Source organism: Paeniglutamicibacter sp. ORCA_105 (assembly GCF_045798545.1).
GTDB classification, from domain to species: domain Bacteria; phylum Actinomycetota; class Actinomycetes; order Actinomycetales; family Micrococcaceae; genus Paeniglutamicibacter; species Paeniglutamicibacter sulfureus.
In genome coordinates, this window is the sequence record NZ_JBIXLM010000005.1 from 115147 (window position 1) to 163318 (window position 48172).

39 protein-coding genes, 1 pseudogene and 4 riboswitches (1 of these 44 cut by a window edge) are annotated in these 48172 nt (G+C 64.1%); of the genes and pseudogenes, 14 read left to right on the forward strand and 26 right to left on the reverse strand.

The window, feature by feature from the left end; all coding sequences use genetic code 11:
- The 3 genes and pseudogenes from ACIPUB_RS04040 to ACIPUB_RS04050 form a co-directional block, all read right to left on the reverse strand.
- On the reverse strand, window positions 1–2441 hold the 5' portion of the coding sequence (locus ACIPUB_RS04040; RefSeq protein ID WP_407606189.1) for a hypothetical protein. The gene continues 10 nt to the left of window position 1, outside the view; 2441 of the gene's 2451 nt are visible here — the first part of the coding sequence; the start codon lies at window positions 2439–2441; the stop codon falls past the left edge of the window.
- Window positions 2442–2950: 509 nt separating this feature from the next.
- Window positions 2951–3238, reverse strand: a complete 288-nt coding sequence (locus ACIPUB_RS04045) for a YchJ family protein (RefSeq protein WP_407606224.1) — start codon at window positions 3236–3238, stop codon at window positions 2951–2953.
- A gap of 51 nt (window positions 3239–3289) precedes the next feature.
- Window positions 3290–3352 (reverse strand): annotated as a pseudogene (locus ACIPUB_RS04050) (SEC-C metal-binding domain-containing protein); the annotation flags it as partial.
- 201 nt (window positions 3353–3553) lie between these two features.
- Between ACIPUB_RS04050 and purS the strand changes: the two are divergent.
- The 5 genes from purS (at window position 3554) to ACIPUB_RS04075 (ending at window position 10330) form a co-directional block, all read left to right on the forward strand.
- The gene (purS, locus tag ACIPUB_RS04055) at window positions 3554–3805 is read left to right on the forward strand and encodes a phosphoribosylformylglycinamidine synthase subunit PurS (protein ID WP_264269852.1); all 252 of its coding nucleotides are present in this window, start codon (window positions 3554–3556) and stop codon (window positions 3803–3805) included.
- Window positions 3805–4560, forward strand: coding sequence for a phosphoribosylformylglycinamidine synthase subunit PurQ (gene purQ / locus ACIPUB_RS04060; RefSeq protein WP_264269851.1), 756 nt, complete (start codon window positions 3805–3807; stop codon window positions 4558–4560). Before purS ends, purQ begins: the two co-directional genes overlap by 1 nt.
- 38 nt (window positions 4561–4598) lie before the next feature.
- A complete protein-coding gene (gene purL / locus ACIPUB_RS04065) occupies window positions 4599–6884 on the forward strand; it encodes a phosphoribosylformylglycinamidine synthase subunit PurL (RefSeq protein WP_407606225.1) in 2286 nt (761 codons plus the stop codon).
- A gap of 425 nt (window positions 6885–7309) precedes the next feature.
- Window positions 7310–9202: an FAD-binding monooxygenase gene (locus tag ACIPUB_RS04070; RefSeq protein WP_407606190.1), complete on the forward strand. Its 1893-nt coding sequence runs from the start codon at window positions 7310–7312 to the stop codon at window positions 9200–9202.
- Between the two features lie 345 nt (window positions 9203–9547).
- A complete protein-coding gene (locus ACIPUB_RS04075) occupies window positions 9548–10330 on the forward strand; it encodes an SDR family oxidoreductase (RefSeq protein ID WP_407606191.1) in 783 nt (260 codons plus the stop codon).
- Window positions 10331–10368: 38 nt separating this feature from the next.
- Here ACIPUB_RS04075 and ACIPUB_RS04080 read toward each other — a convergent pair whose 3' ends face one another.
- The 18 genes from ACIPUB_RS04080 to ACIPUB_RS04165 form a co-directional block, all read right to left on the reverse strand.
- On the reverse strand, window positions 10369–12036 hold the full coding sequence (locus ACIPUB_RS04080; RefSeq protein WP_407606192.1) for an HD domain-containing phosphohydrolase: 1668 nt from the start codon (window positions 12034–12036) through the stop codon (window positions 10369–10371).
- 39 nt (window positions 12037–12075) lie between these two features.
- Window positions 12076–12819 (reverse strand): hypothetical protein, encoded by a 744-nt coding sequence (locus ACIPUB_RS04085; protein ID WP_407606193.1) that lies wholly within the window; start codon window positions 12817–12819, stop codon window positions 12076–12078.
- An 88-nt stretch (window positions 12820–12907) separates the two neighbouring features.
- Window positions 12908–13576, reverse strand: coding sequence for a DNA alkylation repair protein (locus tag ACIPUB_RS04090; RefSeq protein WP_407606194.1), 669 nt, complete (start codon window positions 13574–13576; stop codon window positions 12908–12910).
- 84 nt (window positions 13577–13660) lie between these two features.
- A complete protein-coding gene (locus ACIPUB_RS04095) occupies window positions 13661–15061 on the reverse strand; it encodes a DUF1990 family protein (RefSeq protein WP_407606195.1) in 1401 nt (466 codons plus the stop codon).
- A 6-nt stretch (window positions 15062–15067) separates the two neighbouring features.
- Window positions 15068–15391 carry a putative quinol monooxygenase gene (locus ACIPUB_RS04100; RefSeq protein WP_407606196.1) on the reverse strand — a complete coding sequence of 108 codons (324 nt, stop codon included), beginning with the start codon at window positions 15389–15391 and terminating at the stop codon, window positions 15068–15070.
- 24 nt (window positions 15392–15415) lie between these two features.
- Window positions 15416–15802: an MmcQ/YjbR family DNA-binding protein gene (locus ACIPUB_RS04105; protein ID WP_310289904.1), complete on the reverse strand. Its 387-nt coding sequence runs from the start codon at window positions 15800–15802 to the stop codon at window positions 15416–15418.
- A gap of 85 nt (window positions 15803–15887) precedes the next feature.
- Entirely contained in the window at window positions 15888–16316 is a 429-nt protein-coding gene (locus ACIPUB_RS04110; RefSeq protein WP_407606197.1) for a CoA-binding protein, read from the reverse strand.
- 119 nt (window positions 16317–16435) lie between these two features.
- The gene (locus ACIPUB_RS04115; RefSeq protein WP_407606198.1) at window positions 16436–17311 is read right to left on the reverse strand and encodes a MetQ/NlpA family ABC transporter substrate-binding protein; all 876 of its coding nucleotides are present in this window, start codon (window positions 17309–17311) and stop codon (window positions 16436–16438) included.
- A gap of 65 nt (window positions 17312–17376) precedes the next feature.
- A complete protein-coding gene (locus tag ACIPUB_RS04120; RefSeq protein WP_407606199.1) occupies window positions 17377–18249 on the reverse strand; it encodes a MetQ/NlpA family ABC transporter substrate-binding protein in 873 nt (290 codons plus the stop codon).
- An 87-nt stretch (window positions 18250–18336) separates the two neighbouring features.
- Window positions 18337–19602: an acyl-CoA dehydrogenase family protein gene (locus ACIPUB_RS04125; protein WP_407606200.1), complete on the reverse strand. Its 1266-nt coding sequence runs from the start codon at window positions 19600–19602 to the stop codon at window positions 18337–18339.
- Between the two features lie 12 nt (window positions 19603–19614).
- Window positions 19615–21033: an NtaA/DmoA family FMN-dependent monooxygenase gene (locus tag ACIPUB_RS04130; protein WP_407606201.1), complete on the reverse strand. Its 1419-nt coding sequence runs from the start codon at window positions 21031–21033 to the stop codon at window positions 19615–19617.
- A gap of 48 nt (window positions 21034–21081) precedes the next feature.
- Window positions 21082–21816, reverse strand: a complete 735-nt coding sequence (locus tag ACIPUB_RS04135) for a methionine ABC transporter permease (protein ID WP_302263176.1) — start codon at window positions 21814–21816, stop codon at window positions 21082–21084.
- Window positions 21809–22615, reverse strand: coding sequence for a methionine ABC transporter ATP-binding protein (locus tag ACIPUB_RS04140; RefSeq protein WP_407606202.1), 807 nt, complete (start codon window positions 22613–22615; stop codon window positions 21809–21811). Before ACIPUB_RS04140 ends, ACIPUB_RS04135 begins: the two co-directional genes overlap by 8 nt.
- 122 nt (window positions 22616–22737) lie before the next feature.
- A riboswitch (SAM riboswitch) is annotated at window positions 22738–22832 on the reverse strand.
- 567 nt (window positions 22833–23399) lie between these two features.
- Complete coding sequence (locus ACIPUB_RS04145) at window positions 23400–24152, reverse strand: SDR family NAD(P)-dependent oxidoreductase (protein WP_407606203.1); 753 nt, start codon at window positions 24150–24152, stop codon at window positions 23400–23402.
- A gap of 78 nt (window positions 24153–24230) precedes the next feature.
- Window positions 24231–25643 (reverse strand): MFS transporter, encoded by a 1413-nt coding sequence (locus tag ACIPUB_RS04150; RefSeq protein ID WP_407606204.1) that lies wholly within the window; start codon window positions 25641–25643, stop codon window positions 24231–24233.
- Window positions 25644–25667: 24 nt separating this feature from the next.
- Window positions 25668–26897, reverse strand: coding sequence for a M20 family metallopeptidase (locus ACIPUB_RS04155; protein WP_407606205.1), 1230 nt, complete (start codon window positions 26895–26897; stop codon window positions 25668–25670).
- 5 nt (window positions 26898–26902) lie between these two features.
- Window positions 26903–28138: a PLP-dependent aminotransferase family protein gene (locus ACIPUB_RS04160; protein WP_407606206.1), complete on the reverse strand. Its 1236-nt coding sequence runs from the start codon at window positions 28136–28138 to the stop codon at window positions 26903–26905.
- Complete coding sequence (locus tag ACIPUB_RS04165; protein ID WP_407606207.1) at window positions 28083–29348, reverse strand: M24 family metallopeptidase; 1266 nt, start codon at window positions 29346–29348, stop codon at window positions 28083–28085. Before ACIPUB_RS04165 ends, ACIPUB_RS04160 begins: the two co-directional genes overlap by 56 nt.
- Window positions 29349–29505: 157 nt before the next feature.
- Here ACIPUB_RS04165 and ACIPUB_RS04170 point away from each other — a divergent pair, with 157 nt between their 5' ends.
- The 5 genes from ACIPUB_RS04170 to ald all read left to right on the forward strand — a co-directional run bounded on the left by ACIPUB_RS04170 (window position 29506) and on the right by ald (window position 35441).
- The gene (locus tag ACIPUB_RS04170; RefSeq protein ID WP_407606208.1) at window positions 29506–30402 is read left to right on the forward strand and encodes a LysR family transcriptional regulator; all 897 of its coding nucleotides are present in this window, start codon (window positions 29506–29508) and stop codon (window positions 30400–30402) included.
- Between the two features lie 56 nt (window positions 30403–30458).
- Window positions 30459–31331, forward strand: a complete 873-nt coding sequence (locus ACIPUB_RS04175) for a LysR family transcriptional regulator (RefSeq protein WP_407606209.1) — start codon at window positions 30459–30461, stop codon at window positions 31329–31331.
- A gap of 141 nt (window positions 31332–31472) precedes the next feature.
- Window positions 31473–32774: an aspartate aminotransferase family protein gene (locus ACIPUB_RS04180; protein WP_407606210.1), complete on the forward strand. Its 1302-nt coding sequence runs from the start codon at window positions 31473–31475 to the stop codon at window positions 32772–32774.
- Window positions 32771–34258 (forward strand): NAD-dependent succinate-semialdehyde dehydrogenase, encoded by a 1488-nt coding sequence (locus tag ACIPUB_RS04185; RefSeq protein WP_407606211.1) that lies wholly within the window; start codon window positions 32771–32773, stop codon window positions 34256–34258. The genes ACIPUB_RS04180 and ACIPUB_RS04185 overlap by 4 nt, the downstream gene beginning before the upstream one ends.
- 61 nt (window positions 34259–34319) lie before the next feature.
- Window positions 34320–35441 carry an alanine dehydrogenase gene (gene ald / locus ACIPUB_RS04190; protein WP_407606212.1) on the forward strand — a complete coding sequence of 374 codons (1122 nt, stop codon included), beginning with the start codon at window positions 34320–34322 and terminating at the stop codon, window positions 35439–35441.
- 312 nt (window positions 35442–35753) lie between these two features.
- Here the strand turns inward: ald and ACIPUB_RS04195 are convergent, their stop codons facing one another.
- Together ACIPUB_RS04195 and ACIPUB_RS04200 are read right to left on the reverse strand one after the other, a co-directional pair.
- Complete coding sequence (locus tag ACIPUB_RS04195; protein WP_407606213.1) at window positions 35754–37157, reverse strand: LLM class flavin-dependent oxidoreductase; 1404 nt, start codon at window positions 37155–37157, stop codon at window positions 35754–35756.
- 82 nt (window positions 37158–37239) lie between these two features.
- Window positions 37240–38577: an acyl-CoA dehydrogenase family protein gene (locus ACIPUB_RS04200; RefSeq protein ID WP_407606214.1), complete on the reverse strand. Its 1338-nt coding sequence runs from the start codon at window positions 38575–38577 to the stop codon at window positions 37240–37242.
- A 6-nt stretch (window positions 38578–38583) separates the two neighbouring features.
- Window positions 38584–38681, reverse strand: a riboswitch (SAM riboswitch).
- 418 nt (window positions 38682–39099) lie between these two features.
- Window positions 39100–39190: riboswitch (SAM riboswitch) on the forward strand.
- Between the two features lie 5 nt (window positions 39191–39195).
- Between ACIPUB_RS04200 and acs the strand changes: the two genes are divergently transcribed.
- A complete protein-coding gene (gene acs / locus ACIPUB_RS04205) occupies window positions 39196–41172 on the forward strand; it encodes an acetate--CoA ligase (RefSeq protein ID WP_407606215.1) in 1977 nt (658 codons plus the stop codon).
- 4 nt (window positions 41173–41176) lie between these two features.
- On the opposite strand, the gene ACIPUB_RS04210 is transcribed toward acs, so the two are convergent.
- Window positions 41177–41824 (reverse strand): hypothetical protein, encoded by a 648-nt coding sequence (locus ACIPUB_RS04210; protein ID WP_407606216.1) that lies wholly within the window; start codon window positions 41822–41824, stop codon window positions 41177–41179.
- A gap of 155 nt (window positions 41825–41979) precedes the next feature.
- The gene (locus ACIPUB_RS04215; protein ID WP_407606217.1) at window positions 41980–42912 is read right to left on the reverse strand and encodes a LysR family transcriptional regulator; all 933 of its coding nucleotides are present in this window, start codon (window positions 42910–42912) and stop codon (window positions 41980–41982) included.
- Between the two features lie 159 nt (window positions 42913–43071).
- Here ACIPUB_RS04215 and ACIPUB_RS04220 point away from each other — a divergent pair, with 159 nt between their 5' ends.
- Together ACIPUB_RS04220 and ACIPUB_RS04225 are read left to right on the forward strand one after the other, a co-directional pair.
- On the forward strand, window positions 43072–44376 hold the full coding sequence (locus tag ACIPUB_RS04220; RefSeq protein ID WP_407606218.1) for an aromatic ring-hydroxylating oxygenase subunit alpha: 1305 nt from the start codon (window positions 43072–43074) through the stop codon (window positions 44374–44376).
- A gap of 38 nt (window positions 44377–44414) precedes the next feature.
- Window positions 44415–45866, forward strand: a complete 1452-nt coding sequence (locus ACIPUB_RS04225; RefSeq protein WP_407606226.1) for a ferredoxin reductase — start codon at window positions 44415–44417, stop codon at window positions 45864–45866.
- A 247-nt stretch (window positions 45867–46113) separates the two neighbouring features.
- Here ACIPUB_RS04225 and ACIPUB_RS04230 read toward each other — a convergent pair whose 3' ends face one another.
- Window positions 46114–46665, reverse strand: coding sequence for a histidine phosphatase family protein (locus ACIPUB_RS04230; RefSeq protein ID WP_407606219.1), 552 nt, complete (start codon window positions 46663–46665; stop codon window positions 46114–46116).
- 131 nt (window positions 46666–46796) lie between these two features.
- Window positions 46797–46892: riboswitch (SAM riboswitch) on the forward strand.
- A gap of 166 nt (window positions 46893–47058) precedes the next feature.
- On the opposite strand from ACIPUB_RS04230, the gene ACIPUB_RS04235 reads away from it, so the two are divergent.
- Window positions 47059–48172: O-acetylhomoserine aminocarboxypropyltransferase/cysteine synthase family protein (locus ACIPUB_RS04235; protein ID WP_407606220.1), on the forward strand; the 1114-nt coding region annotated here is incomplete at its 3' end.

A 48172-nucleotide genomic window follows, 5' to 3' on the forward strand; every position in this document is an offset into this window, starting at 1 on the left:
CGCGTGGCATCGAGCAAGGCTTGGGCCCGCACTGCAATATCGGCATCGCGCACGGAGAGCACCGAGACCAGGTATTCGAGCCGGTGGATCCGCGCCGTGTAATCCGGGCCGAAGCGCTGGGCCAGCGGGCGGGCGGCGAGTTCTTCGGCCATGCGCCAGGCCACGGCCAGCGCACTTTCGAAGAGTCGTTGGTCGCCGGAGGCCGCCAGCGGGACCGACCCGCGACCGAACATGAACACCGCATTGAGCCGCGAATCGTCCAACCCTATGGTCAGCGCCTCAAGTTCCCGGCGCACGGTGCGCAACCTGGCGGAGCCCTTGCCGAAGCGGCCCAGGCGCATGGACATGCTGCCGCCGTAGCGAAGCACCTGGTAACCGATGACCAGGACAAGCCCATTGGTGGGGAGCAGTAACCAGAAGAGGGGATCCAGGTTGGAGTCCAGCTCCCGATGGTCGTTCAGCGGCAGAACCCTCGCCAGGCGATCCAGGGCGTCGGACACCGCCCACTCGGGTGACATATCGGGGGAGAAACTGTTGGTATTCCAGTCGAACCTGCCCAGCGCGGAGATTTCGCCGGTTGCGACCGCCGAGGTCAGCCACGCGGGCGTCGTGGTGGACCCATCATCAAAGAACCACACAGGCAGTACCACCTGTCCAGGGAGCAGTTCCCCGCTGCCGTCGTCAACTAGGTGGGGGTATTGGGCCTTGATCGTCCACATGGATTCCAACAACAGCTTGGGGTCGAAGCGGGTATGCGCGAAAGGGTCGGAGGGGTCGTAAATCTTCGCTCGGACCTCGGGGTCCAAGGTGAGCTGCAGCTCATCCTCAGCGTCCCGGGCAACCACCGTCACCTCGAGGTTTTCGGTGAAATCGACCGGGAGGCCGTGGCGGATTTCTTCCACGTCGAACTTGCTGTCGTCGGGCTCAAAGCGCAATGCCTGCAATGGCAGGTTTCCGGTCGGCACGGCTTCGGCAACGTCTTCGATAGTGATGATGACCATCGAGCTTTGCATGGCCGAGGCCAGCACCAGGGCGATTCCGGCGAGCACCTTGGTGCCCCGGCGGATGCCCGTGCGGAGTGAGGGATGCAACGGGGTCTTGCGGCGTGTCGGTTCCGCTGCGTCATCGAATTCGGGGAGCCTGCCGAACGCTTCACGGGCCATGGCGTTCACCTCGTCCACCGCATTCAGGGACAGCCGCGAACCCTGGGAGGTCAAGCCAAGGCTCGTACGCAACACGCTCAGGTCTTCGGCCGGCCTCGGGGCCGCCGAAGGGCTTCGCCGAAGCATGCGGCGCAACCTCCGCGGGCGGCCCAACTTCCGGGAGAGCGCATGCGCCTGGCGCCGGAGTGCACGCTCCGCTTGGTCCCAGGCGCGCACGGCATGTTCGGACCCGCCCATCTTGCCGGTGCTTGCCTCAAGCAGGGCGTCCAATGCGGATTCAAGGTCGGTGACGGCCCGCGGATCGATCGCGCCGGCGGGGGCGGCGCGCAGGCGCGCCAACAGTTCCCTGGTGGCGAATGCCAGCGGCGCGGTCATCCGCTGGAAGGTGTTTTCGCCGCCGCGGAAGCGTCCAATGACGGCCCCTGCACCCATCACGGCGTCGGCCGATGCGGCCAATCGCGACACCAAGGATTCGAACTTTTCGAGCTTCCCGGCGGTCTGCGGTGTCATGCCGCTGCCGCGCGCATGCACCGCTGCGACGACCTTTTCCTCGGTGCGCGCCAAGTCCAGCGATGCATCGCGCACCTTGGTCCAAGCGGCAGTGAACCCCCGGGGGCGTTGCTCCGGGTCGATGGCGAGGTAGGTGACTTCGAGGGCTTCGAGCTCCAGGACCACGCCTGCAAGTTGGCGCTGCGCGGCGGTGAGCCGGCGGAAGCGGGCCCCCCACCGGGAACGGCGGCGTTGTGCCTTGGAGAGGGCGAACGCCGTCAGCGCCAGGCCCAGCGCGGTGGCCATGATCCAGGGCCAGGGCGAAGGCGGAGACCCGTGGTCGAGCTGCAGGGATGCTTCTTGTGCCGCGGCGATGACCGCCAGTGGCCCGTGGCCGATTCCGACATTGGCCTGGTATGCATCGTGGATATCCTGGCCGACGGCAAGGTTTTGGGCCGGATCGTCGAAGAAGGGGCGGATTGCCACCTTGTCGCGGGCTTGGGCTCGCCTGATCGAGCCGTCGTAGTTATCGATCTTTGCGGCTTTCGGGAGCTTGGTGCTAAGCAGGATATCGGTGCCCGGGGCGAGGTTTCCCTGCTGTTCCTCGAGGCTCAGCGTCCGGTCGGTGACCGTGAGGGTGAGCGGTTGCCAGGAAGCGACGGGTCGGTCCAGTGCGGCTTCGACCGTTTCCCGGGAGATGTTCCACGGCTGCTGGCCCTCAATGACGATCCGAACCTCGGAATCCGGTTGGGTGGCGATGTTCACGAGCCCGGTGGTTCCGAAAACCACGGTGGCAGCCCCGAGAAGGATTGATATCCAAGGGAGGCCGAAATTCGGTTTGTTGCCGGAACGGGCGGGCGGTGTGGCTTTGCGACTCATGGACTCAATCAGGCGTATGCGGGCGTAAACCAGCCAATTCTAACGAAAATTGAATAAATGTCAGGCCGCGGAATACCTGGCCCTACGCTTTTGGAAAACATCAGAACCAGACGAGCCAACCGCGAAACCCGGGAGCGTAAACAACCTTGTGCTGGCGGGAGTCAATATTGCAGAACGAGCCCACCTGCCTGGATAAGCTAAACGCCGCGGGGTCGGTTCCGCGAGGTGGCCCGGTGCGGCTGCGACCGGGCGGTGGTGAATGGCGGAATCGATCATGGTGGCTTCCATGGGTGGATCAGTCTTGGAGGACCGAACCACTCAACAGGAGCCACTCCTTTCTGCCCTGGGGACGAACCGACTTGACTTCAGGCTCGGAATCTCAGCCGAACGGCATTGGGCCCAGCCGCCGTTGCCGGCGGTTATTCCTCGCCGTCGAGGTAGTACCAGCGCCCGTCCTCGCGCACGAAATTGCTGACCTCGTGCTGGGAACGCGACTGGTTCAGCAGGCGGAAGTGCGCCTCGAACTCGACGATGCCGCGGGTGTCGAACGGCCCTCCTGCCTCGGTGCGGATGATGTCCAGGTCGCCCCAGACGATCGCTTCGTCCAGCACCAGCTCCGCCGGACGCGTGTCCGGGTGCCAGGTTGCCAGCAGGAATTCCGGAAGACCCAGGGCGAAGGCGCTGAAGCGCGACCGCATCAGCGACACCGCGGTTCCGGGCCAGGCGGGGGCGTTCGAATCTTCGTACCCCCGGTGATATCGGCCACAGCAGGATTCGTAGGTTTCCCCGGAATTGCAGGGGCAACGCGCATCTTTTTCCATTGAACCAGCTTAAGGGCAGTCGGATCGACGGAATTACGGCGGCCAGTCTGCGGTCCGGGGCCCCTGCAACCCGACACAAAACCAGAGGAACGACCCCGTGCCGGTAGACTGGGCAGGCAAGCTCGCGGAGCGCCCCCACCCTTGGCGTGAGACGGCACGTCCGCGGGCGATTAACCACCCCTCGCGCACAGGAGAACCCGGATGCCCCGGATCGTTGTTGATGTTATGCCCAAGCCCGAAATCCTTGACCCGCAGGGCAAGGCCATCGTCGGCGCACTTCCCCGCCTTGGCTTTACCGCTTTCAGCCAGGTTCGCCAGGGCAAGCGCTTCGAACTGACCGTGGACGGCGAGGTCACCGAGGAAATCCTCGAGCAGGCCCGCAACGCCGCCGAGAAGCTGCTCTCGAACCCGGTCATCGAAGACGTTGTCAACGTCGAGGTAGTCGCAGACTAATGAGCGCAACCGAACTTCCCCTGATCGGCGACTATTCGACGCCCGTCGCAGCGCTGTCCGGCGCCCGCATCGGCGTCGTCACCTTCCCGGGCACCCTCGATGACCGCGATGCTGCCCGCGCAGTGCGACTGGCCGGCGCCGAGGCAGTGTCCCTGTGGCACGCCGATGCCGAGCTGCAGGACGTCGACGCCGTGGTCATTCCCGGCGGATTCTCCTACGGCGACTACCTGCGCGCCGGCGCGATCTCCCGTTTCGCACCGATGATGGGCAAGATCATCGACGCCGCGAACTCGGATGCCAAGCTGCCGGTCCTTGGCATTTGCAACGGCTTCCAGATCCTGACCGAATCGCATCTGTTGCCGGGCTCCATGATCAAGAACGATCATTTGAAGTTCCTGTGCCGCGACCAGGTCCTGCGCGTGGAAAACAACAACACCGCCTGGTCCAACCAGTACGCGCAGGGTGAGGAAATCACCATCGTGCTCAAGAACCAGGACGGCCAGTACGTGGCCGACGAAAAGACCCTCGACGCCCTTGAGGCCGAGGGCCGCGTGGCCTTCAGCTACGTGGGCTGGAACCCCAACGGTTCGCGCCGCAACATCGCGGGCATCACCAATGCCGCGGGCAACGTCGTGGGCCTCATGCCCCACCCGGAGCACGCGGTGGAGGCCGGATTCGGCCCCGACCACACCGGAACCGACGGGCTGGGTTTCTTCACCTCCGTCCTGACCCACCTTGTTGGAGGCCAGAAGTGAGCGCCGCAGAGCAGACCACCGAGCAGAAGAAGTTCAACATGGACACCGTGGCCAACGCCGCGGCCACCCCGGAGACCGAACTGCCCTGGGCCGAGCTCGGCCTGAAGCAAAACGAGTTCGACGAGGTCGTCAAGGTCCTGGGCCGCCGCCCCACCGCCGCGGAACTGGCCATGTACTCGGTCATGTGGTCCGAGCACTGCTCCTACAAGTCCTCCAAGAACCACCTGCGCCAGTTCGGCGACAAGGTCAGCGAGGAAATGAAGAAGGACATGCTCGTGGGCATCGGCGAAAACGCCGGTGTGACCAACCTGGGCGACGGCTGGGCCGTGACCTTCAAGATCGAGTCGCACAACTCCCCCACCATGATCGAGCCGTACCAGGGTGCCGCAACCGGCATCGGCGGCATCGTGCGTGACATCATCTCCATGGGCGCCCGCCCGGTCGCCGTGATGGACCCGTTGCGCTTCGGCGCGATCGACCACCCGGACACCGCACGCGTGATCCACGGTGCCGTTGCCGGCATCGGCGGCTACGGCAACTCGCTTGGCCTGCCGAACATCGGCGGCGAAATGGTCTTCGACTCCGTCTACCAGGGCAACCCGCTGGTCAACGCGCTGGCAGTTGGCGTCATGCGCCACGAGGACATCCGCCTGGCCAACGCGTCGGGCAAGGGCAACAAGGTCGTGCTCTTCGGTGCACGCACCGGCGGCGACGGCATCGGCGGCGCCTCGATCCTTTCCTCGGAGTCCTTCGACGACACCAAGCCCTCCAAGCGCCCAGCGGTCCAGGTCGGCGACCCGTTCGCCGAAAAGGTGCTCATCGAGTGCTGCCTGGAACTGTTCAAGGGGTCCCTAGTCGAGGGCATCCAGGACCTCGGCGCCGCGGGCATCTCCTGCGCCACCTCGGAACTGGCCTCCAACGGTGACGGCGGCATGGAGGTCGAACTGACCAGTGTCTTGCTGCGCGATCCGTCGCTGACCCCGGGCGAGATCCTGATGTCCGAGTCCCAGGAACGCATGATGGCGGTGGTCTCCCCGGAGAACATCGAGGCCTTCGAAGCGACCATGGACAAGTGGGCAGTGGAATACTCCTGGCTCGGCGAGGTCACCGACACCGGCCGCCTGGTCATCAAGTGGGACGGCGAGGTCATCGTCGACGTCGACCCGCGCACCGTTGCACACGACGGCCCGCTCTACGACCGCCCCTACGCCCGCCCAGAATGGCAGGATGCGCTGCAGGCCGACACCTTCAAGTCCTCGGAAGCCGGCGCGAACCTGCCGGCCACCGGGGATGAGCTGAAGGCAGCACTGGTCGAGCTGATGGCTTCGCCGAACATGTGCGACAAGTCCTGGATCACCAACCAGTACGACCGCTACGTCGGCGGCAACACCGCACTGGCTTCCCCGGACGACGCCGGCGTGATCCGCGTGGATGAGAAGACCGGGCTGGGCGTGGCCCTGGCCACCGACGCCAACGGCCGCTACACCTTCCTGGACCCGTACCACGGCGCGCAGCTGGCCCTGGCCGAGTCCTACCGCAACGTCGCCACCTCCGGCGCCGTGCCGATGGCCGTCTCCGACTGCCTGAACTTCGGTTCCCCCGAAGACCCGGATGTCATGTGGCAGCTGGCCGAGGCCATCCGCGGCCTCTCGGATGCCTGCCTGGAGCTCGGCGTCCCGGTCACCGGCGGCAACGTCTCGCTGTACAACCAGACCGGGTCCACCCCGATCCACCCGACCCCGGTCGTGGCGATGCTGGGCAAGTTCGACGACGTCGAGCGCCGCACCCCCTCGGGCTGGCGCGCGGATGCCGACGGCCAGGCCATCTACCTGCTGGGCACCACGCTCGACGAGCTGGACGGCTCGGAGTTCGCAAACATCCGCGAGCACCTCGGCGGCCTGCCGCCGAAGGTCGACCTGGCAGCGGAGAAGACCCTGGGCGCGATCCTGATCAACGCCTCGCGCGACGGCATGATCGACTCGGCCCACGACCTCTCCGAGGGCGGCCTCGGCGCGGCCCTGGGCGAGATGGCCCTGCGCTACGGCGTTGGTGCCCGCGTGGCACTTGATGACCTGTGCGAGCGCGACGGCGTCGACGCCTTCACCGCGCTGTTCTCCGAGTCGCAGGCCCGCGCCATCGTCGCAGTTCCGCGCTCCGAAGAGGTCCGCTTCAACGACATGGCCACCGCACGCCAGTTCCCGGTGGTTCGCCTCGGCGTGGTTGACGCCGCGAGCACCTCGCTGGAGGTCCAGGGCCAGTTCGACCTGGATCTGGCCGAGCTGCGCGAGGCCCACGAGGCCACGCTGCCGAAATACTTCGGCTAGGCACTTCTAAAGTTGCGGGGGGGGGGGGGGTTTTTTCCCCCCCCCCCCCCGCTGTCGTTTATGCCCCATCCTTGCGCTTGGGACCAGCGCCACTGACAGCAAACCGCCAGACCTCGCTGGGACAGATCTTCTACTGCCCACTCCCATTTTCGGAGACATGTGGATCGGACATGCAACTTTTGGTCCCAGCCCCTGATTTACTCCAAATCCAAATTCTGATTTGGAGCAAATTGGGAGTTCCACGAGACCCGCGCACCTAAAGGTGGGCGGGTCTTTTGCGTTGTCCCCGTCCCGCACTTGTGACCCACAACGCCTTGCCGTAGAGTTCTACATCACAGGCCAAAGTTCGACTATAGAATCCAGTGTTCAAATATAGAACACGAAGCGGCGGCCGCAGACAGAACACGACGAAGTGAGGAAAGCCCGTGCAGTTCCACCACCACGGTTACGTATCCGGTGACCCGCGTATCAAGCCAGCAGCCGGCGTCGGCATCGACCGTCCGGAGGAGCTGCCCGAGAACGTCGACGTGCTGATCGTCGGCTCCGGCCCCGCCGGCATGCTCACCGCCGCGCAGCTGTCCCAGTTCCCCGACATCACCACCCGCATCGTGGAGCGCCGCGGCGGACGCCTGGAGATCGGCCAGGCCGACGGCATCCAGGCCCGCAGCGTCGAGACCTTCCAGGCCTTCGGCTTCGCCGAGGCCATCATCGCCGAGGCCTACCGGATCACAGAGATGGCCTTCTGGCGCCCCGACACCGAAAATCCCAAGAACATCATCCGCGGTGGCCGCGCACTGGACGACACCGTGGGCATCAGCGAGTTCCCCCACCTGATCGTGAACCAGGCACGAGTGCTGGACTACTTCGCCGAGGTCGCCAAGAACTCGCCCACCCGCCTTACCCCCGACTTCGGCTGGGACTTCCAGGGTCTCGAGGTGGCAGAAAGCGGCGATTATCCCGTCAAGGTCACCCTGGTGCGCAGCGCGGGCGAGGACGAGGGCACCACGCGCATCGTGAACGCCAAGTATGTCGTCGGTGCCGACGGCGCCCGCTCCAAGGTCCGCGCCTCCATCGGCTGCACCATGGCCGGGGACCAGGCCAACCACGCCTGGGGCGTCATGGACGTGCTGGCCTCCACTGATTTCCCCGACATCCGGCTCAAGTGCGCCATCCAGTCCCACGACGGCGGCTCCATCCTGCTGATCCCGCGCGAAGGCGGGCACCTCTTCCGCATGTATGTCGACTTGGGCGTGGTGCCCGAGGGCGACAACGGCGCCGTGCGCAAGACCAGCATCGAGCACATCATCGAGCAGGCCAACGCGATCATCCACCCCTACACGCTCGAGGTACGCAACGTCGCCTGGAGCAGCGTCTACGAGGTCGGTCATCGCCTCACCGACCGCTTCGACGACGTATTGCCGGAGGACCGCGGCACCCGCAACCCGCGCGTGTTCATCACCGGGGATGCCTGCCACACGCACAGCGCCAAGGCCGGACAGGGCATGAACGTGTCCATGCAGGACGGCTTCAACATCGGCTGGAAGCTGGCCCACGTGCTTGAGGGCCGCAGCCCCGAGTCGCTGCTGGCCACCTACTCGGCCGAGCGCCAGGTGGTGGCGAAGAACCTCATCGACTTTGACAAGGAATGGTCGACGCTGATGGCCAAGAAGCCCGAGGAATTCGAGAACCCCTCGGACCTCGAGGACTTCTACGTGCGCACCGCCGAATTCCCCGCGGGCTTCATGACCGAGTACGCGCCCTCCATGCTCACCGGCGAGGCCGTGCACCAGGAGCTGGCCACCGGGTTCCCGGTGGGCAAGCGCTTCAAGTCGGCCATGGCATCACGGGTCTGCGACACCAACCCGATGCAGCTGGGCCACCACGCCACCGCCGATGGCCGCTGGCGCATCTACGTCTTCGCCGATCCTTCCGTTCCCGGGGCCGATTCCCCGGTGGGCGAGCTGGCGCAGTGGCTGTCCACCGCGCCCGAGTCGCCGCTGGCGGCCACCCCGGCGGGGTTGGACATCGACGCCTGGTTCGACGTGAAGGTCATCTACCAGCAGCCGCACGAAGACATCGACATCAACGCGGTGCCGAAAGTCTTCAAGCCGGAGGTCGGCCCGTTCAAGCTCACCGAATACGAAAAGGTCTACGGAACGGTTCCGGGCAACGACATCTTTGACGTGCGCGGGCTCTCCCGCGACGGCGTCGTGGTGGTGGTGCGACCGGACCAGTACGTGGCCAACGTGTTGCCGCTGGGCGCGACCGACGAGCTGGGCGAGTTCTTCGCGCAAATCCACTCGGGCGCACGCGTCTAGCCACAAACCGGACCGAACCGCCTGGTTCGCACCAGCGGATCACCAGACGTAGTGCCCGCGGCCGATGGTCGCGGGCACTACGTGCCTTGCAGGGCGTCCGGCGGATCGTCCGCCGTGCCAGCCCGTTCTGGCGGCGGCGACGTCTCCCGGCAACCCATCCCTTCCCCAAAACCCTTCATTCGATCTGCCGAAAGCCGGAGACCCGGCATGGTCCCGCGATACGTTGGAAGCAGCGCCCCCGGCATGGACTCCCGTCGCCGGAAGCGCAGGAATAATCCGCAAGTTACATGTGTTTGCATGAATATCGGCGGACATACCCGCTGGACCCACTGAAAGGAAGCACCCATGCAGAGATTTGAAGGCAAGTCAGTCATCATCACCGGCGCAGGCTCCGGCCTTGGGCGTGCCGCAGCCATCCAGATCGCTAAGGAGAAGGGCAAGCTGGCGCTGGTCGACCTGAACGCCGCCGGGCTGCAGGAAACCGAGCGGGAAATCCGGGACATCGCACCGGACGCAGAGATCATCTCGGTGACCGCAAACGTCGCCAACGAGTCCGAGGTGCAGAACTACGTCGCCGAAACCCTCAAAAACTTCGGGACCATCGACGGCTTCTTCAACAACGCCGGCATCGAAGGCAAGCAGAACCCCACCGAGGACTTCGGCTCGGACGAATTCGGCAAGGTCCTGTCCATCAACCTCACCGGCGTCTTCTACGGGCTCAAGCACGTCCTGAAGGTCATGAGGGAGCAGGGTTCCGGGGCCGTCGTGAACACGGCGTCGGTCGGCGGCATCCGCGGGGTGGGCAACCAGTCCGGCTATGCTGCCGCCAAGCACGGAGTGGTCGGCCTGACGCGCAACTCCGGCATCGAATATGGCCAGTACGGCGTGCAAATCAACGCCATCGCGCCGGGCGCCATCATGACGCCCATGGTCGAGGGATCTCTCAAGCAGATGGACCCGGAGAACTGGGAAGCCGTGGGCCAGGCCTTTGTCGAGCCGAACCCCATGAAGCGCTTCGGCAAGCCGGAAGAGGTCGGCCAGCTGGTCGCCTTCCTGCTTTCGGGCGACGCCGGGTTCATCAATGCGGCGGTCATCCCGATCGACGGCGGGCAGTCCTACAAGTACTGAGTCCCAAGACCGGATCCCCAGCAGGCCCCGCGGTGGTTTCACGGCGGGGCCTTGCCGTGCCCGCGGTCCCACAACCCGTGCTCGAGTGCGAAGAGCGTTGCCGAGACGCGGTTTGTCGCACCGGTCTTCAGGTAGATGTGTTCCACGTGGTTGCGTGCGGTCTTCGGGGCGATCACCAAGGCCTCGGCGATGCCCTTGTTGTTCATCCCCCGGCAGAGCAGCCGCAAGACCTCGACCTCCCGCCCGGTCAGGCCTCCCGGCCCGCCGCCGCGCCGTCGCGGTGCGGCGCCTCCGACGGCGGCCAGGACCGCATCTACCGCACGTTTCTCCAGCTTCCCCGCCGCTGCCTCCGCGCGAAGCCGCTCCCCGGCAGCGCGCGGTACCAACGCCTGCCGGTGCGGCCGCGGCTCCAGGTAGGTTTCGTAGGCTTCGGCGGCGGCGAGCAGCCGTTGACCGGGATCCAGCTCGGTTCCGCCGCGACCGTGCGGGTAACCTGAGCCATCAAGCCGTTCCCGGTGCGCTCCTGCCAGCTCGGCCACCCGCCGCATTCCCGGCACCCGCGCGAGGATCCGCTCGGTCAGGAACGGGTACATGGCCAGGTGCTCCCGGTCCACCGCGGACAGCGGCTCCGACTTGTCCCACACGGCATTGGACACCCCCATCCTGCCCAGGTCGTGGACCCATCCGGCACGGCGCAGCACCTGGGCCTCGCCCGGGCCAAGTCCAAGGATGCGCGCTGCGTCGGCGACGAGGCCCGCCACGGCCCGGGAATGCCCGGTCGTCCAGGGGGACTTCAGGTCGGCAAAATCGCCCATGGCCTCCAACACGGAATCCAGCTCCGCGGCATTCAGCGGCGCGTCATTCGGCGCGGAGGCCAGCACCGCCGGCCACGGATCGGACTCCAGCAGCCCCTGGGCCAAATCCCGCGCCCGCGCACAGAAGAGGTCGGCAATCGCCGGGTCGAATTGGGTGCCGCGGCGCTGCGCGACCATGGCCACGGCCGCGTCCACGCCGCCGGTGCGCAGGAAGACCTCAGCGGCGTCGGCGAGCTGGGCAATGCGCATCTCCAGGGGAATCTGCGCACCCGACCTGCCCGCCGGAAGGCCCATGCCGTCCCAGCGTTCAAAGGTGTGCTCGAGGATCGAGGGCAATTGCCGATCCAGACCCACCCTCGCAGCCAGCTGTCCGGCCGAGGTGCAGTGCGAGGCAATGAGGTCCCTGACCGCGGTCTTGGCCCTCGCGGCAAACAAGGCGCGTTCCACGGCCCGCTGTCCGCCCGGCAGCCCGGCACCGGTGCGGCGCAGCATCAGCGCCAGCATGGGCAACCCGTGGGCATCGATGCGGTAGTAATCGGAGCGGAACCCGATGTCATCGCCGAACAGCGCGGCCAACTCGAAGCTATCGGCGTGGCAGCCGATCCAGGCCAGCAGGTTTGCGTGGTAGATCCGCTCGCGCACCGCCGCTTCGACTCCGAGCAGTGTCGCAATCCGCAACCCCAGGAGGGTCGCGCGCATCATGTGTTCCATGGGCTGGCCGAGCCCCAGGTCGATGGCCAGCGAGAGGGCGGCCAGCAGTTCGCTGCGCCTCGGGGCCGAAGCCCCGTCCCGTGACCGCGCGCCCGCGGACTCCGGGTCCGCGGAACCCGCGCCCGCGGACCCCGGGTCCGAGGGAATCCGGTCGAAGGTGCCCGCGTCCTGATCCGCCACGCCTTCATTCTACGGCGGCCGCTTCCCAGGGCACGTGGTTCACGTGGTGCTTCCGTGCCGGGCGGGAGCTGCAGCCATTGCGGGCTCGGTCGAGGGGAAGCAGATCTCGGTGTCGGCCACGAACACCCCGCGCTGCGGCAGCCAGAAGTCCGCGAGGTGCTCCTGGACCGGGAGTGGCCGGGGGTTCCCTGCGTCTTCCCCGTCGATGGTTGCGGCGGAGGCCCCGACCATCCACACACGCAGCGGGCGCGCCCGGAAGGACTGTCCATTGGGCACCAGCCCCGCCAGGCCCATCTTGCCCGAGCGCAACAGCGGCCCCATCAGCCTGCCCATCGCCCCGAGCAGCTTCTCGCTGCGCCACACGGAGACGGGCATGGCGCGGGCCACCGCCGACAGGGCTGCCGTGGCCGGCGTGGACTTCAGCTCCAGTTGCCATTGAAGGACTCCCGGGACCGTGATGGCCAGGCTCGCCGGCCCCGTCCAGTTGCCGGTGACTTTTGCGACCACCGATTCGCTCAGTGCAGCACCGAAGTACCGGGAGCAGCTGAGTTCCGGCGGGGCGTCGGCGTAGATGGTCCATCGTCCGTCGGGCCGGCGCAGCCACACCGCGTGATAGCCCGGGCCGATGGAGCTGGCGGCGAAGCGCCGGTAGGCCAGGACGTGCCCGGTGCTGAACGGGATGCCCATGAGCGCGTAGCCGGCGAACCGTTCGGCGCCTCCCGGCGGCAGCGTCGGGGCGGTTTCCGCCCGTTGTGCATATTCCTGCGGTGTCCGCGATTCCATGGCTTACTCCCCCTTGCTCGATACCCACAGCGTAGGAGTGCCGCTGCGCCTGCGCATGGGGCCGATGCCCCATTTGTTGCGCCCGGTCTCAGCCTTCCTTCCGGCGCACGATTTCGTTGATCCAGGTCGGCGCGAACGGGGAGGTGCAGTTCGGCGGCGTCGGGTAGTCCTTGAGCACCTCGAGGCGTTCACCGATGTCCAGGGCGCGGGCGCGGTGTTCGGCGTGCTCGATGCCGATGGTGGCCAGTGCCTGGTTCATGGCCCACTGCAGGCGATCGGGCGCATCCTTCATCTCCGCCTCGATGACATCGAGCAGGCCCGACAAATCCAGGCCCTCCGGCTTCTTCGCCACCCGCTCGCTGGTCAGCGCCCATCCGGCGCTCGCCACCACGGGATCGGAATCCGCGCTCCAGGCAACGCGCAGTTCCTCGGCGTGGGGGCTTTTCTTCACCACGTAGTTCACCAGCCAGTCGTGGACCTTTGGAGCGCGCGCCTGGCGCAGCATGGTGTCCAGCTCCTCGCGCCCAAAGGCCTTAGGGCGGCAGATCAGCAGCGCCACCAGCCGTGCGGCGGTGTCACCCGTCGCCCACAGCCGTACTGCCAGCTCCTGCTGGGTCTTCAGCTTCTTGGCAACCGCCCGCAGCTTGGAAAGATTCACCCCGTGGTCGTCCCCGCGTTTCTCGTTCGCCTGGCGCATTTTAGGATCCTCGAGCGCGGCAAGCTCGGCCATCACCTCGGCAACCATCGTTTCAGGCATTCCAACCTCCAGCTGTTCGTGTTTGGATCCCAGTCTACGAAAGGTCACCCACGAAACGACGTGGGTTCCACCCGGGTTCCGGCCTCAGCCCGCCGCTAGCCTGCGAGCAGCCACCACATAGCGGCCGGTGACCAGCGCCTGCGCGGCTTCGGTGACGGGAGTAGCCAGGCAGTGGAAACCCTCGGATGGCCGGGACACTGACTTCAGTTCCAGGTGCACGGAACCGTCGGGCTCCAGCACCGCGGTGAAGGACTCCTCACCCGTTTCGGGGTGCCCGGCCAGTGTGCCGTAGGCAAAACCACGCCGGGTTCCGGACTCGATCAGCCGGACGACGCGGCAGGGAGCCTCGATGCGTGCGGGCCCCACGCCAATTCCGAGCCTGACGCGGCTGGCCAATTGGACCGTCGGGGTGTCGGCGCGCACCCGCAGGCCGGCGGCCTCGTGCAGCTTCCAGCCCATGATTCCCTCCGCCAGCGCTTCGAAGGCCGCTTCGCCCTCGCCCACGCGCTCGCGCACCTGCAGCGTCCGGTAGCCGGCGGGAACCGGGACGGAGTCGGTGAAGCCCGGCTCGGGATAACTCAGGTCGCAGAGCACTCCGAGGCGAAAAAGCCTGCGGCGTGCGGCAAGTTCTGCCGGGCCTTGCTTGGCCAGCGCGAGGCCCGCCAGGCCGAGTGCCACCTTCCCGCCGAGGCGCGCGGGCACCGGGAGCATTCCAGCGGTCGGCCGCCAAAGGCCCAGCATCTTCCGGTGGTTTTCGGGCAGGGTGGCGACAACTGCGGCGAAGAGCACCTTGTAGCCAGGCAACACGGCGGGGTCCAGCGGCGGGTTTTTCAGGAAGGAGACGACCTCGGCTACCCGGGGTCCCCCAGCCAGTTCGCCGCGGGCCTCGTAGCCGGCGATGGCTTCGCGGAGTTCGGCATCGCTGCGCGGAGGGTTGGGCACTCCCATGAGTTCGCCCGCCTTGGCCCATTCGCGAACATAGGCGTCGGCACCCTGCGGGACGGGGCCGGAAAAGATCTCGTGGCTGCGCAGGAACGCATCGGCGAAGGCCAGGTGCACCCAGCCCGCGAGGTCCGGGTCGTTGGCCGCATACTCGCGTTCTTCCCCGGTGCCGGCGATGTAGCTCCCGGTGACAGCTTCGTGGCGTCGGGCCACCCAGGCGCAGGCCTCGTCGGCAGCGGCGGTGTCGCCGTAGGTGAGGGTGAAGATCCAGCGGATCGTGCCTGCAAGCCTGGCCAACGGATCCGATTGGTATTTCGAGTGTTCGGCCACCCCGGCCAGCGCCCCGGGATGCAGTGCCTGGGTCAGCAGTGCACGGATCCCGGCGGCGATCGGGCTCATCCCGCCGTGCACCACCCAGACCGCGGAGTCGTGCGGGAAGTACCCCGCATCATCCCCGCGGTCCAGCTCGCGTTCCCACACCGGATCGTAGTGTTCCTGGGCGGAGAAGGTCTGCTGCAGCTTGCGCCGAAGTGGCTCGAACATCTCGGTCTAGCCGATCTGCAATTCGCCCATGTCGCCCCAGGAATCGCCCTCTACCTTGCGCGAGATGATCTTCGGGGTGGCCACCAGGGCCGGGCGCATGGCTTCCAGGCCCGCCTTGAAGTGCTCGGAGTTCACGTGGTTGCCGGCGGCATCGTCGTCCAGGAACGCTTCGACGAGCACGAACTCGCTGGGGTCTTCGACGCTGCGGGACCAGTCGAACCAAAGGTTCCCGGGCTCCTTGCGGGTGGCTTCGGTGAACGGGGTCACCAGGTCCATGAATTGGGCGGTGTAGTCGGGCTTGGTCTGGAATTTTACGACGATGAAGTACATGCCATCCAGCCTACCGATTCCGGATCATCCGCGCTCTACGAGGCCCTTCCAGCCCAGCGCCGCGCGTTCGGCGGCGGGCAGCGAGGCGACAACCAGGTCGTAGGAATCCTCGATCATCGCCAGCATGGTTTCCTCATCCAGCCCCGGCACCACGGTGTTCCAGTGCTTTTTGTTCATGTGGTAGCCGGGGGTGATCTGCTCGTTGGCGGCCCGCAACTGCTCGGCGAGCGCGGGATCGCACTTGAGGTTCAGGTTCAGCTGCCCGCCGCGGTGCATCAGCAGCCCGAACATCTTGGCGCGGCCGCCCTGCTTCCCGGCAACCTTGAACACCGCCGCGTCCTCGCCGAAGGGGAAGTCCTCGAAGGCGCCTGGCATCGACAGCAGCATCCCGCGCCATGATTCGTATTCCACGCTGCCAATCCTAAGCCCGGTGGGCAGGAAATTGCCCGCCCCCGGTGGTTCCCCGCGGTGACAGGCTTGGGTGAACCGTGTGGAACTACAGGTAGGGGTACTCAATCTTCGGACAGGTGTCCATAACGACTTCCAAGCCGGCTTCTTTGGCGCGCCTGGCGGCGGCTTCGTCGATGACACCTAGTTGCAACCACACGGCATCGGCACCCACGGCGATGGCTTGGTCAACAATGTCGCCGACCTTTTGCGAGTTCACGAAACAGTTCACAACGTTGATGTGCCCCGGGATTTCGCCCAGTCGCTTGTACCCAACGTTGCCCAGAACGCTTTCGCCGCTCAGGGACACCGGAATGATTTCCATGTCCAGTTGATCCTGCAGGAATCGAGAGACTCCGGGAGCCACGCGGTTCGGGTTGTTGGTCAGTCCGACCACGGCCCACCGCGCCGGGGTTTGCAGAAGTCGACGAATCACTGCCGGGTCATTGACGTGCCGCTGGCCTTCTTCATTGCTCATGCTCCTAACGCTACCGCGACAGTACGGGGCCCGCACCGTAGGAATATTCTGCGCCCGGATCCAATGTTCGGAATGAATGGAAATCATGCCGAACATTCTAGGAATGGTGCGTGACGGTCTCAGCTATCCCAGGTCTTGCGGTCGGCAACGGGATCGCGGTCCCAAGGAGTTGGGAGCACGCCGTCAATGTACTTCTTAAACCACGTTCGAACCTCATCCGATTGGTAGGCATTTTGCAAGGCCTTGCCTTTCTCAGTTTCGGCGAATCCAGGCTTGGCAGCTACGACGCAGATAAATGGCAGCGCGTCGGCATCCTCTTCAAAGAGCAGCGCATCCTGTGGCGTGAGGCCCAGCTCTGCGCCAAGCCGTACGAATAGGAAGCCTGCGTCAACGTCTGGCAGGGTCTTGGAGAGCGACTGCTGGTCGACTTCCGTGAAGGAAATGCCCTTCGGATTTTCCAAGATGTCATTCTGGGAGAGATGGATCACGCTCTTGTTTTCGTCAACCTTGAGGACCCCTGCCTTGGCCAGCAGCGCCAGTGCACGCCCATTGTTGGCCGGGTCGACGGGTATGGCGATCTTGGCACCCTGTGGCAATTCATCGATGGTCTTGTGCTTCTGGGAATACAGTCCACCGGGCGATCCATACATGTAGAAAGCCGTTTCAACGTCGATGTCCTTATCCTTGGTGAACTGGGCGAGATAAGATGCGTGCTGGAAATAGTTGGCATCGTATTCACCGTTCGCTACGGCAAGGTTCGGCTGGACGATGTCAGTGACATACTTGACCTGAACTTCCCAGCCCTCGGATTCCAGAACCTTCTGAGCGATTTTGGTCGGTTCCTGATAAGGGGCCGATTCGGTGACGATGAGTTTGATGGTCATGTTCTCTGCCCCCGTGGCGGAATTTCCGGTAAGGCCACAGCCTGTCAACACGGCAAGACCGGTTAAGGCGCTTATGCCCAGGGATCCTTTGATAAAGGTGCGTCGTTCCATTGCCAATTCTCCTAACTCTGCCGAGGCCCGCACACCCCAGGTCTGCGTACTACACAACGGTTTACTTAGACGTTCCAGGCTTTTAGATCCGCTGCTGGATCTCGGTCCCACGGAGTGGGCAACGCACCGTTGAGGTAGCCCTTGAACCACTCACGGACCTCGTCCGAGTGATAAGCCGCTTCAAGCGCCTTACCCTTTTCCGTAGCTGAAAAACCCGGGTTGGCCGCAACAAGGTTGATGAACGGAAGTGCGTCCTCTTCCTTTTCAAAGAGAAGGGCATCCTCCGGATTAAGCCCTATTTCTGCGCCGAGGCGAACGAAAAGGAAGCCCGCGTCAACATCCGGCAGGGTCTTGGATAACGACTGCTGATCGACTTCGACAAAATTGAATTTTCGCGGGTTCTCCAAGATGTCGGCCTGTGAAAGGTGAATCAGGTTCTTTCCCTCCGTCAGCTTCAACAACCCGGCCGTCTGCAAAAGTGCCAAAGCTCGTCCGTTATTGGACGGATCCACGGGAATCGCGATCTTGGCACCTTCGGGAAGGTCACCGATTCTCTTGTGTTTCGCCGAGTACACACCCGCTGGTGATCCGTACATGTAGAACGCGGTTTCCACCTCCAGGTTCTTGTCGGTGGTGAATTGCTCAAGATAGGCGGCATGCTGAAAGTAGTTCGCATCGAATTCGCCATTGGCCACGGCGAAGTTCGGCTGGACGATGTCGGTGACGTATTTGGCTTCAACCTTCCAGCCTTGGGACTCCAGGATTTTTTGGGCGATTTTAGTCGGTTCCTGCGTTGGGGCCGACTCGGTGACAATCAACTTAATGGTTTTGTTGTTGCCGGTCGCGGCGGTTGAAGCCCCGCCGGTTAGTCCGCACGCGGTAAGCGAGGCGAATGCACCGAGACCAAGTGCTCCGGCAAGGAAAGTACGACGCTGCATGATGCTTCTCCTGAAATATTTGCAATGATTTGTGGCCGGTGAAGAGCCGGCGGTTCTTCATGGGTAATAGTTCTGCTGAGGCGGACGTTATGTGGTGGACGGAACCGTCGTCGCATCTCCAATAGCGTTAAGACCCTCCGGGAGGGTTCCGTTGATGAAGTAGTCACCAATCGATCGGGCACGGAATGCGATTGGATTGTGCGTTGCCACAGTCTGCGCGTTCCGCCAATGGCGGTCCAATCCCTTTGAGGTGCTGGTAGCCGAGGCTCCCCCGGTTTCGAAAAGTTGCTGCGCAGCGCCGATCGCCAGCTCCGGAACAGAGACTTGCGCTTGTTCCACGGCCAATTCGGCCAGATGCCCTTCAAACGTCGTTGGGCGATGACCGTTTTCATCTGGTTCCTGCCCAACAGCCGCATCAATGGCGATATCAAGGGTTCGCGCGGCAGCCAGCACGGTGGCCTCTGCTGTAAACGCTTTCGTGGCGATGCGGCCAACGGTTTCCTGGACCAGGGGATCGTTCCTGAAGGGCAATCCCGATCCGGTGTTGAAGGTGCGGGCCCGTTTGGCGACCGACTGCGCCGCATCATCCCGGGCAGCGCGGGCGATGCCTGCGAGCACCGCCAGCAACACCAGTTGGAAGAACGACGCTTCGTGGGTTGCTTCCGCGCCGCTGGCCTCGCGGCCAAATATGTCGACGGCATCCACGTGGACGTTCTCAAAAATAGTGGTGCCCGTGCCGGTCAGCCGTTGGCCAAAACCATCCCAGTCATCGATGACTTTCACGCCGGCTGACTTGGTTTCAACGACCGCAAACACACGTCCCGGCTTTCCCTGAAGGGCTGCTGAAACGCGCGTGTAGTCGGAAAAAATGGTGCCCGTGGTGTAGAACTTTTCACCGTTTAACACCCACGCCTCATTCTCGTAGGACAGCACCGTGTTGAGCTGGCCGAGCGTATTTCCGCCGCGTTCGGTGGATGCATTTCCAACAGTTCTTCCGGCGGCCGCGAGTTCATACCAGCTTCGTCGAATGGGCTCGTCCTGCCACTGCAGGGATTCCACGAAGCCAAAGTGTGATCGATACAAATGGGCAACGTTCGAATCCGCGGCTGCCAGATCAATGAGAAGGCGCGCAAAGGTTTCGACACTGACGCCCGCGCCGCCGTACGCCTGGGGTACCCGCAGCGCTCCAAACCCCGCTTCATCCAGCCACGCGACTTGTTCGAACGGGAGGATGCGTTTGAGATCACGTTCCCGGGAGCCTTCGGCAATCCGCGAAAAGAGTTCGGCAAATCGCGCGTGTTGGGTCGCATAATCGGCGGCAACAATTTCGGATGCCTTCAAAGTAATGGTCATGCTGGATGCCTTTCAGGAACTTGCTGTGACCGCGGCGCGATTTTCATTGGCTGCCGAGAATTGGGTGAAGGCTCCGCGGAAAGCGGCTGCCGGGTGTGAGGCCTCGAGCGTCGCTTGTCGCCCAAAGACCTTCTCGCGCAACGTGCCTGGCGCATATTCGGTTTGGGCAAGGCCGCGGGCTCGCAATTCGGGCACCACACCCTCGATGAAATCCGTGTAGGAGCCAGGCAGAATCTGGTTGATGATGTTGATGCCGTCGGTTCCTGCGTCCTGCCACAGTTCGAGCTGATCAACGATTTGTTCAGGGGTCCCGGAGATCTGCATGGACTTCGCCCGGTACCGGGCGAGATCGGCAATCGTGGGGTTGCCCCCCGGAACCGAAGCGCGAATGGCTTCAAGCACACCCTTTCCGCCCTCTGTATCGATTTCACCAAGTCGGGTGTCCAATGGCCTGCCGCCGAGGTCAATACCGAGCCCTCCGCCTATGTGCGCAACCACGGCGTCCAGGTCGAGATACTCGTCATAGTCAGCTTGCTTGCGCAAGACCTCTGCTTCCGTACTTCCCACTACGAAGGAGAGTCCGGCAAAGATTTTCACATCGGATGCTTCGCGCCCGGCGTCAACTGCCAGTTTCCGAATGACCTCAGAGTTCTTGCGAACGTTTTCGGGGTTCGGCGCGAAAAGGAAGGTTGCTTCCGCGTTGGCGGCCGCGAACGATCTGCCACGTGGAGAACTCCCGGCTTGAAAAAGAAAGGGGGTTCGCTGCGGGCTGGGTGAAGACAGGTGCGGGCCGTCAATTGAGTAGCGTTCTCCCCGATGGTAGATCTTGTTCACCAAGGCCGGATCAGCGTGGATTCCTGCAATTTTGTCGGCCAGCAACGCGCCGTCTTCCCACGAGCCTTCCCACAGCTTGAACGCAGCCTGAACGTATTCTTCGGCCCAGTCATAGCGGTCTGCGTGTTTGGCTAGCCCGTCAGCCCCAAAGTTGCGGTGTGAATTCTCCAGCACGCTTGTCACGATGTTCCAGGCAACTCGACCGCTGCTCAGGTGATCGAGCGTCGAGAGCTGACGTGCCAACTGGAAGGGATCGGACTGGATTACCGAGGACGTGAAGGCCAGGCCGATTTCTTCGGTCACTCCTGCCAGGGCCGAAGCAAGCACTAGCGGGTCATTGGACGGCACCTGCAGTCCGCGTTTGATGTGCGATGCCCAGCCCCCGTCGTGGTCGCCGTAGAGCCCAACAACATCCGCAAGGAAGATTGCATCGAACTTTGCGGCTTCCAGGTCCTTGGCCAGATCCACCCAGAGCTTGAGCTCGTTGAAGCGATGCTGTTGTGCCTCGGGGTGGCGCCATTGGCCACCAAGGATGTGGCTGGTGGTGTTCATCAGGAAGGCGCTCAACAGTAGGCGCGGTCGCCGTGAAGTACTCATGGTTGGGGTCTCTCCAAAAGAAGCAGGTCGGTTCAAGAAGGGCGATGGTTACTGTCGCTTGTCCAGGCGGGATGCGATGCGGGTGCCTGAGATCTGCACAATTTGGACCATCAGAATCATCAGCACGATGGCGACGACCATCATGCCTGTTTCATATCGGTAGTAGCCATAACGGATGGCAAAGTCACCGATGCCTCCCCCGCCGACCAGTCCCGCCATTGCCGAATAACTGATGAAACTCACCGTCATGATCGTGATCGAACCAATCAGTGCAGGCTTCCCTTCCACTAGCAACACGTCGCGGACGATCTGGCCGCGGGTCGCACCCATGGCCCGTGCGGCTTCAACGACGCCGCTGCCGAGCTGCGTGAGATTCTGTTCAACGAAGCGTGCAAAGTAGGGAATCGCGTTGATCGTGAGCGGGACAATCACGGCTGCCGTACCGATGGTTGTTCCAACGACGAACCGGGTGAAAGGAATGATCGCGATCAGCAAGATCAGGAACGGAAAGGACCGCATGGTGTTGACGAAACCATCGACAATGCGATGCAGCTTCGGCCGGGGCCGGAGGCCTTGGGGGGCCATTGAATAGAGCCAAATACCCAAGGGCGTTCCCACCAGGATCGCGATGGGGATGGACACGACGAGCATGGCCAAGGTCTGGCCGATTGCCGCGGCAATTTCAGGCCAAAGCTCGATAACGCGGTTGAGGTCGAAGGCCGCTGCACCGCTGCCGTTGGTGGAGGAAGCAGGTACGCTGACGGCCGCGGCAAACTTAGACAAGGGAGGCCTCCTTCGAAGGTGCGCCGAAGCTTGCGGATTCGGTGCCGCGGACCTGGCGCTTGCGGTCCAAGGTGATGTCATCGGAAATGAGGTACCGGCCGATGGCGGTCGCCGGTGTAAACGAGGGATTCCGAAGTGCGCTGATGTCGAATTGTTCGACGACTCGGCCTTCTTCCATGACGGCGACGTTGTCGGCGATTGCCTTGACGACGTTCATTTCATGCGTGACGATCACGGTGGTGATTCCCAACTGGGCGTTGATGTCCGAAACGTACTGCAACACCGACGCAGTGGTCCGCGGATCCACGGCTGATGTCGGCTCGTCGCAAAGCAATACCTTTGGCTCGGTGGCCAGCGCACGGGCAATGGCCACGCGTTGCTTCTGTCCGCCTGACAGCTGTCCCGGATATGCCTTGGCTTTGTCAGCCAAATCCACAATTGCCAAGGCTTCGTGGGCGCGGCGGCGGCGTTCTTTCTTGGCTACTCCCGCGAACTTCAGGCTAAGCTCGACATTTTCAACGGCGTTGCGGTTGTTCAGGAGGTTGAAATGTTGGAAGATCATCCCGATCTGGTGCCGAGCCCTGCGCAATTCCTCGTCGTTCAGCGACGTAAGGTCCGTACCGTCAACCACCACGCGGCCGTTCGTCGGGCGCTCCAAGAGATTGATATTGCGAAGCAACGTTGATTTGCCCGCACCGGAAAATCCAATGATTCCCTGGATCGAGCCCCGCGGGATTTCCAGCGAGACGTTGTCCACCGCAGTGAAGGGTGCCTCCGCCGGAGGGAAAACTGTTGACACGCCTTGAATGCTGATCATGTCCTACTCCTCTCGGTTCACCCGAGGAACGCCGCGACATGGCAAATCAGTCAAATACGTGCGTAAGAACGAAAGTATTCGGCGGACCGCGCAGAGGTTGGCTATCTCCATCGGTCCTGGCGGTAGCACCGGATCCCAAGGACGGGAGTGGTTGCTGCGGCGTCAACGAGCCAGGTCTCTCAGCCGCTCTGGATGGTGTGTGTTGGCGTTGGTCGATTGCCAACGCCGAACAGTTCAAGTGTGTCGCAGAATCTTCGATCGAACCAAGACAAATCGGGTTCCTATGAAACAAATCGACTCACAGAACGATTCTCGCGCTTGATTTGCTTCATGAACCGTCATAAGTCGGAAGATGAAGCGTCGATCCGCCCTACCTTGCTTCATGATTGCGTCATGTTGATAATGCGCACCACGAGCGCGCCCCGGTCTTGCCCAGCCAATTCCAGCCCATAGGTGAACGCTCGTCCGAGCACCATCAAGGTTCGCCACCCGTGGGATTTGCGAAATAATCGGTGCCCCTCTGCTGCGCCACCGGCGGCGCCGACAAAGATTACGCGACGGCAAAGACACCCACGGCCGTCACCATGCCCGATCGCTATAGACCGAAGTCCGCGGGCAACCGCGCAGCGACCAACAGGCCTATTTCCGTGGTTACCCCATGGATCGCCCGCGGTATTTACACGACGACCCGCAGCCGCCCACAACAAACCCGCAGGTACCGGGATCCGCGTGGGCGGAAGGTCACTGCGGGTTCATCGTCGTTGGCTCACTTGGCCAAATAGCCGCCATCGACCGGCAAGGAAACGCCGGTGACGTAAGTATTGGTGGCACTGGCAAAATAACCCACCGCTTCGGCAACGTCTTCCGGCAGCGCCACTCGACCCAGCGGAATCGCTTCGGAGACCGCTCGCTCCGCGGCCATGGGATCCTCGTGTCCGGCCAACCAGTCCTCAAACATCTGGGTACGTGTCATCCCCGGGGCCACGGCATTGACCCTGATGTTGTGCGGTGCAAGTTCCACCGCCGCGGCCCGTGTCAGCGCCAGCATCGCGCCCTTGCTCGCACTGTAGATCCCCATGGTGGGAACCCCGATGCTTGCCAGCCGCGAGGTCACATTGATGATCGCCCCTCCGCCGGTTTCCCGCATGACCCGCCCCGCAGCTTGGAGGCAGGAAATCGCCGCGAAGGTGTTGATTTCAAAGGTTTCCCGCACCTCCTCCTCCGGGGTGTCGAGTAAGGAATTGATGTGGTCAATGGCCGCATTGTTCACCAGAACATCAAGCCTTCCGGTGCGTTCGAGCACCGTGTCCATCAATGACTGCGCGGCACCCGAAGCGGTCAGTTCGGCCCGCACGAAGAAGCCGGACTCGCCGAGTTCTTCGGCCATCTGCTTTCCGCGTTCCTCATTTCGCCCGGTCACCACGACCTTCATGCCATCTGCCACCAGTCGTCGGGCAATCTCGATTCCGATTCCCGAGGTGGCGCCGGTGACCAGTGCGACGCGTTGGTTTTCTCCCACTGCGCTGTCCTCCTTCACTTCGCTGTTTGTCCTACTGTTTTGCGGGGCCGATCAATTCCTGGCCCGGGCGGCTGTCGCTTAGGGGCGTCCCGCCCCCACCAGCCTTTCACCAAGCTCTCGCCGCTGCTTGTCGTCGCTGCCCGGAATGACGTTGCCCCGCAGTGAACGCCCCGCGGTCTCCTTGAAAGTGAGCACCGAAATCAGCCCGATCACGCCCGCAGCCATCAGGTACCACCCCGGTACCAGCGAATTTCCGGTCGCACCGATCAGCGCCTCGTTGGCCACCGCCGCGGTGCCGCCGAAGACGGCCGTGGACAGGTTGTAGCCAATGGCGAATCCGGAGTAGCGCACCGAAGTCGGGAACAACGCGGGCAGCGTCGAGGAGATCGTCGAGAGCAGCATGACCAGCAAGAGGCCCAGGGTGCCGATGCCCACGATCTGCCCCAACAATCCGGCGGACTGCATCAATTGCACCGCCGGCACCGACAGCAGCACGAAGCCAATGCTTGCGGTCACCAGCAGCGGTTTACGTCCAATCCGGTCGCTGAGTGCCCCCAACGGCACGATCAAGGCGATCATCACCAGCTGGATGAGAACCAGCGTCATGTTGGACTCCACCGAGCCATGTCCCAAGGTCGTCGTCAGGTAACTGGGCATATAGGTCAGCACGAGGTAGAAGGCGACGTTGACCAGCACGATAAAACCGAAGAGCTTGAAGAGCTGACCGGGATACTTGCGCAACAAGGTTCCCAGTGCCTGCGGCGCGGTGCTGACTTCGTTGTCCTTGGAACTGTCCTCGGTAAAGGTTTCGGATTCCTCAAGGTGGCGTCGCATCCACAATGCAATCCCCCCAAGCACCAGGGTGAATGCGAAGGGCAACCGCCACCAGCCAGCCATCATGCCTTCCTCGCCAACCACCAGGGTCAGCCCGGTGCACAGGATCGCCGCCGCGCTGAAGCCGGCCAGAGTGCCGAATTCAAGGAAGGAACCATAGAATCCACGGCGGTTATCCGGGGCATGTTCGCTCATGAACACCGCGGCTCCGGCGTATTCGCCGCCGGCGGAGAACCCCTGGACCATGCGCAGCAGGACCAGCAAGACCGGAGCCAGGTAGCCGACCTGGTCAAAGGTGGGCAAGGCGGCGATGCAGGCGGTGGACACACTGATCATCACAATGGTGAAGATCAAGACCTTCCGGCGGCCAATCCGGTCCCCGAGCGGGCCGAGCACCATGCCACCGAGCGGACGGATGAGGAAGGAGATCGCGAAGGTGGAAAAGGCGAGGATTCGAGGCAGGGTTCCCCCTTCTTCACCGAAGGTGAAGAACAGTTGGGAGATGTACACGATCAGGTACCCGTAGATCCCGTAGTCGAACCACTCGATCGCGTTTCCGATTGCCGATCCGGCCACTGACTTCCGGGCCTGTTTCAGTTCTGACGGGGTGAAATCGGCTTCGAGTCTCAGGGCAGGCGGTTGGGTTTGGCTGGTCATGGTGTGCTCCTTTGGCGGCCTTAATTAATGGGAGGGGGTCGGTGCGTTGTTTGAGGCGTGGCGCAGGGCGAACAGTGCATACGCGCGGGCGGCGGTAAGCAGGTCATCGATCCCCACCGATTCGTTTGGCTGATGGGCCTGGGTGTTGATTTCCCCGGGACCGAGGACCAGGGTGGGGACCCGATGGTGCTCGGCCATGTAGCCGCCCTCGCACGAGGCTGTCCAAATGCCGAGCTCACCGGCGCCGGAGACATCGCGGACCGCCTGGCGGATACCGGTGACGACGGCGCTGTCCGCGTCGGTGAGGAACCCGGGCATCTGCATCTGCAGCTGGCCGCGGACGGTGATCTTCTCGCGCCCCGGCATCGAAGCGGTCTGCAGGCGCTCACGGATGCGATCCAACAGCTGTTCAAGGATAAGCTGCGCGTCCTCGCCGGGCAGCAGACGCCGGTCAAGGCTCATTTCGCAGGTGTCAGGCACAATCGAGGTTCCGTGTCCGCCGGCGATGGTACCGATATTCCATGTTGCGGCCCCAAGCACCGGGTGGGCGGCCGCCGCCAGTCGCTTCGTGTCCTGGCCTATTTCGGCAATGATCTCTGCCGCGGCCTGGATGGCGCTGGCCCCGTCGGCAGGGCGTCCGGCATGAGCGCTCGCCCCGGTGATCTGCAGGCCGAAATTCGCAGCTCCCCGACAACCGACGATCGCCACCAGGTCGGTGGGTTCGGCGACCACGCAGCCCGTGTAGGAGCCAACGGGCTCGGTGGCCACGTAGTGTGCGATGCCGATCGCGTCGGCTTCCTCATCCACGGTGCATACCAAGGTCAGCGGCAGCTGCGGATGGTGCGCATGGACAGCGGCCATGGCCGCGATCACCGCGGCCAGGCCACCCTTCATGTCCGTCGCGCCGCGTCCTATGAGCCGCCCTTGCTTCTCTCGTGGCGTGAAGGCATCGGCGTCCCAGCCGTGGCCGGCCGGAACAACGTCGCTGTGACCCAGGAAAAGCAGTCCCCCGCCGGTCCGGTCGCCGCCGAGATGAGCCGTCAGGTTGGCCCGTCCCGGGGCAACCTCGTCGAGGTGCACCATGGCACCGAGCCCGGTGAGCACCCGATCCAGGATGGCCACGGTGGCTGCTTCGGTGCCACCGGGGTTTTCCCCGCCGGCGGCAATCAACTCGCCGGTCAGTTCGACCAGGCGGGCCCGGTCGATCTCGGCCAGCACGCTGGTCTCCAGCGGCCGCAAGGGTGCGATAGCCATCCGGTTCACCGCGCGTCCCCGCTGGCCAAAGCCTCTTCCAGCGCGGCGTGCAACCGTTGCACGCCCTCGTCAATCCGTGCCGGGGTGGAGGTCGCGAAGCACAGGCGCAGTGCGTCGGTAAACGCCCCCGAGTCCGAGAATGCCGGACCCGGAATATATGCAACCCCGTGCGCCAAGGCGATCGGGAAGAGCTTTTCGGAATTGATCGCGGCGTAGCGTCCGCGCAGGGTGAGCCACAGGAAGAACCCGCCCTCGGGATCCGTGGCTTCCACGTCCTGCCCAAAGGTCTCAGCGAGTGCGGCCCGCATCGCCTGCTTGCGTTCCCGGTAGACCCCGCGCAGGGTATTCAGGTGCGCGTCGAGCCGGCCCTCGGAGAGGTAGTCGGCAATCAGTTGTTGCATTGGCCCGTTGGTGCAGGTATCCATGGACTGTTTGGCGTTCACCGCCAGGGCACGCAGCTCCGGATCCATGTCCATCCAGCCCACGCGCAGTCCCGGGGCGAGGACCTTGGAGAAGGTGCGCACCGAAACCACCCGTGGATTGCCCGGGCTGAGTTCGGCGAAGCTTGGCTCTTCGGATCCCTCAAAGCGCAACAAGCCGTAGGGGTCATCATCGATGATGAAGGCGTCCCATTCCTCGGCAAGTTCGAGTAGCTGCATGCGGCGCGCTCCGCTGAGCGTCCGGCCGGAGGGATTTTGGAAGTTCGGGATGGTGTAAATGACCTTGGGGACCTGGCCCGTGGCGGCGACCAGCGCGGGAAGGGCTTCGACAATCAATCCCTGCTCATCCACCGGGGCTTCCAACACGCGGCCCTGGTAGCTCAGTGCCGTGGCGATTCCGTTGGTGTAGGTCGGCGACTCGACAATTACCAGGTCTGACGGGTCAACGAAGAGCTTGAAGGCGATATCCAGGCCCTGCATGCCACCGGTGGTCACCAGCAGTCGGCTGGGATCCAAGTCCACCCCCCTCCTGGAATGGTAGGCCACGATCTGCTCAATCAACTCCGGATTGCCCTCTGTGGCGGCATAGTCGTAGCGGCCTGCCGCCGGGTAGGTCGCGAGCCGGGCGAACTCCGCCTCGGGGATCAGTTCGGCATTCGGCGCGCCCATCGCGAACCGGATGATGTCATGCTTCTGGCTTGCCAACAGCGACGTCGAGGAGTCAATGATCGAGCCCTTTAGCTGGCTAGCCCGCGAGGCCAAGCGGGATGTTGGGGATTTGAGCAGTGGTTCGATGGACATGAGGAGTACTCCTTGTATTAATCGTGGTTAGTTCGCGCGGGACGTCCGCGAAGAATTCGAGGCCGGTGGCGGTGACGCGGATGGGTTCGGAGACTTCGAAACCGTACCCATCGAGCCACATCCCGGCGATCAGGTGGAAGGTCATGTTTTCTTGGAGCTCCGTGTGTTCCCCGGCCCGGAAGCTGACGGTGCGTTCGCCCCAGTCCGGTGGAAATCCCACGCCGATCGAGTAGCCCAGTCGGGATTCCTTGTCGAAGCCGGCGGCCGTGATGACCTTGGTAAAGCGGTCGGTCACCTCGTGGACCGTGACCCCGGGGCGGACCAGCGAGAAGGCAGATTCGAGACCCTCGATGGTGGCGGCCGCGACCTGTTCTAGCTCCGAGCTGGGTTTGCCGATCACCGCGGTGCGGGCCATCGGTGCGTGATAGCGCCGGTGGACCCCGGCCAGTTCAATGGAAATCGGGGAGTCTGCTGGCAATGGGCCATCAGTCCAGGTCAGGTGGGGGGTGTCCGCCCCTTCCCCGGTGGGAATCATTGGGACGATGGAGGCGTAGTCTCCCGCAATTCCATCGACACCCCGGGCTTGGGCCGCCATGATCTCGGCGGCAACCTCATTCTGCGGCCGGCCAGGATCCAGGGCCTGCAGAGCGGTGCGCATGACCGTCGAGCAGACTTTCCCTGCAGCGCGCATCAGCTCAATCTCGTATGGGGACTTCACCAGGCGGACCCAGTTGACCAGTTCACGTGATTCCTGCAATTGCCATTCGGGAAGCATCGCGGACAGTGCCATAAACATGCGCACGGAGAAGTAGTGGGCATCGCCTTCAAACCCGACGCGCAGGTTGCGCCCGAATCCGAGATCGCGCAGGTGCTTGGCGATCCAGTCACCGGGATGGATGTCGGGGCGGTGCACGATCTGTTCGGGGTAGCCATGGATGTTTGATTCATCCATGCAGATTGCGGTTCGGTGGGCGCCATGGGCATCCATCTGGCGCATGTAGAGGAGGGGAGCTCCCTCCAGGGGAAGCACGAGTATTTGTGCGGTGTAGAACGACCAGGCGTTGTACCCCGTCAAGTAGTACAGGTTCGCTGGATCCGAAACCAGCAAAACATCCAGCGTCTGGCTTACCATGCGCTGACGAACACGCTGCTGACGCGCCGCATATTCGTCGATTTCGAGGTCGCGGTGACCTACCGGGTTGTGCACCATCGTCGCTTTTTATTCCTAACGGTTTAGCGGGAAATTTTGCCTGTGACCTAAACAATAGGGGTCGCTATCCCACCAGATAAAGTAGGTAAATCTTGTTCGTACCGTTAAGCTGAACTTACGCTTTGGTGGCTCGAATATTCCCTGACCTCGGAGGGCCATGCTCGATTTCAAAAGACTGACCTTGCTGCGTGAACTAAAGCTGCGCGGGAGCATTGCAGCAACTGCCCGCGTCTTGGGAATCAGCGCCTCGGCGGTCTCCCAGCAACTGGCAAAACTCGAAACCGAGGCCGGCCTGCCCTTGCTGGAACAGGTCGGCCGGAACATCCAGCTGACGCCGGCCGCACGGCAGCTGGTGGCACGCGTCGACGAGGCGGTGACGGTCCTCGAAGGAGCGGCCGCCGAGTTGGAGGCCCGCAGCAACCGGGTCCAGGGCGTCATTCGCTTCGCAGCCTTCGGGACCTTTGCCCGCACGTATCTCCCGGAAACCTTGCGCCGGCTGAGTCTGGTGTACCCGGACGTGGACGTGGAGTTCACCCAACTCGAGCCGTTCGAGGCCCTGGATGCCCTGGCCAGCCGCCGGGCCGATATTGCGATGGTCGACGAGTTCGTCCATATTCCCCGGCGAACGGACGAGGGTCTCGTGCGAACCCTGGTCACCCGAGACCGGGTTGACATTTATCTGCCGCACCCGATCTCCGATCCAATCGAGCTGGGGGAACTTCACTGGGCGTTCGAACCGCGTGGCACCGACGCCTACCTGTGGACCCAACGCTTCTGCCGCAGACTGGGGTTCGAACCGAAGGTCACATTCGATTCGCCGGACCCGCGACTGCATTACGAATTGGTCGCCGCCGGGGTTGCCGCGGCGTTCTTGCCGCACATGGTTTTTCACGGCGAGATACCCACCCTTGGCACAATGACCCGATGGGTTCCGGAGGATGCCGAGGCCGAGCAAGCATTGTTCCGCGACATCTACGCCGTGGGTCGACGTGGTAGCAATTTGCGACCGGCCGTGAAAAGTTTCCTACAGATCCTCTGCGAGGTCGCCGCCTAGCTCGGCGGCCCGCCCAATCAGGGAAGGACAGAATGCTCGATATACACCGGCTCACCTTGCTCCGCGAGGTCAATCTGCATGGCAGCATGAGCGCTGCCGCCCGCAATCTCTCCTACAGCCACTCGGCGATTTCGCAACAGCTCGCCCAGCTCGAACGTGAGACCGGGGTGCGTTTACTGGAGAAGGTTGGGCGCAATGTCCAGCTAACCACCGCCGGCCTTGAGCTTGTGCGCAATACAGAGGCGATCCTCGCAGCGATCGAACGGGCCGAGTCCGATCTGGCCACTTCGCATCGGCGCGCCCAGGGTACCGTCACCGTGGCGGCCTTTGCCAGTATCAGCCGGTCGGTGCTGCCGACGGCCTTGGTCCTGTTGTCCCACGAGCATCCCAGTCTTCAGGTGAACATCCACCGCTACGAACCCGAGGAAGCGGTCTTGCGCTTGGTATCCCGCCAGGTGGACGCGGTCATCACCGATTCGTTCCCGGGAACCGCTGCCGGCGGACATGCCGGCCTGCACACCACCGTGTTGGGAACCGATCCGATGCGCGGCTATCTGCCCCTGGGTTTGGATCCGGATGACACCGCGGCCATCGCAGTGGTGCCCTGGGCCATGGAACCGCCGGAAAGCGCGGCTGCACACTGGGCATTGCGGGTGTGCCGCGAAGTGGGATTCGAGCCGCAAGTCGCCCATGTCTCCTCCGACTTGCTCTTCCATTTGCGAATGGTGGAGCGTGGCCTGGCCGCCGCTTTCCTGCCTGACATGCTGATGCGTGAGATGCAAAGCGAGCTGCAGCCCAGCCGCAGTCTCCCCGTGGACCAGCACCGCACTATCCTCTTCGTGGCACGCAGCGGCGCTGAGCAGAACCTGGCCTTGAATGCCGTGCGCCAGGCGGTCTTGCAGGCTATGGAACACCCCGAAATAACGTAAGTAAAACTTACAGGAATCCGTTGGAATCATTCGCTTTTCTTTACGGGTTCGGCTCTCTAGATTGGAACTACGACGCGATGAACACTCGCCGCGCACATCCTTTATCTTCAGCCGATCCGCACCGGAAAGGAGCGATTCCGAATGACAGTCACCGACATTTCCCATCCGGCACCCGCCAGCCCCACCCTCCTCGATGGGCCGGCCCTCTGGCCAGCCCAGGCCCACACCCCCACGGTGCTCGGGCGCCAGTTGGTGGTGGAGCGCGGCGCAGGGTCGTGGCTGTACACCACGGACGGACGCCGGCTTTTTGACGGCACCGCGGGACTATGGCACGCCAATGTGGGACATGGCCGCCCCGAGCTGGCCCAAGCGGCCTACGACCAGATGCGCCAGCTGGAAACCTTCCACATCTTCGCGCGCTACGCCAACGACAAGGCACTGGAACTAGGCGAAGTCCTCGCCGAGATCTCCCCCATCGACCGCGCGAAACTCATCTTGAACTCCGGCGGCTCGGACGCCATCGATGTGGCCTGCAAGTTGGCCCGCCGGCACTGGCAACGCGAGGGCCGCGGATCAAAGAAGATCATTCTCTCGCGTGAATTCGCCTACCACGGGCTCCACGCCTTCGGCACGAGCATCGCGGGACTCGAATTCAACCGCGAAGGCTACGGAAGCGAATCGCTGGTTCCCGAAACCGCCCGCATCTCACTGAACGACCCGGCGCAGGTCGAGGCGCTGATCACCGAGCTCGGCCCGGAAAACATCGCGGCGCTCGTGACCGAGGCCGTGCAGGGCACCGGCGGCGTGAATCCGCCGGCGCCGGGGTACCTCGAAGCCATCTCGCGGTTGTGCAAGGAGCACGACATCCTTTTGATCCTGGATGAAGTCATCACCGGCTTCGGACGAATGGGAACCATGTTCGCGGCCGAATACTATGGCCTCGAACCTGACATGATCACCTTCGCCAAGGGCGTCACCAGCGGCTACGCACCGCTGGGCGGGGTCATGGTGGCCCCCCGGTTGTGGGAACCGTTCTACCAGGACTCCCCCAACACCCCGATCTTCCGCCACGGAGCCACCTACGCTGGACATGCGACTGCCTGCGCCGTCGCACTGAAGCACATGGAGATCCTGGAGAGCGAACGGCTCGTGCCTCGGGTGAGCGAACTGGCTGGAGTGCTGGGCAGTGCGCTGGACAACCTCGCCAGCCAGAACCCGCTGGTTGCCCAGGTGCGCTACGCCGGACTGCTGGGCGGTGTGACGCTCAGCGACCAGCTCTCGGCCGAGCAGGTATGTGACGATCTGGTCGAGCTGGGGTTCATAGGCCGTCCGCTTCGCGGGAACACCATCCAGATCAGCCCCCCATTCATCACCACCGACTCCGAGCTGCTGGACTTCGTCGCAGCAATCTCGCAGGCAATCACCGAACGAGGCGCCAAATGAACCTCACCGCGACCGTTAGCACCGAACTGATCGAAGCCGACCCAAAAGCGCTGGCCCTGGCCGACGCAGTCATCGATACCCTGCACCTGCCCTCCGACGGCATCCCGGTACATGACCCCGCCACCGGCCAGCTCATCGCCCACGTCCCGGACTTGAGCAGCGACGATGCACTGCACGCCGTAGCCTGCGCGGACCAGGCCGGACACGCCTGGGCTGGGCGCACTCCACGCCAACGAGCCGACGCACTGCATGCGTGGTACCAACTGCTTGTGCAGAACACCGAGGAAATCGCGCACCTGATTTCCCGTGAAATGGGCAAGACCCTGGCCGAGTCACGTGGGGAGGTGAAGTACGGCACCGATTTCGTGCGCTGGTACGCCGAGGAAGCTGTCCGTCCCAGCGGCGATTACCGCCCGGCACCGGATGGGGCAGCCGACATCCTCACGCGTCGCTCCCCCGTGGGCCTGGCAGTGCTCATTACGCCCTGGAACTTTCCGTTGGCCATGGCTACCCGCAAGATCGCCCCGGCCTTGGCCGCCGGGTGCCCGGTTGTGGTCAAGCCTGCAACTGCGACGCCGCTGACCACCTACTTCGCGGTGCAGCTCGCGGTGCAGGCCGGCATTCCAGCCGAACTCATCCAGGTGATCACCACCTCGGATTCCGGGGCCTTCAGCCGCAGCGTGCTCACCGATGAGCGGGTGCGCAAGGTGTCGTTCACCGGTTCCACCCCGGTCGGAAAACAACTTCTGGAACTCGCCGCAAAGAACGTGCTGCGCACCTCCATGGAACTGGGCGGCAACGCGCCATTGATCGTCTTCGACGATGCGGATCTGGAACGCGCCCTGGAAGGCACCTTTGCCGCCAAACTCCGCAACGGCGGCCAGTCCTGCATCGGTGCCAACCGCATCTATGTCCAGGACGGGATCGCGGATCGGTTCGTCTCCGAGCTCACCGCCCATTTCGCCCGAGTTCCCGTGGGATCGGGACTCGGAGCCCGCACGGTACTCGGAGCGCTCATTGACCACCGTGCCGTCACGCAGATGCATGCGCTGACCGAGGACGCGCTGGCCCGCGGTGCCGAACTCCTCACCGGCGGTCATGGCTACGATTCGGTCGGAAACTTCTATGCACCCACCGTCTTGGATCGGGTACACCCCGACTCCCGGGTGGTGCGCGAGGAGATCTTCGGTCCGATTGCCGCCATTCAGCGTTTTTCCACCGAAGCGGAGGTGATCTCGTTGGCCAACGACACCGAGTTCGGTCTCGCCGGCTACGTATTCAGCCAGGATCTGGATCGCGCGCTGAACGTCGCGGACCAGCTGCAGACGGGAATTCTCGGCATCAACCAGGGAGTACCTTCCAACGCGGCAGCGCCCTTTGGCGGAGTCAAACAGTCCGGTTTGGGCCGGGAAGGCGGCGCCGAAGGCCTGGAGGAATACCAGAACGTACGGTTCTACAACATTTCCCGCCGCACCACCGGCTAAATCCCACGATTTGTCTCGCAACAATTCCACGTCAACAACCAAACACGAAGGCACAAGCTCAATGAAGATCTCAGTCGTCAAGGAAATCAAGGCCCAGGAACAGCGCGTGGCACTGCTTCCAGCCGGAGTCGCCGCGCTTACCGGGCGCGGACACACCGTCTATGTTGAACACGAGGCCGGACGGGCCGCAGGCTTCCCCGATGAACACTACGCCGCAGCGGGTGCGATCCTGGTCGACCAGAACGAAGCCTGGGCCAACGCCGAACTCCTGGTCAAGGTCAAGGAACCCGTCGCCTCCGAATATGGTTTCCTCCGCGAAGACCTCACCCTGTTCACCTACCTGCATCTGGCCGCCGACCGGCCTCTGACCGAAGCCCTGCTGGAGGCCGGCACGCTCGGGATCGCCTATGAAACGGTGCAGGACGAGACCGGGCTGCCGTTGCTGACCCCGATGAGTGAAATCGCCGGTCGGTTGGCAGCCCACGCGGCGGCCAACTATCTGACCGGTCCCAACGGTGGGCCGGGACGCCTGCTGGGCGGTTCACCGGGCGTGGCTCCCTGCCGGGTGCTGGTCATCGGTGGTGGCGTGGTCGGCACCCAGGCAGCGCAGTTGGCCCTCGGAATGCAGGCCGAGGTCACAATCCTGGAAATGTCCCCGCGCCGCATCCGCCAGCTCGGAGAATTGCTAGGCTCCCGGGCCCGCGTCCTCATGAACGACCCGCTGACCCTCGAACAGGAACTGGCGCAGGCCGATGCGGTCATCGGTGCCGTGCTGGTCCCCGGGCGGGCCGCACCGAAGGTAGTCAAGCGCTCACAACTGGGCCTGCTCAAGCCCGGAGCATTGCTGGTGGATGTCGCCATCGACCAGGGCGGCGCGTTCGAAACGTCCCGCCCGACGACCTACCAGGATCCCATCTACGAGGTGGACGGGGTGCGTCACTACTGCGTGGCAAACATGCCAGGTGGCGTCCCGCAAACCTCGACCAAGGCGCTGACCAATGCCACCTTGCCATACGTGCTGCAGCTGGCTGACCAGGGAGCGGAGCAGGCGGTGGCCGCCAATCGCGCGTTGGCCGCCGGAGTAAACACCCGGGCCGGCCGGATCGCCTATCCGGGTGTGGCCGCGGCCTTCACCGATCTCCCCAGCGAGGACCGGGAACTGCTCGCCGTGGCAGGCAACTAAATATCCGACAGGTTTGGGGCAGGTGACATCACCTGCCCCAAACCGTCTGCCCCGAGCGCCATCGTCGCTCGGGGCTTTTTTGCTTGGATCCGCTTCTCTCTGGATCCGTGGCTCTCTTGGGGACCCACGGAAACTCCCGCCTGTCCAACACCAATCCGTGCGGCGCAACCTGACCTCGCCCCGGTTGCTGAAGACGGAGCTTCCCGGCCAAGACGTACATTGCGGGAGAATCTGCGGCTTAAGGAGTTAGGGCGGCGGCGCACCCTGCAAGGTGCACCGCCGCCCTAACGCCCATACGGAAACGACTACAAGTTACTTGACCTCGGCGTTGGCGAAACGGTAGTTCGCCGCGCGGTGCGAGTCCTTGACGCGGTCGCCCTCACCAAAGAGCTTGTTGCGCAGCGTACCTTCGACGTATTCGGTCGGGTAGGCGCCTCGGGCTTGCAGCTCGGGAACGATGAACTCCACGATGTCCTCAAAGGTTCCCGGGGTGATGGCGTAGGCCAGGTTGAACCCGTCCACGTCGGTGTCTTCGACCCACTCGATGAGCTTGTCGGCAACCTCGGTCGGCGAGCCGACGGTGATCGGCCCGAAGCCGCCAACGCCCACCCACTCGGCAAGCTGGCGGATCGTCCACGGCTTGCCCGAATCCCCGCTGGCCTGCTGGAACATCGCCACGGAGGACTGGATGGCGTTGGACTTCACGTTGTCGCCGATGACGTCGTCCGGGCCGTAGGTCGAAAGGTCCACGCCCATCCAGCCCGAGATCAGCGCAAGGGCGCCATCGATGTCGGCGTAGGACTTGTAGTCCTCGAACTTGGCCTGCGCGGCGGCGGAATCCACGTCCGTGATGATGGTCTGCATGGTGTAGATGCGCACGTCGTGGCGTCCACGGCCGGCCGCCTCGGCGGCGTCGCGGATCTTGGTGACCGTGGCCTTGAGCATGTCTTTGGTGGGGCAGGTGACGAAGACTGCCTCGGCATTTGCCGCGGCGAACTTCATGCCGCGCGAGGAGGTTCCGGCCTGGAAGATCACCGGGGTGCGCTGCGGGCTGGGCTCGGTGATGGCGATGCCCGGGACTTTGAAGTACTTGCCCTCGTGGTTGATGTCGTGGACCTTGGACGGGTCGGTGAAGACGCCGCGCTCGGCGTCGCGAACCACCGCGTCTTCTTCCCAGGAACCCTCGAGCAGCTTGTAGACGACCTCGAGGTATTCGTCGGCGTGGTTGTAGCGCTCGTCGTGCTCGAGCTGGTCTGCCTGGCCCATGTTCCGGGCGGCGGAGGGCAGGTAGCCGGTCACGACGTTCCAGCCGATGCGGCCCTTGGTCAGGTGGTCAAGGGTCGCCAGGCGGCGGGAGAAAGGATACGGGTGTTCATAGGAGGTGCTGGCGGTGACGCCGAAGCCGAGGTTCTCGGTCACGGCGGCCATCGCGGAGACAAGCATGAGGGGGTCGTTGACCGGGACCTGGGCGCCGGTGCGCAGCGGCACCTCGTTGGATCCGCCGAAGACGTCGTAGGTGCCCAGCACGTCGGCGATGAAGATGCCGTCGAACTTGCCCTTTTCCAGGGTCTTGGCCAGGTCGGTCCAGTAGGACAGGTCCTTGTAACGGGCGGACTGGTCCTTGGGGTGCTTCCACAGGCCCGGGGACTGGTGTCCCACGCAGTTCATGTCGAAGGCGTTGAAACGGATGTGGCGGGGGGCGGGTGTCTGGCTCATGTTTGTCCTTCGCGAGGTGTTGGGAGTTTGCGGATCCGATGGTGCGCGGATCAAGTCATTGGTTCGGTGGCGGTTGGCGGTTTCAGGGGAGGCCGGTTGCCGGTGTTGCGCCCACGTCGCCGATGGCGTTCAGCTGCTGGGGCGCCGTCCCGTTGACCTCGTAGTCGCCGATGATGCGCGACTTGTAGATCGCCGGGTTGTGGGTGGCAACGGTGCGGGCGTTGCGCCAGTGCCGGTCCAGGTTGCAGCCCTTGGCGGTTGCCGAGGCGCCCAGTCCGTCAAAGAGCTTGGTCGCCGCCGAGAGAACCAGCGGCTGGACGACTGCCTGGGCCCGATCCGCGGCGAGTTCACACACCGCAAACCGCTCTGCCGGGCTCAGCGAGGCATCGGCAAGCGCGATCTCGATCTCCGCCACGGCGGCCAGGACGATGGAGTCGACGGCGAACGCGGTGCCCGAGATCTCGCCGACCAATTGGAGCACCTGGGGTTCCTCGCGCACCGGAACGCCCGTTCCGGTGCTGAAGCTTCGCGTGCGGGCCTGGACCGACGAGCGCACGTCATTGAGAACCGCGCGCGTGATTCCGGCTTGGACCCCCAGGAGCACCAGCTGGAAGATGGCGGATTCCGGGTCGTTGACCTGCTGCTCGTCGGGCAGGATCGTGTCCACCGGGACGTTCTCGAACGTGGTCGAGCCGGTGCCGGTGAGCTGCTGCCCAAATCCGTCCCAGTCGTCAAAGATCTTGACCCCGGAATGCTGCGTGGAGACCACCGCTATTTGGCGGCCGGCGCGGGCCGGATGCGCCACGGCGACCGCGACCCAATCGGCGTAGATCGTGCCGGTGCAATAGTATTTCTCGCCATTGAGGATCCAGCGTTCGCCCTGCTTGGCAATGGTCGTGTTGAGCGTGCCCAACCTGTTCCCGCCGCGCTCGGTGTAGGCGTTGCCGACGATCTGGCCGGCAACAATGCGCTCGATCCAGCGGTGCCGCAAGGCATCGTCCTCAAGCAACAGCACGGATTCGACGAAGCCGATGTGTGAGCGCCACAGGTGCGCCACCTGGGAATCCGCCTCGGCGAGTTCGATCAAGAGGCGGAACAAGTCGGACACGCTTGCCCCATAGCCACCTGCTGCCACCGGGATGCGCAGGGCCCCGAATCGCACCCGGTTCAGCCAACCGACAGGTTCAAAGGGGAGGGTCCGGTTGGCATCGCGCTCGCTGGCCCCGGCTGCGATCTTGGCGAAGACCGGGCGGAAGATCGCGGCCAACTCGTCATAGTGACTGTTCAGTGGAACGCCCGGCGTGAGTTTGAGCAGGTGTCGGGCGGGGGTGTCGCCGGTGAAGGCGTCGAGGTTGACGGCACCAAAGATGTTCGGGTCCGCCTCGACGGCGTGCGCTTGTGCAAATGAATCGATAGCCATGAATTCTCTCCATCGGTCCTGGCGTGAGCACCTACCGCCCAATTAAGGGGAAGGGGTTGCTGCGGCGTCATGGAGCCAGATCTCTCGGCCGCTCTGGATGGTTGTTGGACACATTTCTACACGCCCCGGCGAAGCAGTGACAACCCGGTTCGTCACAATTGAAGCCCACATCACCGGCCGGACGGTCATCCACGACGGCGCCAAGGCCTCGGGAAACCTCGGAGGCCTGTCATTCTTCGGACCATTCATTCGATACCCCGCCGCGGTGCCGCGGGCCCTCCGGCAACCCGCGCCGGCCATGCAAACATTGGGGCGTTAGCGGGACAATGTGGCGCCATCCGGAAATTCCCATGGAATCGTGCGACCCTGAGTAGTCGGTTCCCCACCCTCATGGATTCGAACATTCTCATGATTATCGAAGATTGTTCGAGCGGCAATCCGGGAAAAGCTATCCGTCGAACGTTCCGTCACATTACGGCTGGTTTGCTCCCGTGACACGCCATCGAGTTTGATGAATGAAACTACCCATCCCGAGCGGCCGAGAGATCTGGCTCCATGACGCCGCAGCAACCACCTCCCGCGGGTGAAGTGCTAACGCCAGAACCGATGGAGAACAAAATGCCTGAAACCCTTTTGCCCGAGCTCCCTGCCGTTGCCGAGGAATCCTCGTGGAGCGAAGCCGAACGCCTGACCTTCTGGGACGCCGCGGCGCGGCGCCTGAGCTGGTCCGAGCAATGGCACACCGTCCACAGCAGCACGGGTGTCGACCAGGCTGCCCGGCGTGGCCCCGAGTTGCACTGGTTCGAGGGCGGCAAGCTCAACGCCGCGTACAACTGCGTGGACCGCCATGTGGAAGCCGGTCGCGGCGACAAGGTGGCCCTGCACTTCGAGGGCGAGCCAGGCGACACCACCACCGTCACCTACAAGGACCTGCAGGACCGTGTTTCCCAGGCCGCCAATGCGCTGGTCGCCCTGGGCATCACCAAGGGCGACCGCGTCGTCATCTACCTGCCGGTGTTGGTGGAAACCATCGTCATCACCCTGGCCTGCGCGCGCATCGGCGCGGTGCACTCGCTGGTCTTCGGCGGCTTCTCCGCCGAAGCCCTGAAGTTCCGCGTCGAGGACACCGCCGCCAAGCTCCTGGTCACCACGGACGGCCAGTTCCGCCGCGGCACATCGGTCCCGGTCAAGGCGCACGCCGACGAGGCCGTCTCCGGCGAAAACTCGATCGAGCACGTCCTGGTCATCAACCGCATCGGGCACACCGACATCAATTGGGTGCAGGGCAGGGACGTGTGGTGGCACGAGACGGTCGACACCGCGAGCACCGAACACACCCCCGAGGCCTTCGACGCCGAAACGCCCTTGTTCATCATGTACACCTCCGGCACCACCGGCCAGCCCAAGGGCCTGGTCCACACCACCGGCGGCTACCTGACCCAGGCCTCGTGGAGCCACGAGTTCCTCTTCTCGAACCCGGATCCGGCCAAGCGCGACGGAGACGTCCACTGGTGCACCGCCGACCTGGCCTGGGTCACCGCGCACACCTATGAGATCTACGGGCCGCTGTCCAACGGCGTCACCCAGGTGATCTACGAGGGCGTGCCCAATGCCCCGCACCCGGGCCGCCACTTCGAAATCATCGCCCGCTACGGCGTGACCAGCTACTACACCGCGCCCACGTTGGTGCGCTCGCTGATGGGCTGGTTCCCCGAGGGAATCCCCGAGGACTACGACCTGTCCTCGATCCGGTTGGCAGGAACCGTCGGCGAAGCCGTGAACCCGGAGGCGTGGCGCTGGCTGCGCAGCCAGGTCGGACGCGACACCGCCGCCGGCATCCCCATGGTCGACACCTGGTGGCAGTCCGAGACCGGTGCCACGATCCTGTCCCCGCGCCAGGACGACACCGCGTTCAAGCCCGGCTGCGGCACCCGCGCGCTGCCCGGCGTAGCCGTGGACATCGTCGACGATGCGGCGCAAACGGTGGAGAAGAACCTGCAGGGCTACATCGTGCTGACCAAGACCGGGCCATCCATGGCCCGCACCGTCTGGGGCAACCCCGAGCGCTACTACACCTCCTACTGGGAGAAGTACGCGCAGCAGGGCTGGTTCCTGGCCGGTGACGGGGCGCGCTTCGATGATGACGGGGACATCTGGATCCTGGGCCGCACGGACGATGTCATCAACATTTCCGGACACCGGCTCTCCACCATCGAAATCGAATCGGCGCTTGTCACGCACCCGGCAGTCGTCGAGGCCGGGGTTTGCCCCACCAGCGATGCCAAGACCGGCCACGCGGCCACCGCGTTCGTGGTGCCGTTCGACAAGTCGGTGGTGGGAACGGACCTGGCCGGCGAAGCGCTGGCAAAGCAACAGGCCCTCATTGCGGAGCTTCGCAACCACGTGGCAACCCAGATCGGTCCCATCGCCAAGCCGCGCGAGATCGTCTTCGTTCCCGATGTGCCCAAGACCCGCTCGGGCAAGATCATGCGCAGGCTGCTGACCCAGCTCTTTGAGCGCAGCGCCCTGGGCGACACCACCAGCCTGCAGAACGAGCCGTGCATCGCACAGATCAAGGAGATCTGCGACGCCTAACCGGCTACCGCGAAATCTTCACATAGGCCATCGCCCCGTGACGGGCCAGCGTGACGGATCCCAGACCGCTGGCCCTGACTTCGTCGAAGAGCTCGGTCCCGGATCTGATCCTGGCAATGTCTCCGTGCGCCTTCAGCAGCGCAAGATAGGCGTTGGACCGGGCCGGGCCCCTGACCAATGAGGCCAGGAACAACTTCCCGTGATCTTCGAGTTGCCTGCCCAGCGCCCGGACGGTGGCGGTGACATCCGGGACCAGGTGCAGCAGCCCCAGACCGAGAATTGTTTCGTACCGCAGGTCCCCCGGGGGCGCAAGCATGTCCCGGCATTCCAGGGTGATTCGCTCGGGCACTGAGCCGCCGGCGGCCGTGGCGATGGATTCACCGGCCAGCTTCAACATCGGTCCGCTCATGTCCACCAACGTCGTCGTCCGGGCACTTGCCACGTGCAGCGTCGCCGTGGCCTGCGCCGTGCCGACCGCAACCTCCATCAGCGGACCTTTCCCGGAGGCAATGGCCTGGGCCGCGAAGATTGAATATTGCCGGGGGTCGGTGCCCCAGAACACCTTGTTGTACACCTTTGAGCCGATCATGGCGTCGTAGGCCTTCGCACACCGGGCATAGTATTCGGGATCCCCAAAAAACGATTCGCTCATGCACACATGGTGCGCCGGGGCGGGCAGTGTTTTCTAGGCGTGGACCACGCCGATCTTCAGGCGGTCCCGTCCACACGCATTCGCCACATGGTATTTGCCCTCCGGCACCTCACGACGTCGTGCCCCCCGGGCGCGGACGCCGCGATCGCGCGGCTTCATCCTTCCCCATCCAGCCGTTCGGTGAGGATTCGCTTCGCCCTGCCCTGCAGGATGCCGAGGGATTCCTTGATCAGCGGTGAGCCGAGGCTGCCTTTGCGCACCGCCGCGACAATCCTGCGGGCGGGTTTCCCCTGGCCCGAGATGCGCAGTCGGGTCACATTCTCCGCGCTTCCCAGGGGCGCCAGTCGCGGCAGCAGGCCAACTCCCAGACCAGCTCCGACGAAGGCGATCTGGGTTTCCCACTCGACGGCCTCATGGGCAATTCTCGGAGTGACTCCGACGGCCGTAAACGCCGCGGTGAACAGGGAATGATAGGTGGAACCTGGGGCTTCGGTGATCCAGGGTTCGGTCGCCAGCTCTTCGAGCGTTACCGTCTCCCGCGTTGCCAGCGGATGGTCGGAGGGAAGGATCACGTCGAGGGGATCGTTGAGCAGCGTTGTCTGCTCAAAGCGGGGGTCCTCTTCAACGTACGTATCGGCTTGCATGGCCACGATGACCGCCAGGTCGATTCGTTCCGCAACCAAAAGGTCGAAGCAACGTGCCGGATTCGCCTCGAGCACCTGGACTTCCACCGAGGGACGTGCCGTACGCAGGGTGGCCGCCAGCGGCGCGAGCAGCTGGGCAGCCGCGGTGGAAAAGCCGCCCAGCCCAAAATGGGATTGCACCTGGTCCCCGGCCTGAAGCGCCGCGGCCCGCAACCGCTCCCATTCCGTCATCAACGCGTCGGAGCCCGTCACGAGGAACCTGCCGGTGGCCGTCAGGCGCACGCCCCGCCCGTCCTTCGCCAGCAGCTCCATGCCCAGCACGCGCTGCAGCTCACGCAACTGCGCCGACACCGCGGAGGGCGAGTATCCGGTGAGTTCCGCGGTTGCCCCGACGGTGCCGGTCCGGGCAAACACTCTGAGCGTGGTGAGTCGCGGATCGATCATGCACCTATTCTGCACCATTATCTCCAAAATCTTGCGCTTTTATTGCAGAGCATCGATCCATACCCTCGTGAGTAAGAAGTTTCCGGCATTTCGGTGACCTGGATCACCACCCGGGACCCCGGCCCGCATGCCCACCCCATTCCCCCGAGGAGTAAACACATGTCTGCTTCAGTGAACGTGCCCCTGTCTTCACGCGGCAAGCTCGCTTCGTCCTTGCCCGCAGAGCAGCTGGCCGAGATCGCCGAGTTGTTCGACTTCCGCCGCGAAGGCCATTCCCTTGACGCGCCGTTCTACACCGATCCGGCGATTTTCAAGATCGACATGCAGGCCATTTTCGGCGAACACTGGCTCTTTGCCGCGAGCGTCGCCGAGCTCCCGGAACCGGGCGACTATGTGACCGTCGACTACGGGCCCTACTCCCTGATCGTGCTGCGCAACGACGAGGGCGGCGTGAACGTCCTGCACAACGTGTGCCGCCACCGCGGCGCGCGCGTGTTGACCGAGTCCACCGGGACCACGGGGAACCTTGTGTGCGGCTACCACTCCTGGACCTACGCCCCCAGCGGAGACCTGATCCACGCTTCCGCACCCGGGGAAACGAAGTTCGACAAGGGCTGCTTCGGGCTCAAGCGCGCCCACAGCCGCGAATACGCCGGCCTCATCTTCGTCTGCATGGCCGAGGAACCGCCGGCCGACTTCGACGAAACAGCGAAGATCTTCGAGCCCTACCTGGCCCCGCACGACCTCTCGAAGTCGAAGGTCGCCTACCAGCAGAACATCATCGAGGAGGGCAACTGGAAGCTCGTCATGGAGAACAACCGGGAGTGCTACCACTGTGACGGGCACCCGGAACTCGCCTGTTCCCTCTTCCCCACCTGGGGCCTGTCCGAAGGCCTGATCCCGCCGCACCTGGAGGAGGTCTGGGACCGCAACACCGAGGCCCAGGCCGCGCTCGAAGCCCGCTGCCGGCGCTATGGCATTCCCTACGAGGTCGTCGAGGAGCTCGACACCCGGGTGGCGGGCATCCGCATCTCGCGCGAATCCCTCGACGGCGACGGCGAATCGTTCTCCGCCGACGGACACCGGCTCTCCAAGAAGCTGCTCGGGGACCTGCGCGACTTCCGCCTCGGCCGCTGCTCGATGCACCTGCAGCCCAACAGCTGGTTCCACTTCCTCGGCGACCACGTCGTCACCTTCGCCGTGTTCCCCGTCAACGAGCACCAGACGCTGGTGCGCACCACCTGGCTGGTCGCCGACGACGCCGTCGAAGGCGACGACTACGACCTGGAGAAACTCACGCACACCTGGAAGCAGACCAACCTGCAGGACAAGGAATTCGTCGAACTCTGCCAAAAGGGCGCGTCCAGCCCCGCCTACGAACCAGGGCCGTACATGAAAAGCGAATACCAAGTCGAGGCATTCATCAACTGGTACATCCAGCGCGTGCAGGAACACCTGTCGTGACCATGACCACGACCGAGCCCACGACAACGACAACGACAATGACAACGACCGAGACTACAACCACCACCATTACCGCGCCCCACCAGGAGCCACAGCGCATCCGCGGCCTGGAAATGCCGTGGAACCGCGTGCTGGGCAGCACCGAGGGACCTGCCAGTGCCGCACGCGCCCTGGGCCCCTGGCACCCGCAGGAGTTCCTGGCCGAATGCGTCGAGATTGTTCCGGAGGTCGGCGGAATGCTGACCTTCGTGTTCCGCCGCGCCGACGGCGCGCCCCTCGCGTTCCGACCGGGCCAATACGTGAACATCGCCTTCCCCGTGAACGGCGAGGGCGGGGACCCGGTGGACCGCAGCTACTCCCTGTCCAGTTCGCCCACCAAGCCGTGGACCTTCGACATCACGGTGAAGCGAGACCCGGCCGGCCGGGTCTCGCCGTGGGTGCACGAAAACGTCGGACCCGGCACGGTGCTTGAAATGCTCGGACCCGTCGGCGCCTTCCACCTGCCCGATGCCGACCGGCGGGCCCGCTACCTCCTGCTGGCCGCGGGCTCCGGCATCACCCCCATCATGTCCATGCTGCGGACCATCCACTCGCTGCCCGGACAGGCCGACGTCGTGGTGCTCTATCACGGTGCCGCTCCCGGAGGCTTCGCCTTCCACCAGGAACTGGGCTACATCGCCACCGTGGATTCGCGCGTCACCGTCCACTTCTCCCTGGGCGACCGCAGCGCGCCCGAGGACTGGGAAGGCCTCACCGGACGGCTGTCCACCGCGATGCTGGATGAGGTGGCGCCAGACGCCAACGGACGCCAGGTCTATGCCTGCGGCCCGGAGGGCTACCTGAACAACGTGTCCGAACTGCTCGCCGCGGTCGGCGTCGATGACACCTCCATCCACATGGAGTTCTTCTCCGGAGACCGCGAGACGACCCTGGAATACCAAGCAGAGGTCGCACTGGCGGAGGAGATTGCCGAGGAAATCGCCGAGGAAATCGCCGATTCCGCGGAGGACTACTACGAAAGCCAGCCTTCCGCCCTGGGCATGTACGAACCGGCCTACGACGACGAGGGCCCGCTGGAGGCCACGGGACTGCCGCTCCAGGCAGCCGATCCGGACTTTGCCGAACCAGACCCCGTTGATTCCGAGGTTCCGGCCGCCGAAGCAGAATCCGCAGAAACAGCGGAACCTTCCGTCCCCGACGTTTCGGCATTCGACACCGTCGGCACCGGAAGCCTCACCCTGTCCTTCATGCGCACCGGCATCAATGTCCGCATCGACCCCGAGGAGAAGATCCTCGGCATTGCCCAGCGAGCCGGAGTCAGGATCGGCGCCAACTGCCAGGAAGGCATGTGCGGCTCCTGCAAGATCGTGAAGCTTTCCGGTGATGTTGAGATGAACCACCAAGGCGGGATCCGCGCACGGGAGATCGAGGCCGGCAAGTTCCTGCCGTGCTGCTCGACCGCGCGGACCGATCTGGTGATCGACGCCTAGCCGGCTGGTTCCGGGAGGTGACGACGGAAGCATGGATGGCCGGTACCGAAGTGCTGCGGCCGTAACCCGGACGCGGCACCAAGTGCCGGCTTCACGTCGAAGCCCACGGCCGACGCACCATCGCCGGGGTCACCATCGCGTCAGCCGGCCCGGTATCGGGGTCATCGGCCCTCCCGGCGCAAGGCCAGGGGGTCGTCAAGGACGTTCCATCCATGCCAACGTGGTTCATGTTGGAGGGCGGAATTTCCTAGTGTGCGGCGGCGGACAGGTGCCGCTGCAGCAGGCTGATGTCCACTTCGACGATCTGGCCATTGCGCAGCGGTTTGGTTCGCACGCCGCCCTGCAGCTCATCAACAGTCAGCCGGATCAATGTCCCGTGGGCCACGGCAATGATGTTCTTGCCCTCGTGACGCAGCACCAGCTCACTGAGGGTGGAAATCCCGCGCTTCACCACGTCTTCCTCGGGCTCTGCCGAGAGCAGCAGGCTGTCGATCTCCTCGCGGGGCAGGTCGCGGACCACACGGCCTTCGGCATTGCCGTAGTGGCGTTCCTGGAGACCGCCCAATTTTTCGGTCAGCGTCAACCCCAGGTCATGCCCGATGAGTTCCGCAGTTTCCGCTGCGCGGCCAAGCGTCGATGAGACCAGCACATCCCAGTGGCGGGTTGCCAATTCCCGGCCCGCGCCACGCGCCTGCCCACGCCCCAGCTCATTGAGCGGAATATCCGTCTGACCCTGAAGTCGACCTTCGGCATTCCATGCCGTTTCACCGTGACGGACCAAAACCAAGGTTGCACTCATGGCCACAAGCCTAACCCGGCACGAACTCCGCCGGGATCCGGTGCAGATCCTTCGATTCCCATGCCCCCGGACGCAACCTAAGCACATATTCTTTGGCTACAGGGATTTTTCTTGCCACAATGGATCCCAGACCCCCATCCCGAGCGGCCGAGAGATCTGGCTCTACGACGCCGCAGCAACCTTCCACACTCCGGTGGACAAGGTGCTACCGCCAGGAACGATGGAGAACGCACAAGCGATCTTGGGTGTCGATGCGCCCGCAGGGAAACCCCTCCCCGAGGGCACTTCGGCACCGCATTCATCCGGGAGAAGCACCACCCCGCCCCACCACAGGCGAGGACAGTCCGCACCCAGGGCTGCCCCAGCCGTATACGCAAGGAGTCAGCCACCCTCATGGCCGAACACCAATTTGGATTCCGCACGCGCGCGCTGCACGCCGGCGGCACCCCTGACGCCGAGCACGGCTCGCGCGCCGTTCCGATCTACCAGACCACGTCGTTTGTCTTCAAGGATTCCGACGACGCCGCGAACCTCTTTGCGCTGCAAAAGTACGGCAACATCTACTCCCGCATCGGCAACCCGACGGTGGCGGCATTCGAGGAGCGCATCGCCTCCCTCGAGGGCGGCATCGGCGCGGTGGCCACCGGCTCAGGCATGGCAGCCGAATTCATCACCTTCGCCGCACTTGCAGGCGCCGGGGACCACATCGTGGCCTCCTCCAAGCTCTACGGCGGCACCATCACCCAGCTCGACGTGACGCTGCGTCGCTTCGGGGTGTCGACGACATTCATCGATTCCACGGATCCGGCCGAGTTTGCCGCCGCCATCCAGGAAAACACCAAGGCGGTCTACACCGAGGTCGTGGCCAACCCCTCCGGCGACGTCGCCGACCTCAGGGGCCTGGCCGAGGTCGCCCACGCCGCGGGCCTCCCGCTGGTTGTCGATTCGACCCTCACCCCTCCGTACCTGCTGCGCCCGATCGAGCACGGTGCCGACATCGTCATCCACTCCGCCACCAAGTTCCTCGGCGGCCACGGCACCACCCTGGGCGGCATCGTCGTGGAGGCCGGCACCTTCAACTGGGGCAATGGCAAGTTCCCCGCGATGACCGAGCCCGTGGCCTCCTACGGCAACGTCTCCTGGTGGGACAACTTCGGCGAGTACGGCTTCCTGACCAAGCTGCGTTCCGAGCAGCTGCGCGACATCGGACCGGCACTGCCGGCCCAGTCCGCGTTCCAGCTGCTGCAGGGTGTCGAGACCCTGCCCCAGCGCATGGACTCGCACCTGGCCAACGCCAAGGCCGTGGCCGCATGGCTGGAGGCCGACCCGCGCATTTCCTACGTGAACTACGCAGGCCTGCCCTCCCACCCGCACTACGAGCGTGCCCAGGAGCTGTTGCCCCTGGGCGTCGGCTCCGTGTTCAGCTTCGGCGTCAAGGGCGGCCGTGCCGCCGGCAGTGCCTTCATCGAGGCATTGCAGCTGGCCAGCCACCTGGCCAACGTCGGGG

Excerpts from the sequence above, each read along its gene's own strand:
- purS (WP_264269852.1), top strand. The coding sequence starts at position 3,554 with ATGCCCCGGATCGTTGTTGATGTTATGCCCAAGCCCGAAATCCTTGAC.
- purQ (WP_264269851.1), top strand. The coding sequence starts at position 3,805 with ATGAGCGCAACCGAACTTCCCCTGATCGGCGACTATTCGACGCCCGTC.
- purL (WP_407606225.1), top strand. The coding sequence starts at position 4,599 with ATGGACACCGTGGCCAACGCCGCGGCCACCCCGGAGACCGAACTGCCC.
- ACIPUB_RS04075 (WP_407606191.1), top strand. The coding sequence starts at position 9,548 with ATGCAGAGATTTGAAGGCAAGTCAGTCATCATCACCGGCGCAGGCTCC.
- ACIPUB_RS04085 (WP_407606193.1), bottom strand. The coding sequence starts at position 12,819 with ATGGAATCGCGGACACCGCAGGAATATGCACAACGGGCGGAAACCGCC.
- ACIPUB_RS04090 (WP_407606194.1), bottom strand. The coding sequence starts at position 13,576 with ATGCCTGAAACGATGGTTGCCGAGGTGATGGCCGAGCTTGCCGCGCTC.
- ACIPUB_RS04095 (WP_407606195.1), bottom strand. The coding sequence starts at position 15,061 with ATGTTCGAGCCACTTCGGCGCAAGCTGCAGCAGACCTTCTCCGCCCAG.
- ACIPUB_RS04100 (WP_407606196.1), bottom strand. The coding sequence starts at position 15,391 with ATGTACTTCATCGTCGTAAAATTCCAGACCAAGCCCGACTACACCGCC.
- ACIPUB_RS04110 (WP_407606197.1), bottom strand. The coding sequence starts at position 16,316 with ATGAGCAATGAAGAAGGCCAGCGGCACGTCAATGACCCGGCAGTGATT.
- ACIPUB_RS04115 (WP_407606198.1), bottom strand. The coding sequence starts at position 17,311 with ATGGAACGACGCACCTTTATCAAAGGATCCCTGGGCATAAGCGCCTTA.
- ACIPUB_RS04120 (WP_407606199.1), bottom strand. The coding sequence starts at position 18,249 with ATGCAGCGTCGTACTTTCCTTGCCGGAGCACTTGGTCTCGGTGCATTC.
- ACIPUB_RS04125 (WP_407606200.1), bottom strand. The coding sequence starts at position 19,602 with ATGACCATTACTTTGAAGGCATCCGAAATTGTTGCCGCCGATTATGCG.
- ACIPUB_RS04130 (WP_407606201.1), bottom strand. The coding sequence starts at position 21,033 with ATGAGTACTTCACGGCGACCGCGCCTACTGTTGAGCGCCTTCCTGATG.
- ACIPUB_RS04150 (WP_407606204.1), bottom strand. The coding sequence starts at position 25,643 with ATGACCAGCCAAACCCAACCGCCTGCCCTGAGACTCGAAGCCGATTTC.
- ACIPUB_RS04155 (WP_407606205.1), bottom strand. The coding sequence starts at position 26,897 with ATGGCTATCGCACCCTTGCGGCCGCTGGAGACCAGCGTGCTGGCCGAG.
- ACIPUB_RS04160 (WP_407606206.1), bottom strand. The coding sequence starts at position 28,138 with ATGTCCATCGAACCACTGCTCAAATCCCCAACATCCCGCTTGGCCTCG.
- ACIPUB_RS04165 (WP_407606207.1), bottom strand. The coding sequence starts at position 29,348 with ATGGTGCACAACCCGGTAGGTCACCGCGACCTCGAAATCGACGAATAT.
- ACIPUB_RS04170 (WP_407606208.1), top strand. The coding sequence starts at position 29,506 with ATGCTCGATTTCAAAAGACTGACCTTGCTGCGTGAACTAAAGCTGCGC.
- ACIPUB_RS04180 (WP_407606210.1), top strand. The coding sequence starts at position 31,473 with ATGACAGTCACCGACATTTCCCATCCGGCACCCGCCAGCCCCACCCTC.
- ACIPUB_RS04185 (WP_407606211.1), top strand. The coding sequence starts at position 32,771 with ATGAACCTCACCGCGACCGTTAGCACCGAACTGATCGAAGCCGACCCA.
- ald (WP_407606212.1), top strand. The coding sequence starts at position 34,320 with ATGAAGATCTCAGTCGTCAAGGAAATCAAGGCCCAGGAACAGCGCGTG.
- ACIPUB_RS04195 (WP_407606213.1), bottom strand. The coding sequence starts at position 37,157 with ATGAGCCAGACACCCGCCCCCCGCCACATCCGTTTCAACGCCTTCGAC.
- ACIPUB_RS04200 (WP_407606214.1), bottom strand. The coding sequence starts at position 38,577 with ATGGCTATCGATTCATTTGCACAAGCGCACGCCGTCGAGGCGGACCCG.
- acs (WP_407606215.1), top strand. The coding sequence starts at position 39,196 with ATGCCTGAAACCCTTTTGCCCGAGCTCCCTGCCGTTGCCGAGGAATCC.
- ACIPUB_RS04210 (WP_407606216.1), bottom strand. The coding sequence starts at position 41,824 with ATGAGCGAATCGTTTTTTGGGGATCCCGAATACTATGCCCGGTGTGCG.
- ACIPUB_RS04215 (WP_407606217.1), bottom strand. The coding sequence starts at position 42,912 with ATGATCGATCCGCGACTCACCACGCTCAGAGTGTTTGCCCGGACCGGC.
- ACIPUB_RS04220 (WP_407606218.1), top strand. The coding sequence starts at position 43,072 with ATGTCTGCTTCAGTGAACGTGCCCCTGTCTTCACGCGGCAAGCTCGCT.
- ACIPUB_RS04225 (WP_407606226.1), top strand. The coding sequence starts at position 44,415 with ATGACAACGACCGAGACTACAACCACCACCATTACCGCGCCCCACCAG.
- ACIPUB_RS04230 (WP_407606219.1), bottom strand. The coding sequence starts at position 46,665 with ATGAGTGCAACCTTGGTTTTGGTCCGTCACGGTGAAACGGCATGGAAT.